This window comes from Caballeronia sp. LZ028, from assembly GCF_031451415.1.
Taxonomy (GTDB): Bacteria; Pseudomonadota; Gammaproteobacteria; order Burkholderiales; family Burkholderiaceae; genus Caballeronia; species Caballeronia zhejiangensis.
The window spans coordinates 1216549-1274219 of record NZ_JARUXN010000004.1; the positions used below are offsets into that span (position 1 = coordinate 1216549).

48 protein-coding genes, 1 tRNA gene and 1 pseudogene (1 of these 50 running past the window's edge) are annotated in these 57671 nt (G+C 62.8%); 21 read left to right on the forward strand and 29 right to left on the reverse strand.

The annotated features are described in order from the left end of the window. From QCE58_RS28355 to QCE58_RS28440, 18 genes and pseudogenes are all read right to left on the reverse strand, one after another. A pseudogene (locus QCE58_RS28355) lies at window positions 1–244 on the reverse strand (type VI secretion system lipoprotein TssJ); the annotation flags it as partial. A 118-nt stretch (window positions 245–362) separates the two neighbouring features. After that, window positions 363–896: a type VI secretion system lipoprotein TssJ gene (tssJ, locus tag QCE58_RS28360; protein ID WP_250440429.1), complete on the reverse strand. Its 534-nt coding sequence runs from the start codon at window positions 894–896 to the stop codon at window positions 363–365. A gap of 8 nt (window positions 897–904) precedes the next feature. After that, window positions 905–2035, reverse strand: coding sequence for a type VI secretion system baseplate subunit TssG (tssG, locus tag QCE58_RS28365; protein WP_250521534.1), 1131 nt, complete (start codon window positions 2033–2035; stop codon window positions 905–907). Continuing rightward, window positions 1999–3858 (reverse strand): type VI secretion system baseplate subunit TssF, encoded by a 1860-nt coding sequence (gene tssF / locus QCE58_RS28370; protein ID WP_250521533.1) that lies wholly within the window; start codon window positions 3856–3858, stop codon window positions 1999–2001. Before tssF ends, tssG begins: the two co-directional genes overlap by 37 nt. A gap of 7 nt (window positions 3859–3865) precedes the next feature. After that, complete coding sequence (gene tssA, locus QCE58_RS28375; protein WP_250521532.1) at window positions 3866–5449, reverse strand: type VI secretion system protein TssA; 1584 nt, start codon at window positions 5447–5449, stop codon at window positions 3866–3868. Next, window positions 5446–8943, reverse strand: coding sequence for an ImcF-related family protein (locus QCE58_RS28380; RefSeq protein WP_250521531.1), 3498 nt, complete (start codon window positions 8941–8943; stop codon window positions 5446–5448). The genes tssA and QCE58_RS28380 overlap by 4 nt, the downstream gene beginning before the upstream one ends. Further along, window positions 8940–9971: a hypothetical protein gene (locus QCE58_RS28385; RefSeq protein ID WP_250521530.1), complete on the reverse strand. Its 1032-nt coding sequence runs from the start codon at window positions 9969–9971 to the stop codon at window positions 8940–8942. Before QCE58_RS28385 ends, QCE58_RS28380 begins: the two co-directional genes overlap by 4 nt. A 153-nt stretch (window positions 9972–10124) precedes the next feature. Next, complete coding sequence (locus tag QCE58_RS28390) at window positions 10125–10388, reverse strand: PAAR domain-containing protein (protein ID WP_250521529.1); 264 nt, start codon at window positions 10386–10388, stop codon at window positions 10125–10127. A gap of 24 nt (window positions 10389–10412) precedes the next feature. Continuing rightward, entirely contained in the window at window positions 10413–11129 is a 717-nt protein-coding gene (locus tag QCE58_RS28395; protein ID WP_250521528.1) for a DUF3592 domain-containing protein, read from the reverse strand. Window positions 11130–11173: 44 nt separating this feature from the next. After that, entirely contained in the window at window positions 11174–12259 is a 1086-nt protein-coding gene (locus tag QCE58_RS28400) for an SUMF1/EgtB/PvdO family nonheme iron enzyme (protein ID WP_309780508.1), read from the reverse strand. A 3-nt stretch (window positions 12260–12262) separates the two neighbouring features. Further along, a complete protein-coding gene (locus QCE58_RS28405; RefSeq protein WP_250521526.1) occupies window positions 12263–14722 on the reverse strand; it encodes a hypothetical protein in 2460 nt (819 codons plus the stop codon). A gap of 2 nt (window positions 14723–14724) precedes the next feature. After that, complete coding sequence (locus QCE58_RS28410; RefSeq protein WP_250521525.1) at window positions 14725–17193, reverse strand: type VI secretion system Vgr family protein; 2469 nt, start codon at window positions 17191–17193, stop codon at window positions 14725–14727. Window positions 17194–17651: 458 nt separating this feature from the next. After that, window positions 17652–18146 (reverse strand): MaoC/PaaZ C-terminal domain-containing protein, encoded by a 495-nt coding sequence (locus QCE58_RS28415; RefSeq protein ID WP_250521524.1) that lies wholly within the window; start codon window positions 18144–18146, stop codon window positions 17652–17654. 44 nt (window positions 18147–18190) lie between these two features. Continuing rightward, window positions 18191–19348 (reverse strand): dihydrodipicolinate synthase family protein, encoded by a 1158-nt coding sequence (locus QCE58_RS28420; protein ID WP_250521523.1) that lies wholly within the window; start codon window positions 19346–19348, stop codon window positions 18191–18193. A gap of 5 nt (window positions 19349–19353) precedes the next feature. Next, on the reverse strand, window positions 19354–20205 hold the full coding sequence (locus QCE58_RS28425; protein ID WP_250435514.1) for a shikimate dehydrogenase: 852 nt from the start codon (window positions 20203–20205) through the stop codon (window positions 19354–19356). A gap of 8 nt (window positions 20206–20213) precedes the next feature. After that, window positions 20214–21818 carry an acyl CoA:acetate/3-ketoacid CoA transferase gene (locus QCE58_RS28430; RefSeq protein WP_250521522.1) on the reverse strand — a complete coding sequence of 535 codons (1605 nt, stop codon included), beginning with the start codon at window positions 21816–21818 and terminating at the stop codon, window positions 20214–20216. Window positions 21819–21867: 49 nt separating this feature from the next. Beyond that, entirely contained in the window at window positions 21868–23211 is a 1344-nt protein-coding gene (locus QCE58_RS28435; RefSeq protein WP_008353924.1) for an MFS transporter, read from the reverse strand. A gap of 61 nt (window positions 23212–23272) precedes the next feature. Next, window positions 23273–24031 (reverse strand): enoyl-CoA hydratase/isomerase family protein, encoded by a 759-nt coding sequence (locus tag QCE58_RS28440; protein ID WP_008353925.1) that lies wholly within the window; start codon window positions 24029–24031, stop codon window positions 23273–23275. A gap of 346 nt (window positions 24032–24377) precedes the next feature. Between QCE58_RS28440 and QCE58_RS28445 the strand changes: the two genes are divergently transcribed. From QCE58_RS28445 to QCE58_RS28515, 15 genes are all read left to right on the forward strand, one after another. Further along, on the forward strand, window positions 24378–24971 hold the full coding sequence (locus tag QCE58_RS28445; protein WP_250521521.1) for a TetR/AcrR family transcriptional regulator: 594 nt from the start codon (window positions 24378–24380) through the stop codon (window positions 24969–24971). A 77-nt stretch (window positions 24972–25048) separates the two neighbouring features. After that, window positions 25049–26095, forward strand: coding sequence for a Gfo/Idh/MocA family protein (locus tag QCE58_RS28450; protein WP_250521520.1), 1047 nt, complete (start codon window positions 25049–25051; stop codon window positions 26093–26095). After that, entirely contained in the window at window positions 26092–26907 is an 816-nt protein-coding gene (locus QCE58_RS28455) for a shikimate dehydrogenase (protein ID WP_250459119.1), read from the forward strand. The genes QCE58_RS28450 and QCE58_RS28455 overlap by 4 nt, the downstream gene beginning before the upstream one ends. Before the next feature lie 64 nt (window positions 26908–26971). Continuing rightward, window positions 26972–28000 (forward strand): LacI family DNA-binding transcriptional regulator, encoded by a 1029-nt coding sequence (locus QCE58_RS28460; protein WP_250435509.1) that lies wholly within the window; start codon window positions 26972–26974, stop codon window positions 27998–28000. 185 nt (window positions 28001–28185) lie between these two features. Then, window positions 28186–29172, forward strand: a complete 987-nt coding sequence (locus QCE58_RS28465) for a TRAP transporter substrate-binding protein (RefSeq protein ID WP_250521519.1) — start codon at window positions 28186–28188, stop codon at window positions 29170–29172. Between the two features lie 18 nt (window positions 29173–29190). Then, window positions 29191–29748 (forward strand): TRAP transporter small permease, encoded by a 558-nt coding sequence (locus QCE58_RS28470; protein ID WP_008353934.1) that lies wholly within the window; start codon window positions 29191–29193, stop codon window positions 29746–29748. Next, window positions 29745–31010 carry a TRAP transporter large permease gene (locus QCE58_RS28475; RefSeq protein WP_008353936.1) on the forward strand — a complete coding sequence of 422 codons (1266 nt, stop codon included), beginning with the start codon at window positions 29745–29747 and terminating at the stop codon, window positions 31008–31010. The genes QCE58_RS28470 and QCE58_RS28475 overlap by 4 nt, the downstream gene beginning before the upstream one ends. Continuing rightward, window positions 30986–31780 carry a 3-ketoacyl-ACP reductase gene (locus QCE58_RS28480; RefSeq protein ID WP_008353938.1) on the forward strand — a complete coding sequence of 265 codons (795 nt, stop codon included), beginning with the start codon at window positions 30986–30988 and terminating at the stop codon, window positions 31778–31780. The genes QCE58_RS28475 and QCE58_RS28480 overlap by 25 nt, the downstream gene beginning before the upstream one ends. A 23-nt stretch (window positions 31781–31803) precedes the next feature. Further along, the gene (locus tag QCE58_RS28485; protein ID WP_250502740.1) at window positions 31804–32562 is read left to right on the forward strand and encodes an enoyl-CoA hydratase/isomerase family protein; all 759 of its coding nucleotides are present in this window, start codon (window positions 31804–31806) and stop codon (window positions 32560–32562) included. Between the two features lie 12 nt (window positions 32563–32574). Further along, window positions 32575–33393: an aldo/keto reductase gene (locus QCE58_RS28490; RefSeq protein WP_008353940.1), complete on the forward strand. Its 819-nt coding sequence runs from the start codon at window positions 32575–32577 to the stop codon at window positions 33391–33393. An 11-nt stretch (window positions 33394–33404) separates the two neighbouring features. Beyond that, window positions 33405–33869: a MaoC/PaaZ C-terminal domain-containing protein gene (locus tag QCE58_RS28495; RefSeq protein ID WP_175982492.1), complete on the forward strand. Its 465-nt coding sequence runs from the start codon at window positions 33405–33407 to the stop codon at window positions 33867–33869. A gap of 1 nt (window position 33870) precedes the next feature. Next, window positions 33871–35394, forward strand: coding sequence for an acyl CoA:acetate/3-ketoacid CoA transferase (locus QCE58_RS28500; protein WP_250521518.1), 1524 nt, complete (start codon window positions 33871–33873; stop codon window positions 35392–35394). Window positions 35395–35414: 20 nt separating this feature from the next. Next, complete coding sequence (locus tag QCE58_RS28505) at window positions 35415–36575, forward strand: acyl-CoA dehydrogenase family protein (RefSeq protein ID WP_250521517.1); 1161 nt, start codon at window positions 35415–35417, stop codon at window positions 36573–36575. A gap of 4 nt (window positions 36576–36579) precedes the next feature. Beyond that, a complete protein-coding gene (locus QCE58_RS28510; protein WP_250521516.1) occupies window positions 36580–38175 on the forward strand; it encodes an acyl CoA:acetate/3-ketoacid CoA transferase in 1596 nt (531 codons plus the stop codon). After that, a complete protein-coding gene (locus tag QCE58_RS28515; protein ID WP_250521515.1) occupies window positions 38168–38947 on the forward strand; it encodes an enoyl-CoA hydratase/isomerase family protein in 780 nt (259 codons plus the stop codon). Before QCE58_RS28510 ends, QCE58_RS28515 begins: the two co-directional genes overlap by 8 nt. A gap of 3 nt (window positions 38948–38950) precedes the next feature. Here QCE58_RS28515 and QCE58_RS28520 read toward each other — a convergent pair whose 3' ends face one another. Beyond that, a complete protein-coding gene (locus QCE58_RS28520) occupies window positions 38951–39796 on the reverse strand; it encodes a sugar phosphate isomerase/epimerase (RefSeq protein ID WP_008353948.1) in 846 nt (281 codons plus the stop codon). Between the two features lie 391 nt (window positions 39797–40187). Continuing rightward, entirely contained in the window at window positions 40188–40982 is a 795-nt protein-coding gene (locus QCE58_RS28525; RefSeq protein ID WP_309780510.1) for an IclR family transcriptional regulator, read from the reverse strand. A 156-nt stretch (window positions 40983–41138) separates the two neighbouring features. Between QCE58_RS28525 and QCE58_RS28530 the strand changes: the two genes are divergently transcribed. The 4 genes from QCE58_RS28530 (at window position 41139) to QCE58_RS28545 (ending at window position 45914) form a co-directional block, all read left to right on the forward strand. After that, entirely contained in the window at window positions 41139–42122 is a 984-nt protein-coding gene (locus tag QCE58_RS28530; protein ID WP_250440411.1) for a hydroxymethylglutaryl-CoA lyase, read from the forward strand. Beyond that, window positions 42119–43393: a CaiB/BaiF CoA-transferase family protein gene (locus QCE58_RS28535; protein WP_175982495.1), complete on the forward strand. Its 1275-nt coding sequence runs from the start codon at window positions 42119–42121 to the stop codon at window positions 43391–43393. Before QCE58_RS28530 ends, QCE58_RS28535 begins: the two co-directional genes overlap by 4 nt. A gap of 80 nt (window positions 43394–43473) precedes the next feature. Continuing rightward, window positions 43474–44781 (forward strand): MFS transporter, encoded by a 1308-nt coding sequence (locus tag QCE58_RS28540; protein WP_250440407.1) that lies wholly within the window; start codon window positions 43474–43476, stop codon window positions 44779–44781. Window positions 44782–44783: 2 nt separating this feature from the next. Next, the gene (locus QCE58_RS28545; RefSeq protein WP_239295363.1) at window positions 44784–45914 is read left to right on the forward strand and encodes an amidohydrolase; all 1131 of its coding nucleotides are present in this window, start codon (window positions 44784–44786) and stop codon (window positions 45912–45914) included. A 4-nt stretch (window positions 45915–45918) separates the two neighbouring features. Here QCE58_RS28545 and QCE58_RS28550 read toward each other — a convergent pair whose 3' ends face one another. The 6 genes from QCE58_RS28550 to QCE58_RS28575 form a co-directional block, all read right to left on the reverse strand. Beyond that, window positions 45919–46545, reverse strand: a complete 627-nt coding sequence (locus tag QCE58_RS28550; protein ID WP_250521513.1) for a hypothetical protein — start codon at window positions 46543–46545, stop codon at window positions 45919–45921. 285 nt (window positions 46546–46830) lie between these two features. Then, window positions 46831–46907 (reverse strand) — tRNA-Ile (locus tag QCE58_RS28555). Window positions 46908–47032: 125 nt separating this feature from the next. After that, window positions 47033–49090, reverse strand: a complete 2058-nt coding sequence (gene rpoD / locus QCE58_RS28560) for an RNA polymerase sigma factor RpoD (protein ID WP_075583507.1) — start codon at window positions 49088–49090, stop codon at window positions 47033–47035. A 409-nt stretch (window positions 49091–49499) separates the two neighbouring features. Next, window positions 49500–51377, reverse strand: coding sequence for a DNA primase (gene dnaG / locus QCE58_RS28565; RefSeq protein ID WP_250521512.1), 1878 nt, complete (start codon window positions 51375–51377; stop codon window positions 49500–49502). 19 nt (window positions 51378–51396) lie between these two features. Continuing rightward, complete coding sequence (locus tag QCE58_RS28570) at window positions 51397–51843, reverse strand: GatB/YqeY domain-containing protein (RefSeq protein ID WP_250521511.1); 447 nt, start codon at window positions 51841–51843, stop codon at window positions 51397–51399. A gap of 213 nt (window positions 51844–52056) precedes the next feature. After that, on the reverse strand, window positions 52057–53283 hold the full coding sequence (locus QCE58_RS28575; protein WP_250521510.1) for an NAD(P)/FAD-dependent oxidoreductase: 1227 nt from the start codon (window positions 53281–53283) through the stop codon (window positions 52057–52059). Window positions 53284–53358: 75 nt separating this feature from the next. Here QCE58_RS28575 and tsaD point away from each other — a divergent pair, with 75 nt between their 5' ends. Further along, window positions 53359–54387 (forward strand): tRNA (adenosine(37)-N6)-threonylcarbamoyltransferase complex transferase subunit TsaD, encoded by a 1029-nt coding sequence (gene tsaD / locus QCE58_RS28580; RefSeq protein WP_175982500.1) that lies wholly within the window; start codon window positions 53359–53361, stop codon window positions 54385–54387. A 6-nt stretch (window positions 54388–54393) separates the two neighbouring features. Here tsaD and QCE58_RS28585 read toward each other — a convergent pair whose 3' ends face one another. Next, window positions 54394–55020 carry a glutathione S-transferase family protein gene (locus QCE58_RS28585; RefSeq protein WP_175982501.1) on the reverse strand — a complete coding sequence of 209 codons (627 nt, stop codon included), beginning with the start codon at window positions 55018–55020 and terminating at the stop codon, window positions 54394–54396. 39 nt (window positions 55021–55059) lie between these two features. Next, a complete protein-coding gene (locus QCE58_RS28590; protein ID WP_309780511.1) occupies window positions 55060–56283 on the reverse strand; it encodes an MFS transporter in 1224 nt (407 codons plus the stop codon). 105 nt (window positions 56284–56388) lie between these two features. Here QCE58_RS28590 and QCE58_RS28595 point away from each other — a divergent pair, with 105 nt between their 5' ends. Further along, window positions 56389–57306 carry a LysR substrate-binding domain-containing protein gene (locus QCE58_RS28595; protein ID WP_175982503.1) on the forward strand — a complete coding sequence of 306 codons (918 nt, stop codon included), beginning with the start codon at window positions 56389–56391 and terminating at the stop codon, window positions 57304–57306. Between the two features lie 4 nt (window positions 57307–57310). Here QCE58_RS28595 and folE2 read toward each other — a convergent pair whose 3' ends face one another. Further along, window positions 57311–57671 carry the final stretch of a GTP cyclohydrolase FolE2 gene (gene folE2 / locus QCE58_RS28600; RefSeq protein ID WP_175982504.1) on the reverse strand. 446 nt of this gene lie beyond the right edge of the window, so only the last 361 of its 807 coding nucleotides appear in the window; the start codon falls outside the window, past its right edge; it ends in the stop codon at window positions 57311–57313.

Genomic DNA, 57671 nt, shown 5'->3' on the forward strand with positions numbered 1-57671 from the left:
ACCGCACCACCGTCGAAAGCGGCTGGCCGGTCGCGTTCTCGTTCAACGCGGCGCGACCGTTCAGTTCGACGTTCATCGACTTGACTTGCGTGGTGAAGAGCCACTCGGCTGCGCTTACCGTGCTGTCCTTGGTGGCCTGCCATGCGCCGCAGCCGGCGAGCGTAAGCGCGCCGATGAAAAAGAGCGCCGAGTTCACGCTTCGGGTCGCGCGGGCGACGAGGCCATCGCCGCGTAATTCGTTCAATCTGTTGTGCCGCATTGCTGGTTATTGTCGATTTCGATTCGGTTTGATGTTTGAAGCCATCGGTCTTTTGTCGCGACCGCCCTTTAGCTACGATGCCGACGACAGACGCTGCCGCACGTCATTTCTTGCCCGCCTTCGCCTTGCTTTCCATATCGAGCTTGCTGTCCGCCAGCGTCAGCTTTACCGGCGCGTCGTCAGGGAGCTTCCTGGCCGCGATGACCTGCTTCCAGCCGCCCGCCTGATCGGCGTTCCGATAGAACGCGGCAATTGCGATGAACGCGGTCTCCTTTTGCATCGGCTGCGACACGCTCGCCGATGCGCCGGGATTGACCACGGCAGACACGCTCGCTTGCAGATCGCGCCCAAGCACGGTGCGGTCGTGGTGGAGAAGCTCGTTGAACGACGCGCTGTCGAAGCGCGCGCGATCCTTCAACTGATAGACGCGCACCGCCACCGGATGCGGATGGCCCGAAGCGTCCGGATTCAGGTCGGCACGGGCGCGCATGTCGACGTCGACCGCTTTCACGCGCCAGTCGGTCATCGCTTGATAAGCGCTCGTGGCTCCATCGGAGGTCGCCTGCCAGAGGCCGCAGCCTGACAGCCCGAGAATGAGCAACACCGCGCAGGCCATTTGATTCGGTTTCGACATCATTCGGCCTCTCATGCGGCACGCGGTTCGAGGTACGGGTTCGGCTGCGGTGCCGGAAACGCTTCGCAGACGCCCAACTCGACCGTGATCTCGCGTTCCTGCCGAACGGGCAGCACCACCGTCCAGCCCAGACGCGGCGATACGGGCGCACGCGCTTTGCCCACCATTGGCTCGGGCGTGAATCGCGAGGACATCTGCATGCGCAGATGCACGTCCGCCTTCATGCCGATATAGAGCCGCGCCAGCGCCATCAAATCGCGATGGAGCCACGCACCAGGCAACAAGTCGTGCGCCTGTTGCGCGTTCGTCGGACGCAGCGTCACGCGCACCGCGCGACTGCGGTAATGCACGCGCTTGCCGAGCACGTAGCCGCCGCCCAACCCGCGTGGCTTGCCTTCCATCATCGCTTTCGCGCTTAGCGGCTGGCCTTGTCCCGCGCGCCTCGCCACGGGCCAGAATTCGTCGACGCGCACATCCACGCCCGGCGCACCCAAAGCGATCACGCCCGCCAGCCCTTCCGGCGTGCGCGTGCGCTGAATGAGCAGACCAAGAAGCGCGAGCATGCGGGAGTCGGGCAAGCCCGCACGCGCGGGTTTATTGCCCCAGCCGAAGCCGGCGAGACACAGCAGGTTCCTTGAGTACGGATCGGCGCCGCCGTGCCGGAAGGTCTCCGGATAGCGGTACTTCTTCCACGCGCGATACAACAGCGTCACGAACCGGTGATTGAACTGGTCCAGAAACGCTTCGACGGCTTCGTGCCCTTCCTCGCGCATGGCGATGTCGTCGAGGTAGTGCGTCGGCATCACCGCGTCTACGCCGTACAGGCCCATGAAGGTCGTGCGGATCGTCGGCGGCAGCGGTTCGCCGTATCCGCCGTCATCGAGGTCATCGAACTCGACGGCAGCGATTTCGCCAGCGGGAAAACCCATGCGCGCGCGCGACCGGAAACGCACCGGCTCGTGCGCGGGCGTATCGCGTTCACCGAAACCGGGACGATCCGGCGCGCTCGCTTCGAACAGCCGGCACAACTGCATGAAGTTCATGCGCGGGGCGCGTGCGAGCAACGCCGCGACCAGCGGCTCGACATTCGGAAAATCGCGCGGCTTCATAGCGGGGCCCGATGCGTCTTGCTGCGCGGCCATTCGATGCGCGCCTTCGATGGCAGCGTCACCAGCGCGAGCTTCGTGAAGAGGTTCACCTCTGCATACAGCTCGAAGAAGCGATGCAGCAGCTCCCCGAACAACATCACATCGCCTTCGCCCGAGAACGCTTGCGAATCCAGCGTGACTTCGACCAGCACGCCGCGCTCGACCGCGCCGCCCGTGATCTCTTCGAGCAATTCCTCCGACACATGCAGGATGCCCGCCAGCCGCCTTCGATTCAACTCGTCGTTGGTCCAGTCGTAGAGCGCGAGGGCGCCACGCAGCACTTCTGCGTTCATCATCAACAGGAAGTTCGGCGCGAGATGCGAAAGCACGCGCCATTGAAAGCGGTCGCCCGTGGGCGGATACAGCGGTAACGTGGGCGCCACGAGATTGCGCACGCCACCGACGTTCGGCGTACTCTCGGCGAGTTCGTCCAGACGTGCTTCGCGCAGGCCCTTGCGCGGCAGCAGCCCGTTGGTGCCGGTCACGCGCAGCGACAGGCTTTCCTCGGGCAGATCCGCCATCGACTCCCATGCGTTGCCGCCCAAGATCAGCCACGTTTCATGCAGACCATCCAGCCCCGCGCGCACCCGCGTATGGAAATACCGCTCGGGCGACTCGTGCCGCAGCATCCCGCCGCGATGCCGAAAGGTCGCGAACGGCACGTACTCGTAGCGCTCCGAGGTAAGGTGATCGAACGACTCTACCGCGTCGACGGAATACGTTTCGACGTGCCCGCCCTGATAGCCTGCCGGCACCACGCGATACTCGGTCTCGTGATGATCGATCGTGACGGTTTCCGCGTCGAGTTGAAACAGATTGATGACCGGCGAACAGAACAGGCGCACGTTGTCCTTCGTGAAACGCTGGTCTGCCGGATACGCCTTCTTGAGCACGAACTCCAGTTCGAATTGCGTCGATGCTTCGGGAAGCTGATTGAGATCGAATCCGCAGATATCGACGAAGAGGAACTTCTCGCGGAACGTGAAGTATTCGAGCAGCAGTTGATAGCCGGAAAACGCGGCGTCCGCCTTCGGCCACAGGCGTTCTTCCGGCGAGAAACCCGCTGCTTCGAGCGTGACGCCCGAGAGAGCGCGCGCCTCGCCATCGCGTATTTCCGGCACGCGCCATTCGATCGATTCGACATGGCGGGTAAGCGCCAGATGCATCGCGAAAGCCGTCGGAAGTTCCGCGCTCAAGTGAAGGCGAATGCGGGACAGATCCGTTTCCGCCCGACGCGTCGAACGATCCAGCTCGAACGCGATGCGAATGACCGATTTGCCGTCGTTCCGCACGGCGGGGCCGGCGCGCGCGATCTGGATCGGCTGAAGCGTCACGGCCTGCGTCGTGCGATAGAGGCACTGCACCGTCTCGGGCGTGATGCCTTCACCGCCGTCCTTCGGGACCGGAATCGGCGCGGACCGTACAGCCACGCCCGCGGGGACGAGAATCGTGCTCTGCATCTTCTCGCCGAGCGGAATCAGCTCCACGACCGACAACGACGGAATCATCCGCAGATAGTGCGGCCACAAGAGGCTGACGAGGCCTTCGGTCAACTCGGGCAGTTCGTCGTCGAGCTTCTGCTGCAGACGGCCGGTCAGGAACGCGAAGCCTTCGTAGAGCCGCTCGACATACGGATCGCGGTCGCCGACGCGGTCCAGATTGAGCATGCGCGCACGGTCCGGATGCGCGCGGGCGAATTCGCGCCCGGACTCGCGCAGATAGCGCATCTCGGCTTCGTAGTAGCCGAGCACCGGATCGTCGTAACGGCTGTCGACATCGGCGTTCAGATCGCCGTCGATTACGTAGGGGTTCTTCATTGCCTTGTTATGAAAGCGTCAGCGCGCGGGCGGGATCGAGCACGGTCAGTTCGTTGCGCAATTCGTTGATGCGCGAGCCCAGAGCGATTTTGTCGGCGTCTTTGCGCGTGGTTTGCGTTTTGAGCGCGCGCATCAATTGCTGCTTTACTTCGAAGACCAGCGCCGGTTCCCAGCGCGTGAGCGGCAGCGAGTGCGACGCGGCGTCCAATTCGGCGAGCAGCGCGAGCGCGGTATCCGCACGGCCCGCCGAGTCGGCGACGCGCGCCATCACCAGGCGTTGCAGATATCGATGGCGTTCGGTCTTCATGCCCGGTAACGCATCGAGCCACGCAAACGCCGCTTCGATGCCTTCGCGTGACGACAGATCGCGCGCTTGCGCTTCGATTTCGGGCCAGTCGCCTGCCGCGTGCTCATCGGCATCCGCGGATACCGGCAGCGACGCCACGCTCTCGCCCGCTTCCAGATCGCGCACCACGGCGTGGCGGGCGATCCATTCGAGCGTGGCGTCGTCGGCGAACGGAGTGCCGTCGTTGAACGCGAGCCGCTCGATGCCCGGCAGCCGTTCGAGGAAGAGCGCGAAGTCGGCGCGCAGCAGATCGCGCCATGCGTTGTAGGGCGCGCCCACGTTATCTAGCGCGACGTGCTGGAAATACTGCAGGTCGAACCACAGATGGTTGACGCCCTCCATGAACGCGCCTTCGACGCGTTCGAGCAGTTCGTTCCACTGTTTCTGCAGCACGAGCCGCTTGAAATGCTGGCGGATTTCGCTGCGTGGCGGCTCGATCCGCGTGCGCCCGCTCGCATCCCCCGGCGGCACTTCGTGCAGCGTGTCCCAGCGGATGCTGCGCACCAGACGCGCCGCCGGCAGATAGCCGTTTTCCTGATCGCGCAGCCATGCGGCCATCGTGCGTGCCTGATCGAGCAGATCGCGTGCGGAGACTATCGGACCGCATGACGGCAGCGACGAGCTTGCGGGAATCGGCGCGCTCGCGCTCGGTTCGGCGCTTTGTATGGCGTCGTCGTGGCGCTCAAAGCGCGCGACGAGCGCCTGCAGGTTCGGACGCGCGCCTTGCGCCCATGCGTTGGTGCGCCCGACGATCACATCGAGCGCGGCGATCGCGCGTTCCAGATCGGCGGGGGCGAACGCGCCACGGGCGTCGAGCAGATCGAGGATGCGCGCGGTCGCCAGCATCTCGAGCGCGCCCTTCCTGGCTTCGGCACGGGATGGATGCACCGACTCGCCGAACCGGTCTACCAAGGCGGCCGTCAGTTCGAGCCCATCGGCAAAGCCTGCTGGCCCATCCTGGCGCAGACGCGCGAAGGCATAGAAACCCGCCACGCGCAGATCCTTGCCGACTTCCTTGGTCAACTGCTCGCACGCGCGAACGATCGACGCGTCGTCGATATTCGAGAGCTTGCCCGCTTCGTCCTTCACTTCGAAGAAGGCATCTTCATAGCCGGGATCGCGGCCGACGCCGTTCTCGCCAGACAACGGCGTGAGCCACGTGTTCCATGCATCGAGACGCGCTCTAGTGAGCTGCTCGGCGTCCTGAGACGGGAGAAGTTTCTTGAGCAATCCGGCCAGCATCATCGACCTCCCGGCAGCGGCACGCCAACTTTCTGCGCCGCTGAGAACGCGCCTGGCGGTAAAGGCGGCGGGTTCGGGCCCGAACCTCTCTCAGCAACGGACTTTGTCATGAAGATGTGCGTCGGCAGCGTGAAGTGGCGCAGCGCCAGCACATCGAGCGGCCCCGCGCCGCTTTCAGCGCGCAGTTGCACCGAAAGCGCCGGACCCACGCCCTGGTCGGGCGTCCACGACAACACGTAGCGCGCGTTGTCCTGCTGCGAGACCTTGGCGCGCTCCATCAGACGGATGAGCGCAAAGCGGCCTTGCGCGTACATCGTCGAGCGCAGGCCGCCTTCCTCCGTTTCCCATTGAAGCTGCGCGTCGTTATCCAGCGCCTGGCCTGGCCATTCGAACGGCACCCACTGTTCCATCTGATTGAAGTAATGAAGCTGCTGTCCCGATGACACCAGCTTCATGTCCGTGATGCCCGGTGTGGGCGCGCCGCGTAGTTCGAAGCGCACGCGGGCGTCGCCCGAGGGGAACAGCGCGGTCGATACACGCGTCAGCTTGTTCAGCGCAGCGAGGAACGCGGGATCGAGCGTCAGCGTGCCCTGGTCGGATCCCTGCGCCGCGACCCACTGATCACCTTGACGCTTGACCACGCCCGCCAGTTCCGTCGCCACAAACTGAGCGATGACACCGTTATCCATTCGCATGAAGCGCGCCACGTCGGGCAGCGACGCGTCGTTGTCGGAATCCGCGAACGGATAGCGTCCGCCAAACGCGCGGTTCCAGTCCGCCAGAATCGACGTGCGCCAGATCTCGTTCAGGCTCGATGACGCGGGCTGCACGACCACCTGCCAGGTCTGCTCGAGCGGCGCTTCGAAGAGCCGGCCGAAACCCGACCATTGCTCGCCGAGGCTGGCCGCCAGCCGGCTTGCGTAGTCGCGACTGTCGGCGATATCGGATGTCTTGCCTTGCAGCACGGCTTGCGCGGCCGCGCGCGACATCGCGTCCGGATCGGCGCTGGCCATCATCTGCTGCGTCTTCAGGCGCATGGCCGTCACGCGCTCCAGGTAGCGCGGCAGGCTCAGTTCGCCGAGCGCGGCGCTCTGTGTCGGCGACTTCGCGTTGGCCGGTGCGGGCGCGGTGAGATCGGCGCCCGCCAGACGCAGAATCGGGCCGAAGGCGACCGCCAGCGGAGCCAACTGCGGCTGCGCTTGTTTCGACGGATCCTTCTCGTCCTTGCCCGCCCACTGCTGCGCCTTTGCAATCAGATTGTCCGAGAGCGATTGCGTCGACGCGCCCGCACTCGCCTGATAGACGATCGCGTTCATCAGCGCGACGATCGGCGAGCGCTGTGGATCGCCAAGGAGCGTCAACTGATCGACCGTACCCGAGAGCGACGATGCGCTCTGCCAGCGGATGCTATTCAGAAACAGCGCCCACGCGCGCGTGTAGTCGTTGAAGTAGCGCTGGCGCAGTTCGGCTTTCAGCGTCGTAGGAGCAGTGTTGTCGAGCTTGGCGTCGGAGAGCACCCAATCGCCCGTGACCGTGCGCTGTTCGCTCGCTTCGTCGATCGCCTTCGGGATGCGTTCGTCCCACGCCGCGCGGGTGAAAACACCGGGCACGGTCGCCGTTGTGTTGAAGAGGCCGCGGCTTGGGTGATCGCCCAAAAGCGTGGCGAGCGTCACCGGTGGGTACTTCGGCTTCGTCTCCTCGATGATTTGCTGGTAGATGGCGTCGGTCGAGTTCTGGATGCCGCGCACGCCGATGATCGTCTGGCGGGCGGCGGCCACGAGCGCAACGTCCGGGGTGATTGCAGCCGCTGAGTCGCGCTTCAGGTGGCTGGCATAGAAAGCGATTGCGTGCTGGCGCGTGTCTTCCCACGTACCCGGCGTCACCGATGCGTTAGACGGGCGCGCCGGTGCGTTGGTGGCGAGCATATGGGCGCTCAGAAACGACGCGTCGGCGTGCTCCGGGTGAGCGAGCATCAGATACGTCTTGAGCGTGTCGTACGCGGCTTGCACCTGCGCGTTGCCGCCGCTGGCGATCTCGGCGTCGGAGAGCGAAGCGAGTTGTCGCAGCCGCTCCTCGAGCTTCGCCTGGATCGGTGCAATGAGTATGCGCGAGGCGGCGCTCTGGTAGCCCGGCTTAAGAGCATCCAGCAGCGCGGCGTCATGGTTCAGCCCGAAACGGGCGTGCCACGGCGCACCTTCTGTGCGATGGACCTCCAGTGTGTCGAGTTGCTTGTCCAGCCTGTCGAGGACGGTTAGCGTTTGCGTAGTGCCTTGTGCGGACCCAAGCTTATCCAGCGTCGCAGCGGCGTTTTGAATCGACGCACGGTTCGATGCTCCCGAAATGAGGGTGCCCACGACCCACAGCGCGACGGCAGCGACGCTCACCCACGCCGTCGACGTCGACCAGCAAAAACCCACACGGCGACCATGGATCTTACGGCTATGCGCCGCAATCGTTTGCCAAACCCCGTGACGCGAGGTCGCGAAGTTCTGCGAATCAGAACGGTCCTCTAGAACTCTCCGATCGTCTTCTGCCGACCGCTCTGAGGTAATCGGAGCGAACAGCAAACCGTGAATTGCAACACGCCAGACGCGGGAGCTTCCAACGCGCATCACCACGTCGGAAAGGGCAGTACGCCACGTTTCCATATGCTGAGCGAATTCAGCCGCCAATCGATCATAGGGGTCGAGACTCAGACGTGCAACGCCCATAGTTGAGAGTTCGCCCCCAAGACGAACGAGCGAGTTGTCGAGATAGCTCTTGTCTGCCCGCGCCTCTGACCAGAGGATGCCAATCGTCTCGCTATGCTTAGCAACAGCGCCACCGCACTCTTTCACGTTCAACAGGTAGGTCGGCGCGGACCAGTGTAAAACCCGTGCATGGTGTGCGAGGTATTGTCCGATGGAGTCCGCGTCGAAAGCATCGCCTGTTCTGCCCTCGGGCGCCGTTACTGCAACGATCGCATCAATTGGTCGGCGAGGACGCAGCTTTCTTATGCGAGACAGCCACTCCGTATCAAGATCATTGGCAGTCTGCCGCGAATAGAGTAGTACCACACCACCAACTAATGCGAAACCGGCCTCGACCAACTCCGGCGCCAAATGCTTGACATGATCCTCACCGCCCACCGCAAGCAACCATCGCTCGCGATAGCGCCAACGCCTCCCGTGTCGCTCGATCAGGCGATGACGCAATGCATTGATACGCGCCTCATAAACACTCGACGTCGCATCGGTGGCGTCCGTCTTCGCTTGCGGCGGTTCAAATTCCAGCGACTTGGACACTGACTGAAGGCTCCGCCGAACCTGCGTCCGCTTGGGCAGCACAAACCCTAGCACAAGCAAGAGCGAGGCCATCGTAGCCAGCAGATACCCGCGGTACTTAGAAAGCCATGCGCTCAACGCTGGGCCGTCGACAGTCAGATAGATAAAAAAGACTGCCGCCAGAGAGATTCCGGCAAGGATCAGCCATCTTCCCCAGGTGTACTTATTCTTCAATTCATTACTTCCTTCGTCGACTGCATTACTGCGAACATCAAAGTGTGCTTTCCGTCATCGTTGACCGCCAATAACTGAGGCGCCTCAGATTTCAAGCCTATCTCCAGCGCAATGGCCAACGCTATCCAAGCGCTGGCCGGTCCAACAGTTCCGAGCACCGCATCCAGGTCTCGCACCGAGGCTTCGCCCGTAGCCGGATGATTTCCCGCCTCCACTTGAACGGCGCCGCGTGCATCATCTCCAATCGCACTCAACCAAAAGTTTGCAGCCTTCTTCGAAACGAGTTGTATGTCCAGCAATTGAAACAGGTCTTCCTTGAAGTGTTCCGACAAGGAATGCATGGGCCTGAAGATATGCACGCCTTTCAAACCAACGCTTGCTGGTCGCAATGGATCCGGACGAGCCTTCGCCCGCAATAGAATCGCCGCCCCTCCCTCACTGAACGGCTTGCCCTTAGCGTCGTGCCAGAGCTGAAAAGCGACAAACAACGTCGCCGGCGCGATCTCCGAGTCAATCCTATCCTGTAGGTTCGACATACTGGCAGACGCAGGCATCACCTGCACGGTTACTCGACGCCGTTCGCTTGCCAACGCTAGTTGAGCGGCCAACTTCCACGTATCACTCTCATTGAGAGATTGTTCGTCGAGCAGCAGCACAATGTCCAGCTCCCGTACGGACGCCAAGTGAGCGGACAGGCGATCACTCACTAGCTCGAAAATCGAGCTAGGTCGCTGCTTGCCTTGTGACACAGGCAACCACTCGAGCCCGCAAGACCGCCCTAGGTTTACCGGCAGTATCGCGTCCCGCGAAGTCCATCCATCGATCGATTCGATGCCGCTGAGGAATGTCGTCGCAAACGCCACGTCAGTACAGTGGTTCGCCCATCGATGCCATAACCCTGTCAAACGCGCGCGCTCCTCCTGCTGCTCCTCATACGACAGTTGCTCCTCTTCCCACCGATTGAGCCTGATTCCGAACAGTATTGAGAATAGGCACAGCGGAAGACCGAACAGCACGGCCCAGAACATCGGCGACTGAGTTGATCGCCCGCCCGGCCATAAGTACAGAACTCCCGCGACAGCCAGCCCTGAAACTGCGAAAAAAACCAGAAGCCAGATACGCCAATCAATCGATCGGGGTGGTACCGGAGCCGGAAGTTCCGGAATGGGCCACGACATCGATCAACCCGCAAGCAAGGTCGTGTGTCGCGCCAGAACCCGGCAACCGCACGCAGCTCGCGAGAGGTGCGTCACCAGCGATTTTCCGTCCGACATCATCGAGGGATCACCCTCAACGATCGGGTTCACGCCGTGTCCATCGCGAGGACAGTCGACCAAATCGCCAACCAATGCTGCCCGCTTTCCGTTTTCGATGATCGTTGATGTTGCGGTTTTAACGAAACCGCCGTGATCGGTCGGGTCGGCTTCAGATACAAGCCCTTTCATTGATCGAACGTCCTCTCTTTTGAATTAGCCAAGTTTGGGCAGAAACGATGTATCCACAACGTATTGCTTAGGATTGTCGATGTTAATCACGACATCCACAACATTGCGTTGTATATAGGGCCTTGGATCGAACCAAATAGAATCGCTTTCGAATATATAGAGCTTGTTCGTCGCCGGATGCTGCCATTGCGCCTCAAGGCACCAGGGATTTCGACCATTGATGCTTGTGGACGGATCGAGTTCGACTCGTTCAAGACGCGCTTGCACGCGCGTGCCGTACTTTGCGAGCCAAGAGCGTTGCCTCCTTCTGCGTAGCGCGAAGGTCAGCAATGCTCCGCCGACCAGCGCGAAAATACCTCCCATCCCACCAAGCATCAACGGAGTCATCATTCGCTCTGCGGTGCTGTCGATCATGGCTGCTTCCGGCATCGCCGGATTGTACAGTACGGTTACAGCGTCTCCAGGCGAGTAAGCCGGAGAACCGTACCCTAACGAGCCCGTAAACTTGATGCGATGCCCTTCTGACGTCGTGAAATCGACCTCCGGATAATAGTAGCCTTTGCGTCCATTGCGGTTACGACTATCGGAGCTCTGCTGCCACGTGTTGCCGGTCACATGTCCTTGTACCGCGACAGCATTAGCCGAGAAGACCGAGCTTTCGTGCAACGATGCTCCGAACGCAAGCAGCAGAAACGCGCCAATAAAGGCGAACACTCCGCCGCCAATCCACACAACTCGCATATCTATCTTCTTCCAACATCCCTATGTGTTCGCTTCAACCCGGCTCAGTGAGTCGTGTTCACAGGCCGTTCGAGATTGACAGCGCAGCGGACGGTTTCTTCGATATTAATCCCCGGCCCGTAGGATTGCTCTCCTCGATAGTCGATTTGCTGTCCTAATAACATAGGATCGCGTGATTTTCTTCTGACATTAGTGGCCCGCTCATAACTTCCGCCATTGCGCTGTCCTCGAAGCACGCGTTCAGAGCCTGTAGCTGGCCCCCTGGGATCGCGCTCCGGGCTATGAGAGTAATACTCTGGATCGTACCAATCCTGGAGCCATTCGACACCGTTGGCATTCATGTCGTAGAGGCCAATCGGATTGGGCGGATAGATTCCAACGGGATACGTCCCTGCATGCGCCACGGTCTCCGGGTCATCGGGACTTACCCAAGTAATTGGCTCCAACGCGTCGGCTTGCTTGTATGAGGCAATGTTGCGCCCGCGATCCAAGTTGCCATTATCCGTGGCCCAGATGAAGAACTGACCACCACTACGGGCAGCGTATTCCCACTGAGCCTCCGTAGGCAGATCAACGGGCAGCTTCATCTGCTCACCCAGCCAAGTGCAATAATCTTTGGCTCGCTGCCAATACATGCCCGCCGGAATCAACGGATGTCGGTAGCGGCCGTTTTTCCAGTCCATGCCCGCCCGCGGTTGACCTGTCGCATCGGAAAATACATCTAGTTCCGCGTAGGTGGCCTTGTAACGCATTATGCTGAATCCAGTGAGCGTGACTTTGTGCGGCGGCTTGTTGTCAAAGCCGGTAGTGTAGTAGCCGCCGCCTCCGGGAATCCACAACGGACCAAAGTCGCCCATCATAAACGTACCGCCTTTGACATAAACAAGGTCCTTGAGAACCTTGGCCTTGAGCTTGACAATGCGCTCGGAAACCGTCCCTTCCGTCAAATTCATCAATTCGGTCTTAAGCGCCACAGATTGCTGAGGCAGCGGCTTATCGTCATAAGGCGTGTCATCCGTGACGTTATTGAAAGCGGGCATCTTCGGAGGCTTCACTGTCGTCTGACCAATGGCCAGCGAAGCGAAGAGCACATTGACAAACGCGCAGGTAAGGATGTATCGCGGCTTCATGGTTCAGGCCAGATTAGAGTAGTACGCGTTCATTCCTTCGCTGGCAAACAGCGGATTGGCATTTGCATATCGCAGGGCTTCGTATTCAGGTGAAGTGGCTTCGGCGATCGCATAACCGTGGGGATACTCGTCCATCAAATAGTTATCAAAAGCCGCATACCAACTCCCGAAATCACCACTCATCGCAAGCTGGTCCCAGTTACTGTCGAACTGCTTTCCATAGGGCGACTCATAGAACGGGATGTCGATATTCCCCGCTGCTTCGCTACGAAAGAACTCTTTCAACGCGTTCAATTTGATATTGAATTCACCCTTTGCGCCGGTGCTGCTGATGTGCTGGATGATGTTGGTCGCCTCCGCCTTGGTGGTAGCGGTCTTCAAGACAGCCAAGACCGCCCGGCGCTCTGCGCCGAGGTAGTTATCTCCCGCCAGGGCGTGACCGGTAGCTGCCTCGGCCGCAGTCCCGTGGCGCGTCAATTGATAGATCAGCATGCCTTTGGCTTCTGGCGGAGCGTAGCGGAGTGCCTCTGGTTTGTCGAGAAGCCGCTGCGCAAGGTCTCGGCGAGCTTGAGCTTTCGCAAAAGCTTCGTTCGCGTCTGCGACAGCATCGTCGATGAATTTAATCCCTCGCATATAGAACAGCTCCATTGCTTTCCCTGTTTGCACTGCTAAAAAGGCCAGCTTATACAACGCCTGAAAAGCTCTCTCCTCAATGATCTCGAGATTCTTGAACTGCCAATACACGAGCTTGTACTGCAAGCACATTACGAACTTGCCTAGTTGTAAGGCGCTGACACTGAACGAAATTCCACCTTCGGCCCCTACGCCAATGCACAAACCAGCGTGCGCGGTGAGCATGAACATGCCACGATCCGCATCGAATTCGCACCTGAACTTCGCATCCCCGGCGATACCAAGGTAGCCACCGACAGACGGCGTAATGCTCGCTACCTCAATGAATTCCTTCTCCTTGCTTTCCGGATTGCGCCATTCGAGGCTTCCGGTCAACGAACCTTCGGCCTTGATGCCAGCAAACCCGCTCACCGATGCGTCGAGCGTACCAATGTTCTCTTCATCGTTGCTGTTGATCGACCGCGTGCCCTTCTTACGCACGTCCTTTCCCTTGCGGCCCCGCTTGCCTCTGACGCGCACTGCAGAAACCTGGCTCGTTTTACCTGAAGCCCCATTATCAAGCGCCTTGGCGTCCACGGCCAGCGAAAGCTCAGCATTGACGCTAGCGCCCACCACACCGGAAACCGAAACATTGATCTTGCATCGCCCTGCAATCAGTTGATACTCAGCGCCGTTCAAGTCATAGATAGTCCACAGCCACCCGTCCTTGCGCGGCACGTACAATTCGAGATCGGCTGACGCCTTCGCAAAATCGATAGCGGCGTGGCCTTCTGCCTTCACGCTCACGTGCCGGTCGGCCGCGGATATCTCGCTATCCAGACTGGCGCCGCATGAATAGCGCATTAATTGCGCTCCTGCACTCAAGTCAATGTCGGCGATTCCCAGTCCAGCTGCGGAAAGTGGAGCATGTTTGTCATCAGACTTGTGCGTCTTGTTCCACTCGTCTGCCCACTTTCCCAGAGTGCCGCTCTTGCTCGCCTCAAGCTCGTCGCCAAACACCTGTTTATAGACTTGGTTTAGTGAAATCTTCGTCGAGCTCTTTAACTGCTCCTTGACATAATCGTTCAGCTTCTCCTTGTCGATCCTGTGTTTTCCATCATCCCCCTTTTTGTAGACTTCGCGCCATTTCGTTTTCTGTGCATCCTTGAACTTTGGCCAAGATGACTTGAGCTTGTTCTCAGGCAAATAAACAATTTTCTCAAAGGTCTTTTTCGGCCACTTCTTCGCATCTCTAAGCTCCTTTGCCGACTTGAACGACGCAATCTTGCCCTTGAAGACACCGTCGTCTATCTTGCGCTCCTTGTCTTCGGCCTTCTTCTTCTCCTGCTCTTCGTTACTCTCCTTCTTGAGTGCGATGAGTTCGATCAACTTTGCACCCGCACCCGAACTGTTCACCTTGTCTTCTTTTGATTCGGCGTTTCCAGCCGGTTTTGGATCCTCGACTGGCACGACGAGCCCCTCGTAGAGTTTATGCACTGCATCGTGCGCCTCCATTTGCCAATCGAGAGCCATGTCATAGACCTTTTCCGCTTGAGCGACAACTGCTCGGGTGGCATGCTTCGCGGCGAGTTCCATCAGATTCTCTTCACACAACTGTACGGCGCTGTTTGCAGAGTGAAGCTCCGCCATCATGTCGCTCAGCTTGTTGTATTGGCTTCGCACTGCATTTGCGTCTTCCGCAGGAACAACGATCACCTCGCCCATTTCAGGTCGCAAAAAGCACAGTGGCTCAGCAGGTACCTTCACATCGACGTTACTACTGCCGGGCTTGCTGCTGTTGGTGGCGCCGGTTCCAATAGGCTTTGTCGGGGTTGCAAGTATGTCGCTCATGATCAACCTTTGAAAATATTCAATCCCTGCCCTTTTCCGGTGTATACGCGCACGGTACGCCCCTCGACGTCCGTGATGCCTTCGTGAATTTCCCCATCTGCAGTTTCTATCCGGTAGGGGTGGTACGAAAGAATCTCGCCCGAGTGCTCATCGCGCAGCGTGAATTGCTCGTCGAAGAGTCCAGCCGGCTTGGGCAGTACGGCCGTTGCCTCGTGAAGTGTCGCCGCGCCCTGCTTTTGCATCGTGATGACCTTCAGAATGAGATCGCCCGGTCCGCCGATCGTGACGTTGCCATCAGCGATTCGAATAAACGCGCCTCCCGACTCAAGGACGATCTCGCGCTTCCCTTTAACCCGGACCGAGCCATCAGCACTCGAGACGGTCAAGTCTTTGGCTGAAAGAAGGGACATCGCATCGGTTTGCGCTTCGATATCGATCGAACCACGTCCTGCGAACAACTTGATGCCCATCTTCTGAGCAAACAGCGATACAGCTTCGCCAACAGCTACGCTGAAACGCTTCAGGGCACTGACGTCGAAGTTCTTACCCGCTACCGCAGTAATGTTGTCGCGTGCGGAGACTTGCACGCTTTTACCAGAAGCGAGGCCGATCGAGGCTGGGGCGCTCACAAACACGCCAGGCTGAGTCAGCTGATTCAACTCCGCGTTTACCTGCTGTTGAGAATCGGTATCTACAGGATTGGCACCAGCCGCCTCGGCCGTCGATGCCAGAGCCCTAGCAAGCTGCAAGGAGCTCTCGAGTTGCGAGACGCCTTCAACCATGTCGAGTTGCCTTCCACTCGTCGCTGGTTGGCTTTTCGCGGTGATATATATACCGTTTCCGCGAACTGCCACGCGCTCATCGGACCTGAGCTCCGCCCCCCGCCCACGCTCCTTGCGCTGCCCATCGACCATATGCCCCAGATTCAGTTCGCTGGTCTGATACGGCGTCGTCAGATGGATGTGCTCGAAATTCTCCTTATCCTCCATGCGAAGTTCGTTCTTCGCAGCCGTGCGGATGAGATTTCGGGTGTTGTTCAGGTTGTTGACCAGATCCGGATTCAGGCTGTCATGCAAGCTCCCCACGATCACGGGCCGATTCGGATCCTGTGCCGTAAAGATAAGCGCCACCTCCGTGCCGTGGATCAACGGCATGTGATGACCGTAGTCCGCCCCCGCATAAGGCTTGGCCATACGAATAGGACGGCTCGCGCCCCCCGGACTCCACTCGTCCAGATCGAACGGCATCTTGACGACATACCGTCCCTTTTCATCGAGATAGCCATAGTGATAGTTGCCGGGAGAATCCACCCTGGCCGGCCAGATGCCTTCGGCCTTCGGACGCTCGATCACGTCGATGCTCGTGCGCCACTTGCGATCCGCCGGGATCGCCCGGAAAGTGTTCCAGTACGACACGCCCCGGCCGCCGCCGCAACGCATCGACGTAACGAGCAGGCCGTTGGGCGCATCCTTGGGATTCACGTCCAGCCGGATCACCTCGCCCACTTCGAGCGAGAACGGATTGCCCCGAGCGCGATAGCTGATCTGGGTGGCGATGTGCGCTTCATGGCGCAGACGCGCGATCTGGCGACCTTCCTCCAGCGTTTCGTAATGCTCGCCCCACGTCCCATCGACACCATCGGTGGTCTTGTCCGCGCGCGCGGTGTTCTCCTCGACCAACAGATTGACGTCCGCCTGACGATGGTTGTAGTCGTTCAGTTGCACCGCCTCGGGCACGCGCTGCGTGATCGTCCTGAGCGAACGGATCGATTCGGCGCCCACGCTTTCCAGCCCCGAGTGGCTGCGATACGGAACCACCCGCTGCTTGCGGGCATACGCATCCAGATCATCCCCGAAGATGATGACCGTCCGATCGCTCTTCTGCTCGAAGCGAAACCAGATGCCCGCTTCGGCGCAGAGGCGCTGAATAAACGCGAACGTGGTCTCGTAGAACTGAGTCTCGTATTCGAGCCGCTTATACGTGCCGCGCAGACTCTTGAAATCGAAATCGACACCGAGGCGATAATCGTAGTGGCGCAGCGTATCGGTGATGATCTCGACGACCGATTGCTTCTGAAACAATCGGCATGTGCGGCCTCTCGCCAATTCCGCGATCTTCGGCACCAGGGTGACGCGATACCGGGTTTCATCGGCCGATGTGCCGAGCGTCTCAAACCTGTCAATGACGCCATGCGTGACGCTAGGCTCCGGCGCCTTGCTGAAGTCCTTCCATCGTTCACCGAACATCTGCCGCAGATAAGCTTCTTGAGGATCGATGGGGGCGATGGTCAACACCGCAGACCGCCCAACGACCTGATCCATCGGAATATCGGCGACAGGGCTCGTAAATTCGATATTGAACTTGTAGAGCGCGCTAATTTGCGCCTCGCCATTGAAGCTCAGTACTGAGATGGGCGCGGGGTGGGGCTTCAACTGGAGGCCGTAGGCCTGACTTGGCAATACCATTGACATGCGAAAGCACTCTCCCTGATAAGCGCCACCTTCGACGACAACTTAGGTAGACGTTTTAACGACCCGAGGATTGCATCGCGCAATCGCTTGGCATTCCGAATCGGGACAATTTAGCAGGGGATTGTGACCTAATATTCCGTCGCTCGGAGCGACGTCATTGTCATTTAGGAATGGTCCGAAGACGCTTGCGGCACTGATCGGAGGTGGGCCCGCTCGACATGGAAACTGCACCCAGCCTTTAGCATGTCCAGGTTAAAGCAGCGATCGCAGCGATCGCAGTGACGCGCACCCAAACTGCAATTCTGCACGTTGCTCGTGCTCGCAGAGGCGGTGCGGAGTGGGAGGTCATGACACAACTGGTTGCGCGCATCGGGCTCGACCGCCCGAGCTTCGGTCAAACGATGATCGTTAACGTCCGCTGATGGGCAATCGTCGCGCGTATCGAATGTTTGAGAAAACTAAGCCCGATTCCGCATCAACAGCAGCGTCTCCCCGTCCTGCACGACGTTCCCCAGTTGATTCAGCACGCACAGCTTCAGCGTCGCGATTCCTCGGTCGATGCGCTTCGTCACCCGCTTACCGACGACTTCGATTTCGACCTGAATGCGATCGCCGATATGAAGCGGCGCCCGAAACGACCAGTTCCATCCCAACGTCGCCAGCGCGCTCATGCGCACCGGTGAGCGCGTCTTCAGACCATCGGTGAGCGCGAGGCCGAGCAGTCCGTGCGCGATCCGGCCGGGAAATCCCGCCTGCTGCGCGGCCACATCGTCGAGATGAATGTCGTACATATCGCCCGATACACCCGCGTAATTGACGATATGCGCTTCCGTCAACGTCATGCCCGACGTGACGAAATGATCGCCTATCTCGAGGTCGTTCAGGTCATACATGCCCGGCGCGAGCAAACGCCCGCGCTGTACGGCGGCTTCTTCGTTCTGTAATTGGGTCATGTCTTCCATCTGTCCTTGTAATGTGCCTTCAAGAAAGTCGGCGTTCAAAGTCCGAGCGTCTGCATGACGAGCCGCATTCGCTGAACCGCGAGATCGGGATTGCGCAGCAGGCCGGCCTTATCGGCGAGACGGAACACGTCCGCGAGATAAACCGGCGGACGTGCGCCGTGGTGACCGCCGAGCATGAAGAAATGCGGCTGAAATCCGTTCAGGTAGGCGAGAAAGACGACGCCCGTTTTGTAGTACTGCGTCGGCATGCGAAAGATGTGGCGCGAGAGCGCCACCGTCGGCGCGAAAACCCGCTCGTATCGCGCGAGATCGCCTGCAGCGAGCGCCGCGAGCGCCTGCGATGCAGCCGGCGCGATCGCATCGAAGATGCCGAGCAACGCGTGCGAGTAACCTTCTTCATCGCCCTTGATGAGCGACGGATAGTTGAAATCGTCGCCCGTATACATCCTGACGCCTTCGGGCAGGCGTCGCCGGAAGGCAATCTCGCGGGCATCGTCGAGCAGGGAAATCTTGATGCCGTCGATCTTGCCAGCGTTCTCCGCGATGACCGTCAGGCACGCGTCGGCTGCTTCGTCGAGATTGTCGCTGCCCCAGTATCCCTTCAACTCCGGATCGAACATGTCGCCGAGCCAGTGAAGGATCACGGGCTTGTCGCACATCGCGAGCACTTCGCCATACACACGCAGATAGTCATCGCGACTTCGCGCCACGCGGGTGAGCGCGCGGCTTGCCATCAGGATCACCCGGCTGCCCGTGCGCTGAATCGCTTCGAGCTGCGTCGCATAGGCGCGGATGACGTCATCGCACGACGTGGCCGACTGCGCGGGAAGATGATCCGTGCCGCATCCCGACGCGATCCGCGCACCGGCCATGTCGCGCGTTTCCTGCATCGTCCGCTCGATGAGCTCGAGCGCCGTGTCCCATGTGAGGCCCATGCCGCGCTGCGCGGTGTCCATCGCCTCCGCGATGCCGAGCCCCTGGCCGATCAGATATCGCCGATATTCGATCGTGCGCGCCCAGTCGAGTGCGGCGGGCTGATTCAGTTCGCCGCTGCGAAGCGGATCGGCCACGACGTGCGCGGCGGAATAGGCGATGCGGTTGAATGTCGATCCCGCCGGCGCGCCGCCGATCGGATCGCCTTTGAGCGTGTAGTTTTCGAACTCGCCGGAAGCGGTCGGAAGAACGATATGCATGGTAGTCAGGTCCGGATAGGCGCGTCGAAAAGGATAGGGAACGCTGCGGGCATGTCGATGCCGAAAAACGTCGCGAACGCCGCGAGCTGCCCTTCGATCATCGGCCGTCCGTTGGTCGCGCGACAGCCGCACTGCCGCGCATGTTTCAGCAGCGGCGTTTCGGCGGGCGTCATGATGATGTCGACGACCTGCATCGCTTCGGAAAATGCGCCAAAGGAAGCCGGCATGCCATCGCCCGGCTTCATGCCGACCGGCGAACAGTTGATGAGCAGATCCACGCCCGCGACATTCGCCGGATCGACATCGACGCGAGCCTCGCAATCCGGATAGAAGCGGTTCAGTCGCGCCGACAACTGCTCGGACAGCTCGCGCTGCGGATCGCTCAGCGCGATGCTCGCCGCGCCCGCCTCGGCCAGCGCGTGCGCGACCGCGGCGCCCGCACCGCCCGCGCCGAGCTGCTTCACGCGCTGGCCGCGAACCTCGAAGCCGAGACGCGTCAGTCCCTGCACGAGGCCTGTGCCGTCGAACATATCGCCGTACCAGGTGCCATCCGGCTGTTGCCGCATCACGTTGATCGCGCCGACGCGCCGCGCCGTGTCCGACATGTCGTCGACCATCGCCATCGCGCGCACCTTGTGCGGCACGGTGACGACCAGGCCATCGAGATTGCCGAGCGCCTGAAGTCCGGCTACGGCCGGCTCGAACACGTTCACGGGCACATCGAACGGCAGGCATGTCGCATTGATGCCGCTTGCGTCGAAGAGCGCGTTCATCAGTTGCGGTGTCTTCACCTGCGTCACCGGACTGCCGACGATGCCGAAGAGGCGCGTCGATCCATCGATTCGAAGAGCTTGCAACTCGCGCTTCACCGCTCGCCCCCCGCTAACGCAGCAAGCCGCGGATGACACGGCCAGCCTTGCGACGCCATCACGGCATCGAGGCCCATCGGTTCGGGACGGAAGAGTCGCTCGTCCATCAGCTTGAGATCGGGCGAGATGACAGGGCGAAACGCCATGTGCGCGAGTACGTCGCGCTCGAGATCGATGCCCGGCGCGATCTCGATCAGTTCGAGCGCGCCATCGATGGCGCAAAACACCGCGCGCTCGGTGACGAAGAGTGTCGTCTGCTTGCGCTCCTGCGCGAAAGGTCCGCTGTACGACACCTGCTGCAGCTTCGACACGAACTTGCGATGCGCGCCTTCCTTCAGGATCTGCAGCTTGCCGCCTTCGCAGGACACCTGCAGGTTGCCCGCCGTGAACGTGCCGCCGAAGACCATCTTGCGCGCGTTCTGGCTGATGTTGATGAACCCGCCCACGCCGATCAGCTTGTTCGCGAAGCGGCTGATATTGACGCTGCCCTGCGCGTCGATCTCGACCGCCGAGAGAAACGCGATATCGATGCCGCCGCCATCGTAGAAATCGAATTGATACGGCATGTCGACGATCGCGCTGTAGTTGCGCGCGGCGCCGGCATCGAGTCCCGCAGCGGGCGCGCCGCCGATCAGCCCTTGCTCGTTCGTCAGCACGATGTGATGCAGCACGTCCTCTTCCGCCGCGACGAGCCCGATGCCCGTGCACACGCCCGAGCCGACGTTGCACACCGCGCCCATGCTCAGTTCCATCGCGAGACGCCGCGCGATGATCTTGCGTTCGTCGAGCGGAAGGCGCGGAAAACCGCCGAGCGGAATACGCATTTCGCCGGTAAACGACGGATCGTAAGCCGTCTGATACGTCACCGGCTGATCCTCCTGAACGACGACCGCGTCGACGAGCATGCCCGGAATCTTCACCGTCTTCGCGGGCAAGGTGCCGCGCTTCGCAAGCCGCTTCACCTGCACGATCACGACACCGCCGTTGCGCTTCGTCGCCTGCGCCATCGAGAGCATGTCCGCGAAAACGGCTTCATGCTCCATCGATATGTTGCCGTCTTCGTCCGCCGTCGTGCCGCGCAGAAAAGCGACATCGACTTCGAACGGCTTGTAGAACAGCCACTCGCGGCCGTCGAGCTCGATCAGGCTGACGAGTTCGTCATCGCTCGGCGCGCCCTGAAGCCCACCGCCATTGCGCGGATCGACGAAGGTATGCAGCCCGACATGACTGACGAGCCCCGGCCGCCCCGCCGCCATCTCGCGCGTGAGCTGCGAGAGCGCGCCCTGCGGCAGTGTCCACGCTTCGACTTCCTTGTTCAGCGCCATCTGCGCGAGCGCCGGCGAATCGACCAGCGTGCCGCATACGACACGCTTGAGCAGCCCCGTATGCGCGAGCCGCGATGCGCCGCGTTCGCCGCGATCGCCGAGGCCGACCGGATGAAACGACGTGATCCGGCGCGGCTCGCCCTGCGCGAGAAAGCGCCGCTCGAGCGCCTCGATCAGCGCTTCCGGCACGGCGTGCCCGCTTCCCGATCCGCCGATCATCAAGGTATCGCCATCCTTCAGCAGGGATGCAGCCTGGTCGGCGGTCAAAATTTGCATGTCATCTACTCCGGTATTGTCTGTGTTTGCGTCGATGCGCGCATCGGCGTCAGATTGCCGAATGCGATTCCTGGAACACGGGCTGATCGTCCCGATGACGCGAGAGGCGTTTGCCGAACAGCGCCGCGATCAGCGTGAGCAGGCAGAAGACGGCGAGGAACACCATCACGTAAGTCGGCTTGCCGCCCGCGTATGCGACGAGCGCGGTCGCGATGAACGGCGTCGGCCCGCCTATCAGCGCGCCGGAAAACTCGCGGCACATCGCGATGCCGGAGAAGCGGTACTGCGTCGGAAACAGATTCGACAGGAACGCGCCCTGTGCGCCGCAGGTGCAGCCCCAGCTGATTCCATAGACCGCGCTCATCGCGATCGTGGCGAGCACGATGTCCTTCGAATCGATGGCGCGGAAGAGCGGCCACACGAGCGCGAGCGCGATCATCGCGCCGGCGGCGAACACGTTGCCGCTGCCGTATTTGTCCGCGAGCATGCCGCCGACGGGCGCGCAGAAAAGCGAGAAGCCCAGCGCGATGATCAGTACGACGAGGCTGTCAGCCTTCGCCATGCCGACCGTGTTGGTCATGTAGCTCAGCGCAAAGGTATTGAGCACATAGCTGAGCGCCTGATGGCCGCCCATCGCGAAGAAGCCGCACAGCAACTCGCGACGGCTGTTGCGAAACAGGTCCGCGACGGGCACTTTCTCGGCCTTGGCCTTCGCGCTCGCCTTCTCCATCGCGGCGACGTATTCGGGCGTTTCATCGAGCTTCGAGCGGATGTAGATCGCGACGCCGAACAACCCGAGCGACAGGATGAACGGCACGCGCCACGCCCACGTGAACAGGATGTCTTCCGGCACGTACGAGATCATCAGGAACGTCGCGATCGCGATCATCACGCCGAAGTTGGTGGCCGCGTTCGGAATCGACGTAAAGAACGCGCGCCGGCTCGGCGGCGTGTATTCGGCGATCAGCGTGATTGCGCCGGCGAGTTCCGCGCCGGCGCCGAAGCCCTGCATCATGCGCAGCAGCACGAGCAGGATCGGCGCGATCACGCCTGCCTGCTGCCACGTCGGCAATATGCCGAGGCCGACGGTCGCCGCGCCCATGATCGTCACGCAGAACACGAGCGCGGGTTTGCGGCCGTATTTGTCGCCGATATGCGAAATGACGATGCCGCCAACCGGCCGGATGATGAAGCCGACCGCGAAGGTCGCGAACGCCGCGAGCGTGCCCGCAAGCGACGACAACTGCGGAAAGAACAGCTTGTTGATGATGAGGCCCGATGCCGCTGCATAGAGCCCATAGTCGTACCATTCGATGATGGTGCCGAGCGTCGACGCGAACACGGCGCGTCGGATGTTCCTGCGGTCTGCGTTCTGCGCATGTGCGACTTGCATGGCGCTGTCTCCTGCTTCTCTTTGGTCTGGTTATGTTCGACGTGACGTACTTGTCCGCGAATCAGTTCCGGCTTGCGCGATTGCCGAATGCGTTGGCGCCCTCCTCGTAGTTGCCCGAGGCGAAGCACAGCGACGTCAGCTCGTTCTCGTAGCGAATGCCCTGTTCGACGCTCATCGAAAGCGATGCGCGCACGGCCGCCTTGACCGACTGCGTCGCGATCGGGCTGAACTCGGCCATCTTGCGGCACAGCGCCATCGCGGTTTCGACGACGGCCGCATCCTCGACCACCATCTCGACAAGGCCGATGCGGAGCGCCTCGTTCGCATCGATGGTGTCGCCGGTCAGCAGAAGGCGCATGGCCTGCCCGTAGCCGATGAGGCGCGGCAGCATTTGCGACGCACCGCCGCCGCCGACCCAACCGCGCACCACTTCAGGCGCGCCGAACTTCGCGCTTTGTCCCGCGACGCGGACATCGGCGCCAAGCATCATTTCCAGGCCGCCGCCCAGCACCCAGCCTTTCAATGCCGCGACGACGGGCTTGGTGAATTCGCGCACGACCATCGCGTAATCGGTGCGGGCGCGAAACTCCCACGTCGTGCGATACGTCTTGAGCGAATGGAGATCGCTTCCCGCGCTGAATGCGCGCTCGCCTTCCCCGCGCAGCAGCACCGCGCGGATCGCTTCGTCACGCTCGATGTCCTGCCGGATGCCGGCGAGCGTCTGCGTCATCTCGGGCGTGATCGCGTTCATCTTCTCCGGTCGATTGATGACGATCTCCGCGACCGCGCCGTGTTTGCGCACCACCATGTGTTCCTGCATCGCGCCTCCTTTTTTTTCACTGCCGAAGCAGTGATGTCCCATTCGAGTATTCCCTTATACTTACTTACTAGTAAGTACGTTGAGCGGACATTAACATCATTTCCGGGCACTACGCAACGAGATTTTCGGGAGGCGAAAAATGGAACGCGCGCAGTCGTTTGCGGAGAAGGCGGCGAAGAGATCGACAAATGGGGGTCGTGTAAAATCAACCGCAAATTCCGCAGCATCCCCGTCCGTTGCTTCGCCTCGTTCGAGGCCGAGCCGGCAGTCCGATCCCCACCGAGATGAACCGTTGAGTCAGAACGACAAGACCGACAAAACAAGCGCCGCCCCCAAAAAATCTCCGATGTACGACAGCATCAAGGATCTGGCGAAGAAGCTCCTGATCGCGCACGGCTATCACAAGACAACGTTTGGCGTGATCGCGAAGGAGCTCGGCATCACGACCACCAACATCCACTATCACTTCGGCAACAAGAACAGTCTCGTCGAGGAAGTGGTGAAGGAATACGTGGCCGGCGCCACCGCGGGACAGAAGAAAATCTGGCTCGACGAAACGCTGTCGCTGGGAGAGAAGCTGCAGGCGGAAGTCGCCTACAACCGCAATCTGTTCCGCAAATACAATCCCGGCGGCAAGACGCGCAGGCCGTGGAGTCTGATTGGCCGGCTGCGCCTGGAAAGCGACGTCCTGACCGACGAGGCGCGCGCGGCGCTCGCGGGCTTCACGACCGAGATCCACGCGGCCGTCGAAGTCGCCGTCGAGCATGCGAGCCGCACCGGCGAGCTGAAGCGCGACACGCCGAAGGAAGACCTGATCTTCCTGCTCACGCACCTCGTCGACAGCCTGTCGGTATTCGCACAGGACGCGGGCGGCTTCGAGCGTGTCGAACAGTTCATGAACTCTTTCTCCGTCGTGGTGCTCGCGAAATACACCAAGTGAATCTTTCCCGTCGATGTCATCGGCGGCTGGACAATTAGATCGATCTACCTTATTGTCTTTCAACGGAGACAATAGACATGAACGAGACCGGTTTCAAGCTCGCAGTCGTCGGCGCGGGCATGGCATCCGCGCCGCATCTGGCGAGTCTGCTGGCCTTGCAGGACCGCGCGACCGTTCGGTATGTCGTTGCGAGGTCGCGGGAACGCGCAAGCGCTTTCGCCCGACAATTGCCGCATGCGCGCATCACGCTCGATCTCGACACCGCGCTCGCCGATGACAACGTCGACGGCGTGCTGCTGCTGACGCCGCCGAACACGCATCTCGAACTCGGCGCGAAGATCGCGGCAGCGGGCAAACATCTGCTGGTCGAGAAGCCCATCGACGTCACCACGTCCCGCGCGCGCGAGCTGGTCGCGCTATGCGAGCAACGCGGCATCGTCGCGGCTGCGGTGCTGCAACATCGCACGCGCGACGCAGCGCGCAAGCTCCGTCAATTGCTCGACGCGGGCGCGCTCGGCGACATCCACAGCGCGAGCATCGCCGTTCCGTGGTGGCGTCCGCAGTCCTATTACGACGAACCCGGACGCGGCACGCGCGAGCGCGACGGCGGCGGCGTGCTGATGACGCAGGCCATCCATACGCTCGATCTTTTCTTGTGGCTGGTCGGCCTTCCCGACGAAGTGTTCGCCTACGCGATCACGAGCCGCGCGCACCGCATGGAATGCGAGGACACCGTCGCGGGCGTCATGCGATACCGAAGCGGCTGCGTCGCGTCGCTGCACGCCAGCACGGCCATCTTTCCCGGCTTTCCCGAACGCATCGAATTGAGCGGCAGCAACGGCAGCGCGACGCTCGGCGGCGGCAGGCTCGTCGTGCAGTACATGGACGGCACCACGCTCGACGAAGGCGAAACCGCTTCGCTCGGTTCAGGCGCGAACCCGATGGCCTTCTCTCATCACGCCCATCAGGCCGTGATCGCCAATTTCATCGACGCCGCCACGCACGGAATCGAGCCGGTCGCGTCATTGCGCAGCGCCTTGAATGCGCATCTGCTGATCGACGCGCTGATCGCCTCGTCGGATGAGCATCGACTCATGATCGTCAACCCGGACTCGTCATCATGACTTTCGCACTGAACGCCGCTGTTTCCGGAGACACGCGCCTCTTCGCCATCGTCGGCGATCCGATTGCGCAAGCGCGCTCGCCGCTCGTCTTCAACGAGATATTCCAGCGCATGGGCGTGAACGCGGTGCTCGTGCCGATGCAGATTCCCGCCGCGTCGCTCGCGACCGCCATCGCCGGACTGAAGACGATCGGCAATCTCGATGGCATCGTCGTCACGGTGCCGCACAAGATATCGATGACCGGCCTCGTCGACCGGCTCCTGCCGATTGCGCGGAAAGTGGGCGCGATCAATTGCATGCGCCGCGTCGAATCGGGCGAATGGGTCGGCGAGATGTACGACGGCGAAGGCTTCACGCGCGGACTGCGAAAACAGGGCCACGAGCCGCGCGGCATGTCGGTGTTTCAGGCGGGCGCGGGCGGAGCCGGAAAAGCGCTCGCGCATGCGCTGTCCAGCGCGGGCGTGAAAGCGCTGCAATTGATCGATGTGGATCGCGCGAAGCAGGACGCGCTGATCGCGGAGCTTGCGCACGCTTATCCCGATGTGAACGTCTCGGCCGGAAGCGCCAGTCCCGCGGATGTCGATATGGTCGTCAACGCGACGCCGTGCGGCATGGCGGCCGGAGATCCGTTGCCGTTCGACATCGCGCGGCTCGACCGCCGCGTGCTGGTGGCGGACATCATCATGAAGCCTGAACGCACACAACTGCTCTGTCAGGCCGAAGAACGCGGCCACCGCATCCATCTCGGGCGTCATCTGCTGGAGAATCAGGCGGAGATCGTCGCCGAGTTCTTCGGCATCGCGCATGGCTGACCGGAAGACGGATCTCGCGGCCGATTCGGATACACTCCGGGCATACGACTCATCGACCGTTCCAATGACCCGAGGCAAACCAGGTTCTCCCGTCACGCTGCTGGATATTGCAAACGATCTCGGCCTGTCCCGCGCCACGGTCTCGCTCGTGCTGCGCAACAGCCCGCGCATCTCCGAAGCCACGCGCGAGCGCGTGCTGGAAGCGTTCAAGCGCAAAGGCTACGTCTACAACCGCCATGCGGCGGGCATGCGCAGCAATCAGACGAACACCGTCGGCGTCGTCGTCAACGACCTCGCCAATCCGTATTTCACGATGCTCGTCCGCTCCATCGAGGCGAGCCTGAGCACGCAAGGGTTCATCACGCTGCTGGGCAACACCGACGAATCGCTCGAACGCCAAGGCCGCTTTCTCGATACCGTGCGGCAGCACAATATCGACGGTCTCATCGTCTGTCCGACCGAATCGACGACGGCCGCGCAGATGCGTCAGGTGCTCGCGTGGGGCATTCCGTGCGTCTTCGCTTCGCGTTACGTGCCGGGCCTCAAGGCCGATTACGTCGGCGTGGACAATCGTCGCGGCATGGCGCTCGCGACCTCGCATCTGATTTCGCTCGGGCACACACGCATCGCGATGATCGGCGGCGTGATGCGCGCGTCGACCGGCAGCGACCGCGCCGAGGGCTATCGCGACGCGCTGCGCGACGCGAAGATCAAACTCGACGAACGCCTGCTCGTGCCGTCGCCGCTCACGCGTCACGACGGAAAGCGCATCATCACCGAACTGCTTGCGCTGAAGAATCCGCCGACGGCCGTCGTATGCGGCAACGACATCGTCGCGTTCGGCGTGATGCTCGGACTGCGCGCCCACGGCATCGAGCCTGGCGCAGACTTCGGCGTCGTAGGCTTCGACGACGTGCCGGAAGCCGAACTCTGGGAGCCGCCGCTGACCACGGTCCAGGTCTTGCAGGACGACATCGGCCGCGCCGCCGCCGATCTGCTGCTCAAGCGCATGACGGAGCCTTCGCGCACGCCCACGCGCATCGTCTCGGAGCCGGTTCTCGTCATCCGCGGAACCTGCGGCGCGCGCAAATAAGCGCTTCATACCCGGACGTGCTCCGTTCGGGTTTCCCTTATAAAAATCTCCTTGCACCGTATCCGCGCAGCTTTTACCCTGTAGTAGATCGATCTAACAGATTTTCGCAGTCGCATCGGCAGCGTCTCTTCGCGCCTTTTTCGTCGCAATGCAATATGGACATCAGACCCATAGGAGTCCGAGACATGCGTGACTATCTGCTTTCTCGCCGCAAGATTTTGATGCTCACGGCTGCGTCGGCGGCCGCGGGTTGCCTGCCGCGCCTGGCGAGCGCCGACACCCCGACGATCCGCATCGGCGATGTCGTCGACCGCCACAATCCCGAGGTCATCACCGAGAATCTGATGGCCAAGCGTCTGAAGGAAACGACCGGCTTCGACGCGCGCGTATTTCCGGACGGCGTGCTCGGCTCCCACACGCGCATGAACGAGCAACTGCGCAACGGCACGCTCGAGGTCACGGTGACCAACGTGGCGGACCTGGAAGGCTACGACAAGCGTCTCGGACTCTTCGCGATGCCCTTCGCGTTTCCCGACCGGAAGTCGCTCTTCGCGGCTCAGGACGGTGCGCTCGGCAAGGCCTATGCGGGCATCCTCGACAATCTCGGCTTCGTGCTGCTGGGCTGGTTCGACTCGGGCTTGCGCAGCGTCTACAACCGCACGCGTCCGATCAACGAACCCGGCGATCTGAAGGGCCTGAAGATCCGTACGCAAGGCAATCAGATCATGATCGCGACGTTCAACCAGCTCGGCGCACAGGCGACGCCGCTCGACACGACGCAAATCTATTCCGCGTTGCAGCAGGGCGTCGTCGATGGTGCGGAGAACTCGGTGACGTTCTTCGTTCAGCAGCATCACAGCGAGGTGGCGAAGCACTACTCGTACACGAATCACTTCTTCTCGATCGATCCGATGCTCGCCAGCAAGAAGTGGTTCGACTCGCTCGACCCCAAGAAACAGGACGCCGTGAAGGAAGCCGCCGCGCAGGCTCAGCAGCACGAACGCGATCTGTGGCTGGCTTCCGATGCGAAGTATCTGGCCGAAGCGAAGAAGGCCGGCGTGGCGTTCAACGACGCGAATCTTCCCGCGTTCCAGGCAGCGGTCAAGCCGATCTATACGAAGTACCGCGCCAACTTCGCCGAACTGGGCACCTACCTGCCCGCCCTCGGATAACCGCCGGAGGTTCCCGACATGAAACCCGATCCGCGTTCGCGCGAGCCACGGGACAGCATCAACAAGGTTGCGGCGTTGCGCGTGCTCGCGAGCGTCGAAGACCTGCTGATAGCGGTCCTGGTTTTCGCGATCTTCTGCGTCGTTCTTGCGGGCATCCTGTCCCGCTTCGTCTTCCACGTCTCGCTCTCGTGGAACATCGAGGTCAGCGTCACGTTGATGATCTGGATGACCTTCATCGGCATCGCGGTCGGGGTGCGCGACAAGGTGCACGTCGCTTTCGAACTCTTCGAAGACAAGCTGAGCGGCCGATGGCTCGCGCTGGCGTCATTCGCGCAGATGCTGTTGATGGGCTTCCTGCTCGTGGCGCTCACTTGGGGCGGCTGGCAGTTCATGCAGCTCGGGCTCAACCAGATGACGCCGAGCGGCATCCCGCAATGGATATCGTTCGCCGCGATTCCCGCCGGCAGCGCGCTGGGTCTGCTGCATCTCGCGGCGCACGCATGGGACCTGGCCGCCCACGCTAACCTCGAAAGCGCGCAACACGGCCACGGCCATACCGAGACGAGGACGCAATGATTCTGACCGTCGGACTGCTCGCGCTATTCGTCGTCGCCGGCGCGCCGATCATCGCTTCGCTGGGCGCGGTCGGCACCATCGACGGCCTGATGCAAGGCCTGCCGCTGACCAACATCGCGCAGGCGATGTATCACGGCGTCGATTCGTTCACGCTGCTCGCCGTGCCGCTGTTCATCCTCGCCGGAGAAATTCTCTTTCATTCGGGCTCGGCCGGGCGCCTCGTCAACTTCATGAATCTGCTGGTGGGCCGCGTGCCCGGCGGGCTCGGCGTTTCCGCCGTCGCCTCGACGATGGTCTTCTCCGGCTTGAGCGGCTCCGTCAACGCGGATGCCGCCGCGATCAGTTCGGCGATGCTGCCGTCGATGGAAAAAGCCGGCTATCGCAAGGAATGGTCGTCCGCGATTATCGCGGCGGCGGCCGGCACGGGCATTCTGATTCCGCCGTCGATCACGATCATCGTGCTGGCGACGGTCGCGAACATGTCGGTCACGAAGCTCTTTCTCGCGGCGACGCTGCCTGCCCTGCTGGTCGGCATCACGAAGATGCTCATCATCATGTATCGCGCGCGCTCCGAGCCGCCCGTCGCGCCGGTCCACTTCAGCGTGCGCGAGCTCGGCCGCGCGTTCATGCTCGCGATCCCCGCGCTCGGTGCGCCGATCATCATCCTGGGCGGGATCTTCATGGGCTTCTTCACGGCGACCGAATCCGCAGCGGCGGCGGTGGCCTACGTGACGATCATCACGCTCGTGCAGCGATCCATTCCGAACCGCGCATGGCTCGGCATTCTGATCAAGGCGGGCCGCACCAGCGCAATCGTGCTGTCGCTCGTCGGCGTCGCGCAGATTCTCGGATACATGCTGGCGTACAACTCGGTCGGCGAGCAGGTCGCCGAATTCGCTACGCAACTGACCGGCAACAAGTTCGTCTTCACGGTGTTCATCGTGGTCGTGTTTTGGCTGCTGGGCGCGTTGCTCGACGGCATTCCCGCGCTCATCCTGCTGATTCCGCTATTCCTGCCGATCGCGCAGGACGCCGGCTTCAGCGACATCCATTTCGCGATTCTCGCCATCGCCATCGTCGGCATCTCGCTCGTGACGCCGCCGATCGGCACGGCCTGCTTCATCGTCACCGGCGTCGCCAACATCCGAATGGTGAATCTTGTGCGGCCCATGCTGCCATTCATGGCCATCATGTTCGTGACCATCCTGCTGCTGGCTTTCGTGCCGGCGTTCTCCGAATGGCTACCTCATCTCCTGTACTGACGCCGCGCCGCGCCCCGCCGCTCGCGCTCGTCACCGGCGCGCGCCGCGGCATCGGCGCGAGCATCGCGATCGAGCTGGCGACGCGCGGGTTCGATCTCGCGCTGATCGACATCGATGACGACAACGCGAACGAAACGATGGCCGCCGTCGAAGCGCACGGCGCGCGCGCACGCTTTTACCGGCACGATCTCGCCGATAGCGCCGCCCATCGCGCGCTCGTCGAGCGCATCGTTTCGGACTGCGGGCCGATCACCTGTCTCGTCAACAACGCGGGCGTCTCGGCCGGGCAGCGCGGCGATCTGCTGGAGGTAGACGAGCAGTCCTATGACCGCGTCGTCGATATCAACATGCGCGGCACGTTCTTTCTCACGCAGGCCGTGGCGCGCCACATGGCCGCGATCGGCAGCGAAGATTCGCGCAGCATCGTCTCGGTGTCGTCGGTCAGCGCCGAACTCGCGTCGACGGAGCGCGGCGAATACTGCATGTCGAAGGCCGGGCTGGGCATGCTCACCAAGCTGTTCGCGCTGCGCCTCGCGCCGCTCGCAATCGGCGTATTCGAAGTGCGCCCCGGCATCATCCGCACGCCGATGACGGAAGGCGTCGCCGCGCGCTACGACGAACGCATCGCCGGCGGCATCGTCCCGATGAAGCGCTGGGGCGCGCCGCAGGACGTCGCGTCGGCCGTCGCGGCGCTCGTCTGCGGACAGATGGCGTTCGCGACGGGCAGCGTGCTCAACGTCGACGGCGCGCTCTCCGTTCCGCGCCTGTGACCACGACGACCGAGGAACCATCGATGGGACACATTCTCTCGCGTCGCGAAGATGCCGTGCTCGTGCTGGAACTCAGCAATCCGGGCAAGGCCAACGCGCTCGACTTCGCGATGCTGGCCGCGCTCGACGAGCAGATCGCGCAAATCAACCGGGACGACGGCATTCGCGCCGTCGTGCTGCGCGGCACGCCGGGCGGCGTGTTTTCGTCCGGCGCCGACATCCGCGAATGGTCGGCGCTGAGTCCGGAGACATTCGCGACGCAATGGGTCGGCGAAGGCAACGCGGTGTTCCGGCGCTTCGAACGGCTGCGCTGCCCGACCGTGGCCGTCATCGAAGGACTGTGCTTCGGCGGCGGCCTGGAACTCGCGCTGTGCTGCGATCTGCGGCTCGCTGGCACCGGCGCGCGCCTGCGCTTTCCGGAAGTTTCCATCGGCGCCATTCCCGGCTGGGAGGGCGGCGACCGCTTGCAGCGCATCGCGGGCCGTGGGCGCGCGCTCGAAGCGGTGCTGCTGTCGCAGGAGATCGATGCATCGACCGCGCTGCAGTGGGGCATCGTCAATGCGGTCTGCGCGCCGCAGGAAGTCGAAGCGCAGTTGCAGGAATGGACCGCGCGCCTGTGCCGCGTATCGCCGCGCGCCGCCGCGCTCGCCAAGGCGCTGATCGTCGATGACCACGACGATCCGCACGCAGCCTATACATCGGCCGCGCTCGCGGTCCGCTCCAGTCCCGACGCGGAGCTCGGCATCCGCGCCTTTTTCGCGAAGACGGCCGCCGTCTTCTGATGTCACGACGCCATGAACATACTTTTCCAACGCACGCATCAACGATCTTTCGGCACCTGGCCGCTCAACGGACAGCAACTGCGCGACGCGCTGACGGACGCGATCGAAACCGGCTATCGCGCGATCGATACCGCGCAGCTCTACGACAACGAACTCGGCGTCGGCTCGTCGCTGCGGGCGATCGGCATCCCGCGCGACGAGTTGTGCATCACGACCAAGATCGCGCCCGCCAACGATTCCGACGAACGTTTCATGCCGTCGCTGCGCGAAAGCCTCGAGAAGCTGAAGATCGAGCAGGCCGACGTCCTGCTGCTGCACTGGCCGCCCGCGGACGGCAACGTCGCGCCTTCCGTGCGGCGCCTCGAAGAAGCGGCGCGCGCGGGCTTGACGCGTCATATCGGCGTCAGCAACTTCAACGCCGCGATGATGCGCGCCGCGAAAGCCGCGACCGCGCTGCCGCTCGTCACCAATCAGGTCGAGTTCCATCCGCTCTTGAATCAGCGTGTGCTGATGGATACCGCCATCGAGACCGGCATTCCGCTTTCGTCGTACTGCTCGGTCGCGCGCGGCGAAATCTTCAACTATCCGCTTTTCGAGGAAATCGGTGCGCGCTACGGCAAGTCGGGTGCGCAGGTGGCGCTGCGCTGGATTCTCCAGAAAGGCGTCCCGATCAACACGATGTCGACGCAGCGCAGGAACATCGAGGCCAACTTCGACGTGATGGACTTCACGCTGTCGAGCATCGACATGCATCGCATCGACGCGCTGAACGACACCAATTACCGCATCGTCAATCGCGAACGGGTGCCGTATGCGCCCGAGTTCGACTGATAAGGAACCGCATGAGCCATCCCCTGCTCTTCGACGAGATCGAGCCCGGCCTCGGCTTCACGACGTCGGGCATCGTGGTCACCGAAAGCCATGTCGTGCAGTTCGCGGGCATCTCGGGCGATTTCTTCGATGTCCACATGGACGACGAATTCGCCCGCGATGTCGGCTTTCCCGGCCGCGTCGCGCACGGTCTGCTGTGCCTCGCCATGCTCGACGGCCTCAAGAACCGCGCGGCGACGCGCTTTGCCGCCGTCGCGACGCTCGAGTGGACGTATCGCTTTCACAAACCGGTGCTGATCGGCGACCGCGTCCAGGGGCGCATCCGCGTGCTGGACAAGCGTCCGACGCGCCGCTCCGATCGCGGCATCGTGCGTTTGCAGGTCGAAGTACACAACCAGGACGGCGTGCTGATCCAGGACGGAATCAACGTGCTGATGGTCCGCGCGGGCGCACGGACGGACAACGAGAACCGATGAAATGAAGCGTGCACACCTGACCGATGCGGATTTCATGGCGGCGGCGGTCTTCGACGGCGCGGTCGTCGTATTGAGCGGCTCGGGCGGCGGACTCGTCGAACCCGATCACATCACGGAAGCCATCGAGCGCCGCTTTCTCGCGACGGGCCATCCGCGCGATCTCACGCTGATCCACGGCCTCGGCATCGGCGACGGCGTCAAGAGCGGCATCAGCCGCTTCGCGCACGAAGGCATGGTGAAGCGCGTGATCGGCGGCCACTGGACCTGGTCCAAGCCGATGCAGAAGCTCGCGCGCGAGGAACGCATCGAGGCCTACACCCTGCCCGCCGGTGTGATCCAGACGCTGATCCGCGAAGCCGGCGCGGGCCGCCACGGACTCGTCACGCACATCGGCCTCGATACCTTCGCCGATCCGCGCCACGGCGGCGGGCGCGTCAACCTGCGCGCGCGGGACGATCTCGTCGAAGTCGTCACGCTGGGCGGCAAGGAACTGCTCTGGTACAAGCCCTTCGAAATCGACTTCGCGATCGTGCGCGGCACCACGGCGGACATGCAGGGCAATCTGACATCGCGCGAAGAGCCGGCCGATATCGACGCTTTCGCCGCCGCGCTCGCCGCGCACAACCGCGGCGGCCGCGTGTTCGCGCAGGTGCGCGACGTATGCGCCACGCCGATCACGCCGGCGCGCGCGGTCACCGTGCCGGGCGTTCTCGTCGACGATATCTGCGTGTACGCGGATCAGAAGCAGACGACCAGCGGGCACTACGATCCGGCCATCAGCGGCGAAGCGCCCGCGCCCGCCACGCGCATGCCGCCGCCGCTGCCCGAGGGCATCCGCTACATCATCGCGAAACGCGCCGCGAAGGAGCTGGAACCCGGCGCGTGCGTCAACTTCGGTTACGGTTTGCCCGATGGCATTCCCGCGGTGGCGCATGCGGAAGGCGTGGACATCAGCTGGACCGTGATCGAGCAGGGATCGCACAACGGCGAACTGCTGGGCGGCGATCTGTTCGGCGCCACGCGCCATGCGAGCGCGATCCTCAAGTCCACCGATCAGTTCGACCTGTTCAGCGGCGGCGGCATCGATATCGCGTTCCTCGGCATGGGCGAACTCGACGCGCAAGGCAACGTCAACGTCTCGTGGCTGGGGGAGAACATCGTCGGGCCGGGCGGCTTCGTCGACATCACGCAGCGCACGCGCAAGGTCGTCTTTTGCGGCACGTTCGAGGCGAAGGGGCTTGAAGTCGAGCTGGAAGACGGGCAAGTGCGCATCCGGCGTCACGGCGCGGTCCCGAAGCTGGTCGAGCAAGTGCGCCACATCACGTTCAGCGGCAAGCGCGCCCGCGCGGACGGCCAACAAGTGCTTTACGTCACCGAGCGTGCCGTCTTCGAACTCGCGCCCGAAGGCTTGCGGCTGATCGAAATCGCGCCGGGCGTCGACCTCGTTCGCGACGTGCTCGAACGTATGCCCTTCGAAGTCTCGTTGCATCCGTCGCTGCGTGTCGCCGCGACCAGTGCGGACTAAAACTCGAATCGGAGAGATCGATGGACTTCACGCTGAGCGACACGCAGAAAATGATGATCGAGACCGCGCGCCGCTTCGTCCGGTCCGAGTTGCAGCCGCTCGAAGAGCAAGTGGAAGAGGAAGGCGCGCTCGCGCCCGAGATCGCCCGCGACTTGCAGGCGCGGGCGCGGGCGCTGGGTCTTTATGCGGTGAACATGCCCGCCGAACTCGGCGGCGGCGGACTGAACACGGTCGATTCGATGCTATGCGAGGAGCAGTTCGGGCACAGCTCCGACATACTCGTGCGGCGCGCGTTCGGCAACGTCTACGACGCGCTGCTCGCCTGCGAAGGCGAACAGATCGACCGCTGGCTGAAACCGGCGATTGCCGGCGCGCGAACCTGCGGCCTCGCGATCACCGAAACGGGCGCGGGTTCGGACGCCCAGGGCATCGAAACCACGGCGCGCAAGACGTCGTTCGGCTGGGCGCTGAACGGCAGCAAGCACTTCATCAGCGATGCGCAATGGAGCGATTTCTTTCTCGTCTCGGCCCGCACCGGCGAGAAGGAAATCTCGCTCTTCGCCGTCGACAAGAATCTTCCGGGTTTCACTGTCGGCCGCGATCAACGGATGATGGGTCTTCGCGGCACGCCGCACCACGAACTCTTCTTCGACGACGTCCCGCTAGAGCCGATGGCCCTCATCGGACGACAGGGCGAAGGCTTCAAACTCGCGATGAACATGCTCGGCCGCGTGCGCCTCGCGTTGATCGGCGCGCGCGGCATCGGCAAGGCGACGCACGTGCTCGAAATGATGATCGAGTACGCCGGCGAACGGCGGCAGTTCGGCACGCGCATCGGCGATTTTCAAATGATCCAGCAACTCATCGCGGACAGCGTGATGGAGATCAACGCGGCGCGGCTGATGCTGCTCAACACCGCGAGCATGATGGACGCGGGACAGGACGCGCGCGACTGGATTTCAATGGTCAAGGTGCAGGCTTCCGAGACGCTTGGGCGCGTCGTCGATCGCGCGGTGCAGGTCTTCGGCGGCATGGGCTTCTGCAAGGAGCTGGCCATCGAACGCTATTACCGCGATGCGCGCGTCTATCGCATCTTCGACGGCACCTCGGAGATTCATCGCGGCATCATCGCCCGCAACGCGATGAAGCGCGGCGCAGCGCTGTTCGACCTTCATCGATAAAAACATGAGAAAGCTCATTACCGCGGACGCGGCGGCCAGGCTCGTGCGAACCGGCGATGTCGTCAGCATCAGCTCGTCCAGCGCGCTCGGCTGCCCCGACAAGATTCTCGCGGCCATCGGCGAGCGCTTCGAGCGCGAGGGACAGCCGCGCGACCTCACGACGCTGAACCCGATCGCCGCGGGCGACATGTACGGCGTCAAGGGCATCGATCATCTCGCCCGGCCCGGGCTGCTCGCGCGCACGCTCGCGGGCTCGTATCCGAGCGGCCCGTCGTCGCTGCCGATGCCGAACATCTGGCGCATGATCGCCGACAACGAAATCGAGGCCTACAACGTTCCGAGCGGCATCCTGTTCGACATGCACCGCGACGCCGCCGCGAAGCGTCCCGGCGTGCTGACCAAGGTCGGAATGGGCACGTTCGTCGATCCCGATTTACAGGGCTGCGCGATGAACGCCGCCGCCGCCGCGCGTCCGGTCGTGCGCAAGGTGTCCTTCGATGGCGATGACTGGCTCTACTTCCCGGCGATCGCGCCGCGCGTGGCGATCATCCGCGCGACCACGGCCGACGAAGCGGGCAATCTCGGCTACGAACACGAAGGCGCGCTGCTGGGCGGCATCGATCAGGCGCTGGCCGCGCGCAACAACGGCGGCATCGTGATCGCGCAGGTCAAGCGCGTGGTGAAATCCGGCACGCTGCGGCCGCACGACGTGCGGGTGCCCTGCAATCTGGTCGATTACGTCGTGGTCGATCCGGACCAGTGGCAGACCACGCAGACGCCCTACGATCCCGCGATCAGCGGCGAAATCACGCTTCCGAAGGATTCGTTCGAGCCGACGCCGTGGGGACCGGAGAAGGTCATCGCCCGCCGCGCCGCGATGGAGCTCGCGCATGGGTACGCGGCCAATCTGGGCTTCGGCATTTCGGCCAATGTGCCGCGCATCCTGCTCGAGGAAGGCTTGCACGGCGAAGTGACGTGGGCGATCGAACAGGGCGCGGTCGGCGGCATGCCTTTGCTCGGGTTCGCTTTCGGTTGCGCATCGAACGCGGACGCGATCGTCGCGTCGCCGAACCAGTTCACGTATTTTCAGGGCGGCGGCTTCGACATCGCACTGCTGTCCTTTCTGCAAGTCGACGCCGATGGCAGCGTGAATGTCTCCCGGCTCGCGTCGAAACCGTATCTGACGGCGGGCTGCGGCGGTTTCGTCGATATCACCGCTCATGCGCGCCGCATCGTGTTCTCGGGCTTTTTCACTGCGGGCGCGCAGCTGGAAGTCGGCGGCGGCAGGCTCGCGATCGTCAAGGAAGGCCGCACGCGCAAGTTCGTCCGGACGGCCGAGCAGATCACGTTCAGCGGCCGCGTGGGGCGCGAGCGCGGGCAGCGCGTGACTTACGTGACCGAACGCTGCGTCATCGATCTTCTCGATGACGGGCTGACCGTGCGCGAGATCGCTCCCGGCGTGGATTTGCAGCGCGACATTCTGGATCAGGCCGAGGTTGCGCTAAAGGTCGCCTCGGATCTGCGTCAGATGGATGCAGCGCTTTTCACCGATGCGCCCTTCGGACTCCGGCTCAAACCTCGCGAAGGACGCCATGACTGATCGCTTCGTTTCCATCGTTCGCGATGCGGCTGTCGCCATCGTCACGCTGAACCGGCCGGACAAGCTCAATGCGCTGACGCCCGCCATGCTGGATCAACTCGAAGATGCGGCCCGCGCGATCGAAGCCGACGATGAGACGCGCGTCGTCATCCTCGCGGGCGGCGGCGTGAAGGCGTTCTGCGTCGGCGCGGACATCAACGAATGGGCCGCGCTCAGGCCGCTGGACATGTGGCGCCACTGGGTGCGGCGAGGTCATCAGGTCTTCGACCAATGGGCGCGGCTGCGTCAGCCCGTGATCGCGGCGATCAACGGTCATGCCTTCGGCGGCGGGCTGGAACTGGCGATCACGGCCGACGTGCGTATCGCGGCCGAAGAGGCCCGTTTCGCGCTGCCGGAGGCATCGATTGCCACTTGCCCCGGCTGGTCGGGCACGCAGCGGCTCGTGCGTCTGACCGGCGCGAGCCACGCAAAATACCTCGCCTTGAGCGGCGCGCGCGTGACGGCCGCGGACGCGCGGGCGTGCGGCCTTGTGCACGAGGTCGTGCCGCAGGACCGCGTGCTGGAACGCGCGCATCGACTGGCGCTGGACATGACGGCGCGCGCACCGGTGGCGCTGCAACTGACCAAACAGTTGCTCAACGCCGCCAGCGGCGAGGAAACAGGCTCGACTCTCGAAGCGATGGCGGGCGCGCTCGCCGCGAGCACCGAGGATGCCGCGGAGGGCATCCGCAGTTTTAGCGAGAAGCGGCCGCCGATTTACGTCGGACGTTGATGCTCAGCAGCACTCGAACAGGCGCTCGCGGCAGATCCGCAACGTCTCGTCGGCCGGGCGCGCCCACCAGTCGAGCCGGGAAAAAATCTCCACTTCGACGGGACCGTCGTAACCGGCGGCTTCCACCGCCGCGCGCAGCCGCTTGAGATCGATGACGCCATCGCCCATCATTCCGCGGTCCTGCAACGGATCGCGGGTTTCGACCAGCCAGTCGCATACGTGCAGCGCGAGGATCCGGTCGCCCGCGCGCGCGATGGCGGGCATCAGCGCCGGATCCCACCAGACATGGTAAGCGTCGATGGCCACGCCGAAGCCTCCCTCGCGCGACGGGTCGAGCCGGTCGCACCAGTCCAGCGCCTGGTCGAGCGTATTGAGCAGGCTGCGATCGGCCGCGTACACCGGATGCAAGGGCTCGAGCGCGACGCGCACGCCCGTTTCGTTCATCGTCGGCTGCAAGGCGGCGAGACCGTCGAGAATCTGCTCGCGTGCATCGTCGATATCGCGCGAACCGGGCGGCAATCCGCCGACGACGGCGACGAGCATCGGCGCGCCCAGCACGGCTGCCGTTTCCAGCGCGCGGCGGTTGGAATCGATCGCGGCGCGACGGCCCGCGGCGTCGTTGGCCGCGAAATACGCCGTGCGGCAATACGCGCCGACCTTCAGGCCGGCCGCGCGGATCGCACTGGCGGCTGCTTGCGGATTGTTCTCGTCGATTTCCTGACGCCACGGCGTGATCCAGCCGAAGCCCTGTTCGGCGATGCGTCCGGCCGTCACTTCGATCGGCTCGCGATAGCCGAGCGTGCCCGTGTTGATGCAGCAGAGATCGCCGCGCCCGTTAAGTTCACGCATGGTTCACCTCAGAAACGTTGGATCATCGGGCCGCCGTCGACGCAGCCATCGTGCGGATCACGCGGGCCACGTTTGCCCGCGAGGCCGAGCGCGGCGGCCGCGTCGGGGTCGCGTTATCGGCGAGCAGATTGTTCGTGCATCGACCTGGGCGGGGCGGTCAGGGCACGCTCGGCCTGGTCAAAAGACTCTAAGGCAAGTAGATCGATCTAGCAAGTGCTATGCGGCCGCGTTACGTTCAGCGGCATCGGATCGTGCGCGGTGAAACGCTGATCTGCGAATTTCGCGCGACGCGCGCGCTGTGTGTCAAACAAGCCGATGGAAAGCTGAAAGCCGTCGAGATTCCCGACTTCATCCGTGCGGCGTGTGCGTGAAAGCATGTGACTGCCGTCCTTCAGGCAGAGCGCTCGCTTCCATCGGCGGCTGGCGGCGCTTTCACGAAGCTCGCGATGCTCGCGTCATATCTCGATCCGTTTCCGCCCAGTGCGACGGTCGCTCGCCGCGCGCTATCGAGCAACATCGCCAATGCTGCATCAATGACCGCCGGAGCATCGAAACGGCCCTTTGGTCCTGAAAGCGTCAACGCGCCCTGCAACTCGCCGGTCGAATCGAACACGGGCACCGAGGCCGATGCCGTTTCCGGATCCCTCTCGCCAAACGAGGTGGCCCATAGCCGTTCGCGGATCTCTTGCCAGCGCGGATCCTGTGTCTCGGAGAGCGCGAGCAGGACTTTGCCGGAGGCGCCCTTATCGATCGCGAACTCCTCTCCGACGCGAATCGATACCCGAACGCTGCGGCTAGGTTCGACGCGATACAACACGAGACGTTGATCGCCCTGGCGTACGTAGAAACTGGCCGTTTCGCCCAAGTCCCGGCTCAACTGCTGAAGCAACGGTTCGATCACAGGCCCCACCTGAAACGACCGCTGATAGAGCGTCGCAAGCCGCAACGGCTGATGACCGATTGCGTATTGCCCGTCGCTCAACTTCCGGATGAATCCGCCATGCTCCAAAGCGCCGAGCAGCCTCAAAACCGTACTCTTATAAAGCTCGGTCCGGCGTGAAAGCTCGGTCAGGGTCAGCCGGTCGTCGGTCGGCCCGAAGGCATTGAGTATGGCGAACGCCCGGTCAAGAACGGCGACGCCGCTCGACGCCTCGTTCGTATCGGACGGCTGGTCTTCCTTGGTCATGCACCGCTCCCGAATCAAATTCCACGACTATACAGTTCTATCCGGTAGAACTCTAGTTCTGAAATCCGGGGTTAACCCCGCTTTCATCGATAAACGTCTTCGCCTAGAGTTCTCTCTAACAAAACACAGATCTATCTGACAGAACCAAGGAGCGAAATGAGCGCCTCACATCGCCGAATACTGATCAGCGAAGTCGGCCCGCGCGACGGCTTGCAGAGCATCCGAAGCGTCATGCCGACGTCCGCGAAACTCGAATGGATATCCGCGCTGGCGGCAGCGGGACTCAAGGAGATCGAAGTGGGATCGTTCGTTCCGCCGAAACTTCTGCCCCAAATGGCCGATATCCGCGAAGTCGTCGCTCACGCGTTATCCATTCCGGACCTTCGTGTCGCTGTACTGGCGCCGAACCTGCGCGGCTCGCAAAGCGCGTTCGAAGCCGGCGTCCATAAGGTCACGTTGCCGGTGTCCGTCACCGATGAACACGCGTTGGCTAATGTCCGCAAAACGACCGCGCAGTTGATCGATGAGGTGCGCAGCATTGTCGCGCTGCGCGATGAGCAGTTCCCCGGAACAGAAATCGAAGCGGGTGTATCGGTCGCATTCGGCTGCACGATTGCGGGCACCGTGACCGACGACCAGACGATGCGCATGTGCCTCGCGATGGCCGAATGCGGTGTCGACGAAATCGGCCTGTCCGATACGAGCGGTTATGCCAACCCCGTTCAGGTTCGCCGCCTGTTTCGCCGGCTGCAATCGGAAGTCGGCGCGAAGGCGGGCGGCGCTCATTTCCACAACACGCGCGGTCAAGGCCTGGCGAATGTCGTGGCGGCACTCGATGCCGGCGTCACCACGATCGATTCGAGTCAGGCGGGCCTCGGCGGCTGTCCCTACGCGCCGGGCGCGACGGGGAACATCGTTACCGAAGACCTCGCGTTTCTGCTCGAGGCGATGGGCTACGACACGGGCATAGACATCGACAAGCTCATTGCCGCGCGCTCGATCCTCGCACAGGCGCTTCCGGGCGAAGCGCTCTACGGACACGTACAGGACGCGGGATTGCCGAAAGGTTTCTCGTACGCAGACGGGCGCGCGCCGAGTGCGCCCCAGCCGGAAGGCTGTTTGTTGGGAGCGGCGCAATGAGCGAAGTGCAATCGGATCAGTCCTTGCCGTACAGCGGCGTGCGCGTCGTAGAGATGACGCACATGGTGATGGGGCCGACGTGCGGCATGGTGCTGGCGGACCTCGGCGCGGAAGTGATCAAGGTCGAGCCGATCACCGGCGACAGCACCCGCAATCTGCGAGGCTCGGGAGCAGGCTTCTTCAGCACGTTCAACCGCAACAAGAAAAGCATCGCCGTCGATCTGAAAGACCCGCGCGGTGTGGAGATCGTGCACAAGCTGCTTGCGAACGCCGATGTCTTCAGCGAGAACTTCAAGAGCGGCACCGTGGACAAGCTCGGCCTCGGCTATTCGGCCTTGTCCAGACTCAATCCTCGTCTGATCTATGTGTCGCACAAGGGCTTCCTGCCCGGTCCCTACGACCATCGCACCGCGCTCGACGAAGTCGTGCAGATGATGGGCGGTCTCGCGTACATGACCGGTCCCGAAGGCAGACCCTTGCGGGCAGGCACGAGCGTCAACGACATCATGGGCGGCATGTTCGGCGCGATCGGCGCAATGGCGGCGCTGGCACAACGCGAGCGGACCGGCCGCGGACAAGAGGTGCAGAGCGCCCTGTTCGAGAACAACGTGTTTCTCGTGGCGCAGCACATGATGCAATACGCCGTGACGGGACAAACCGCCGCGCCGATGCCAAGCCGCATTTCGGCCTGGGCAGTCTATGACGTCTTTTCGGTGAAGAACGGCGATCAGATCTTCCTGGCGGTCGTCTCCGATACGCAATGGGCGCTCTTCTGCGATGCCTTCGGTCTCGACGATCTGAAGGCCGACGCGCGTATCGCCAGCAACAATCAGCGCGTGCAAGCCCGCGAATGGCTGATGCCGCGGCTTCGCGCCCACATGGAAGCGTTCACTGCTGCCGAGATCGGCGCCATCTTCGAGCGCTGCGGGCTGCCGTACGCGCCGATCACGAAGCCGCAGGATCTTTTCGACGATCCGCATCTGCTCGCAACGGACGGACTTGCCGATGTCACCCTGCCATCCGACGCAAGCGGCGCGGGCAAAGCAGTACAGACGAAGACCGCATTGCTGCCTTTGACCCTTGGCGGCGAGCGTCTGCGACTTCGCGCAGGTCCGCCTTCGCTGGGTCAGGACACGCAGGCGCTGCTTCTGGAGCTGGGTTACTCATCGGAAGACCTGAGGCAGTTGGCGGACGCCGGCATCGTGAAGTGCCAGGCGGCCTTTTCCCACGATCCTTCCAGTCCCTCCGCCAACGAACTGGCGAGCGCCTGAGCACAACAGCATAAAAGGAACGCCGCTTCGCGTAGGCCGGCATGAGCCCGCGCGTTGGGTGTTCCGTCCGGAGACGAAGCATGACATCCATTTCATCGAACATGACGGCCGAGAGCGCGGTCGATACGACGCTCGAACAGCAGGCCGTCAGAAAGGCCGCGTGGCGATTCATTCCCTTGCTTGCGCTCGCCTATTTCTTCAACTATCTCGATCGCACCAGCGTCGGGTTCGCCGCGCTGACGATGAACCGCGACCTCGGCTTGACCGCGACGCAGTTCGGCTGGGGCGCGGGCATCATGTTCGCGGGTTATTGCCTGTGCGAAGTGCCGAGCAACCTGGCGCTGTATCGCTTCGGCGCCCGGCGATGGCTCGCGCGCATCATGATCACGTGGGGCTTCTTCGCCGCCGCGACGGCGCTCGCGGTTGGACCGACGAGCTTCTACGTGATTCGTCTTCTGCTGGGAATCGGCGAGGCCGGATTCTTCCCTGGCGTGATCTTCTTCCTCGCAGTGTGGTTTCCGGCCAGTTATCGCACTCGGGTGCTCGCATGGTTCACGGTCTCGACGCCGCTTTCGTCGCTAGTGGGCGGACCGCTGTCGACCTGGCTGCTGAAGATGGACGGCTTGCTCGGCCTTGCCGGATGGAAATGGATGTTTATCGTCGAAGGCCTGCCGGCGTGCATTCTCGGCTTCTTCGTCCTGAAGATGCTCGCGGACAAACCCGCCGATGCGAAGTGGCTCTCGCCCGAAGAGCGTCAGGCGCTGCAAAGCGCGTTCGATCGCGAGGGCGCTGCGAGCCAGAAGAAAAAGGATTTCGGCGCAGCGCTCAAAGATGTGCGGATGTACATCCTCGCGATGATTTCCTTCGGCTTCACGATGGGCTCCTACGGCATCGGCATATGGCTGCCGCAGATGCTCAAGGCGCACGGCATGAGCGTGACCCAGACGGGCTGGGTATCGGCGGTGCCGTATTTCTTCGCGACCATCGCGCTCTTGTGGTGGGCGAAGCGCGTCGATCGCCGCGGTGGCCATATCGCCAACCTCGCGGCTGGTCTTTTCATCGGCGCGGTCGCGCTCGGCATCTCGACATATTTTCAGCAACTGGTGCCTGCGTTGACGGGCATCACGCTGGCGTTGATCGGCACCATCGCAGGCCGAACGATCTTCTACACGCTGCCTGCCCGGTTCCTGTCGGGTCAGGCGGCCGCCGGCGGACTGGCGCTGATCAACTCCATCGGCGCGCTGGGCGGCTTTGCCGGTCCGTATCTGGTCGGCTATCTGAAGGATAGTTTCGGCACGTTCACCGCGGGCATGATCGGTCTGGCCGTCGTACTCGCGTTCACGACGTTGCTGACGCTTTCCCTCTACGCGTTCAACAAGGGAAAGTGACCATGCAAACTCTTCAATCGATTCACCGGCGCCGGCTGCTTGGCGCGGTCGCCGCATCCATCGCGATGCCCGCGCTGAGCGTGCGCCACGCATTCGCCAAAGAGGAAACGCGCAGTATGAGTACGACCAGCAATTACCTGCCGGTTCGGGCAGAGTGGCTTGCATCCGGAACGGAAGCGGCGCTCGAACCGGAGATGCCGATCATCGACGCGCATCACCACTTTTATGAGCGCCCGGGTTGGACGTATTTGCTCGACGAGTATCTCGAGGATGCACGGTCCGGGCACAACATTACCGCGTCTGTCTTCATGCAGGCGCTTACGCGGTACCGCACCACGGGTCCGGAACCGATGCGGCCGATCGGCGAAGTGGAGTATGTGGCTCAAGTCACCGCGCCGATGCAGGAAGAGAAGCCGCAGGTAGCGAAGGGCATCGTCGGATACGCGGATCTCCGTCGCGGCGCTGCCGTGCGAGACGTACTCGAAGCGGAACTCGAGGCCGGCGACGGCCGCTTGCGCGGTGTACGGCACCTCGTAACCTGGGATGCGGACGCCACGCTAGTGAACCCGCTTTCGGCAGTTCCTCGCGGGCTTCTGCTCGACTCCGGTTATCGTGCGGGCGTCGCGCAGTTGAAAGCCTTGGGCCTCTCCTACGACGCATGGCTGTTTTTCCCTCAGCTTCCCGAATTGTTCGATTTGGCGAAGGCAAATCCCGACACGCCGTTCATCGTCAATCACTGTGGGGGAGTGGTCAGAATCGCCAGCTACGCGGATCAGCGCAAGGAGGTCTTCGATGCATGGTCGCGTTCGATGCGCGAACTTGCGCGGTTGCCGAACGTTTATGTGAAGGTGGGCGGACTCGGAATGCGTATCAACGGTTTCGACTTCGAGAAAGGTGAGCGGCCACCTTCATCGATTGAATTGTCCGAAGCCTGGAAGCCGTGGATGCTGACCTGCATCGAAGCGTTCGGCGCGGATCGCTGCATGTTCGAAAGCAATTTTCCGGTCGATAAGGGTTCTTACCCGTTCAGTAACGGCTGGAACGCGTTCAAGCGATTGACTTCACAGGCAAGTGCTGAGGAACGTCAGGCGTTGTTTCGGGGGACGGTTTCGAGGGTGTATCGCCTGGGCTGAGTTGTCAGGGGCGAGATCGCCCCTGACCCGCAAGCGTCACCGCGTTTGACCCACCAGGGCCATCAGAGAACCAATCCGGACTCTTCACAGCAGAATCGGGACTTTGCCCTTGGAAACCTTCTTCAAATTTAAGCCGGATTTTTCTGGCCTGCGCTATTTTCACCGCTCGGCACACCGGACAGCAGCTTCCGGTCCGAATGATGCTCTCGGGCCTTGCACTCCAGGTATGCCCGTCCATGCATTGCCATTCCAACGGCGTGATGGTGTTGACGTCGGTCTCCGACAAACACTTGCCACCGTGCATCGCAGCGGCGTCGTGCATCTTCTCAACGCCTAGACGTGTCCGTTCGACCGCACAGGTCCGGCACCAATGGCCGATCATGATCTTCACGGGCTTCGCCTGCCACGTATGCCCCTTTGCACATTCCCAGCGCAATAGGACACTATTGTTTGTGTAATCGTCGGACAGGCACTTTCCGCCGTAACCTGCGGCAAATTTCGTGCGTGTTTCCAATGCCCAGACGCTTGCGATCGAAGGCACACACCGGACACCGGCTTCTGTTGACCTTACCGAGCTTGGCACGCCAGCGATGTCCTTCTTCGCACTGCCAAAGCAGAGACGTTTGCGCATCGGTATAGTGCTTCGAAACACAGCGCCCGCTATGTTTTGCTGCCAGTACCTGCATATCGTTCTGCATTCGCTCGACAGGCATAGCCCGCCGCGCTCCTCGGCGATCTCGCAAATATGCTCAAGCGTATCGGCAAGCGTGAACGTCTCTTGAACCGGCGGCGGTGAGATGCGCGAGTGTCAAAAAGCCCGAGTGGGTCACGTGATCCACTTTGTCCCCGAGTGTCCCCGAAAGCGCCTTATCAGAAACGCAAATCCGCTAACCCCCTGATACTTTTGAGCAAGTGCTGGTGGGCCGGGTGGGGCTCGAACCCACTATCGGTCGATTATGAGTCGACAGCTTATACCAGTTAAGCTTCCGGCCCTGTGCAGGCAGAGCGTGCAAAAAGAAAGCGCCGCAAACGGCGCTTTCTGTCACTTCAGAACATTGCGCGAGGCGACTACGAAGGGTAGCGAGTTTGCCTCACAACGCCTCTCAAAACAAGTCCCGTCAGTTGCCTTCGAGGAACGACTTCAACTTGTCCGACCGGCTCGGATGCCGCAGCTTGCGCAGCGCCTTCGCCTCGATCTGGCGAATCCGCTCACGCGTCACGTCGAACTGCTTGCCGACCTCTTCCAGCGTGTGATCCGTGCTCATCTCGATCCCGAACCGCATGCGCAGCACCTTCGCCTCGCGCGGCGTCAGCGAATCGAGCACGTCCTTCACGACGTCGCGCATCGATGCATGCAGCGCGGCATCGGACGGCGCCACCGTGTTCGTATCCTCGATGAAATCGCCGAGATGCGAATCGTCGTCGTCGCCGATCGGCGTTTCCATGGAGATCGGCTCCTTCGCGATCTTCATGATCTTGCGGATCTTGTCCTCGGGCATTTCCATCTTCTCGGCGAGCGTCGCTGGATCCGGCTCGAGCCCGGTCTCCTGCAAGATCTGCCGCGAAATACGGTTCATCTTGTTGATCGTTTCGATCATGTGGACCGGAATGCGAATGGTGCGCGCCTGATCCGCGATCGAACGCGTGATCGCCTGACGAATCCACCACGTCGCGTACGTCGAAAACTTGTAGCCGCGACGATATTCGAACTTGTCCACCGCCTTCATCAAGCCAATGTTGCCTTCCTGGATCAGATCGAGGAACTGCAGGCCACGATTCGTGTACTTCTTCGCGATGGAAATCACGAGGCGCAGATTCGCCTCCGTCATTTCGCGCTTCGCCTGACGCGCCTTCAACTCGCCCGCCGCCATCTGACGGTTGGTTTCCTTCAGATCCTTCAACGGCAGAACGACGCGCGCCTGCAAATCCAGCAGACGCTGCTGCTGCTCGCGGATCGCCGGGATATTGCGCTCCAGCACCGCGCTGTACTCGTGACCCTCGGCGACGACCTTGTCGGACCATTCGAGATCCGTCTCGTTGCCGGGGAATCGCGTGATGAACTCGGCGCGCGGCATGCCGCACTTGTCGACAACCGTATGCAGGATCTGCCGCTCGACCTGACGCACTTCGTCCACTTGCGCGCGCAGCGTATCGCACAGGCGCTCGACGGTACGCGCGGTGAAGCGAATGTTCATGAGCTCAGTCTGAATGGCTTCCTGCGCCTTCAGATACGCCTTCGATTTATAGCCTTCCTTCTCGTAGGCGCGGCGCATCTTGTCGAACCATTCGCTGATGAGCGCGAACTTCTCGAGCGACTGGAGCTTGAGTGCTTCGAGTTGAGCGGCGTTCGCGCTTGCCTGCGCGCTGCCGTCGTCCTCTTCTTCCTCTTCCTCTTCGCCCTCTTCCGCGGTCTCTTCTTCTTCCGATTCGATCGCTTCCGCTTCCTGCTCGGAGAAGCCATCGGTGTCCTGCGCGTTCGGATCGATCAGGCCGTCGACGAGTTCATCGACGCGCACTTCCTCGTTCTGCACGCGCTCGGCCATCGCGAGAATGTCGGCGATGGTCGTCGGGCACGCGGAGATCGCCATGACCATGTGCTTGAGGCCGTCTTCGATGCGCTTCGCGATCTCGATTTCGCCTTCGCGCGTCAACAGTTCGACGGTGCCCATCTCGCGCATGTACATGCGGACCGGATCGGTCGTGCGGCCGAATTCGGAATCAACCGTGGAAAGCGCGACTTCGGCCTCTTCCTCGACTTCGTCGTCGGACGACGCGTTCGGCGCGTTGTCGTTCAGCAGCAGCGTTTCGGCATCGGGCGCTTGCTCGTACACCGCCACGCCCATGTCATTGAACGTGCTGATGATGCCTTCGATCGCCTCGGTTTCCGTGAAGTTGTCCGGAAGGTGGTCGTTGATCTCGCCGTAGGTGAGGAAGCCGCGCTCCTTGCCGAGCTTGATGAGCGCGCGCAGCTTGCCGCGCCGCTCTTCCAATTCCTCGACGGTGCCGGGCGCGCTCGACGAGAACGCGTCCTTCAGCAGCGCTTTTTCCTTCGCGCGGCGATCGCGGGCCTTCGCCTTTTCGACCTTCGCCGCAGGAGCGGCGCCAGACTCTGCGTTTTGCATTGCGTCGTCTTCGACGGATACATCGTTCAGCTTTTTCGTCATGGAGTTCGCCATACCGGCTTTAGTCTCGACTCGCGGCTGCTGGACAACAGCCGATGGAACCGTGAATACCCAATACGCGCACGCTGCTTCGTCCTGCGTGCCCTGCCCGGGGCGCCATCGCGGTTCGGACGAGTGTGAATCGTCTCCTCGCCCTACCCTCGATAGCAGCCGCTTCCCTTGCGCCCGTCTGTTCGCCGGCGTGCTTATCGGCCCGTTTCGTGTGACTTATGCGGCGTGTGCCACCTTCGTCGCCTACGGCCCATTCAGCCAGCGCCTTCCTGCTTCGCTTCCCTCTGCAAACAACTTCACATGCCCTTTGCCAACTGCTCGACCGCTGCCGCCCATCTACCGTGAAAAAACGACGAAAGCGCCTGAACAGTTGACAAAAAGCAATTCACTTGAACTTTTTATTATAGCATTCTCACCTTGCGCCATCCGCGCCGGCGCCCCGCCCAGCCTTGATCTGCGCCACTCTCGCCGACAACTCCGAGAACTCCGCGACCTCTTCCGCCGACAGACTCGATTGCCGCGCCAGTTGATCCAGCCGCGCCCGGTAGCTGTCGTGCCTCAGCTTCACCACTGTTGCTTGCAATTCTTCCGCCAGCAGACGCTTTTGTTCCTCGACTCGCTGCGCCGCGTCCTCATCGGACGGATCGCGCATCAGCAAATCGCGAACGTTTTCATCATAGGCGAGAATTTCCTGAAAGATATCGTCGTATGTGGGCGCGTTTGCTGCATTTCTCAAGATCTCCGACAGCAACTGGAACTGCGCGGCATCGCCGAGTTCGCGCGCGTGCGAGATCACTTCGCTGAACAATTCGCCGTGCTCGGTCATCGTTACGAGGGTGCGCTCGCTGTCCTGATCGAGCGAAACCGCGATGCCCGGATACATCACCAGATTGCGCAGCGCGCGCTGTTCCTGTCCGGTGACGCGGCGCCGCTCGCTCTTCGGCACGTTTGCCCGCGCGACGGCCGCAGCGCGCGAATCGATGTCGCATAGCGCGGCGATTTCGGTGAACGGCGTGTCGAGCCGGTCCGCGAGCATATGCAGGATCTGCACCCGCAACGCGTTCGCGGGCAGCGCCTGAAGCAGCGGTTTAGCGTCGAAGAGCGCTTTCGCTCGGCCTTCGGGCTGCTCCAGCTCCTTGTCGTTCAGTACCTCGTTCAGCAGGAACTGCGACAGCGGCATCGCGCGATCGACCTGCTCGCCGAACCCGTCCGTGCCGAACTCGCGCACGTAGCTGTCCGGATCGTGCTCCTTCGGCAGAAAGAGGAACTTGATGGTCCGGTTGTCCGCAGCGTGCGGCAGCGCCGCTTCCAGCGCGCGACGCGCGGCTCGCCGCCCGGCCGAATCGCCGTCGAAACTGAAGACGACGGTATCCGTCTGACGAAACAGCTTCTGCACGTGGATCGGCGTACACGCCGTGCCGAGCGTCGCCACGGCGTTCGCAAAACCCAGTTGAGCGAGCGCGACGACGTCCATATACCCTTCGACGACGAGCACGTAACCCAGTTCACGAATCGCCAAGCGCGCTTCGAACAGGCCGTACAGCTCGCTGCCCTTGCTGAACAGCGGCGTCTCCGGCGAGTTCAGATATTTAGGCTCGCCCCCGTCGAGCACGCGCCCGCCGAAGCCGATCACGTTGCCCTTCACATTGCGGATCGGGAACATCACGCGTTCGCGAAAACGATCGTAACGTCGCGCCTGTCCTTGAGAATCCGTTTTTTCGCTGACGATCACCAAACCCGACTCGACCAGGTTTTCATCCCGATAATCGGGAAAGGCCGCCTCGAGGTTCTGCCAGCCATCCGGCGCGTAGCCGAGCCCGAAGCGCGCGGCGACCTCACCGGTCAAGCCGCGCTTTTTCAGATATTCGATGGCGTTCGGCGCGCCGCGCAACTGCTTGCGATAGAAATCGCACGCCGTCTGCATGACGTCCGTCAACGCGACGCTGACCGCCTTGCTCGGTGCGCTGTCGCCGCCGCCACCGCGGAACGAGTTGGAAGGCTCCTGCGGAACCGTCAGGCCGGCGCCTTGCGCCAGGTCTTTCACGGCCTCGGGAAACGTGAGCCCGGTATGCTCCATCAGAAAGCCGATCGCGGTGCCGTGCGCGCTGCAGCCGAAGCAGTGATAGAACTGCTTGGTCGGGCTGACCGTGAACGACGGGCTTTTCTCGTTGTGAAATGGGCAAAGGCCCATGAAATTCGCGCCGCCCTTTTTTAACTGGACGTAGCGGCCCACCACGTCGACGATGTCGACGCGGTTGAGCAAATCCTGCAGGAAAGCGTGCGGAATCACCGATCGAAAGCTGCGGACGTTACTTGGCGAGTGCGGCTTTCACCTGCGCGGAGACGGCGGTCATGTCGGCCTTGCCGGCGAGCTTCGGCTTCAGCACGCCCATCACCTTGCCCATGTCCTGCGGCCCGGCGGCGCCGGTCGCGGCGACGGCTGCCTGGACTTCGGCAGCGATCGCTTCGGCGGAAAGCTGTTCGGGCATATACGCCGCCAGCACCGCCAGCTCCGCTTTCTCCTTGTCGGCGAGATCGGTGCGGCTCGCGGCTTCGAACTGGCTGATCGAATCCTTGCGCTGCTTCATCATCTTGTCGATGACGGCGGTGATGCCCGCGTCGTCGAGCGTGACGCGATCGTCGACTTCGCGCTGCTTGATTGCCGCGAGCAGCAGGCGAATCGTGCCGAGACGCTCGGTTTCCTTCGCGCGCATGGCAGTCTTCATGTCGTCGTTGATCTGGTCTTTGAGGCTCATCGTTCACCCGGTGCAATTGCGAAAGTTTGAATTCCGGCCGGCGCGCGGCGGTCCCGCGAAAGCAAAAACCCGCTTGGGAACGCCTCCTCAAGCGGGATTAGCAGACAGCCTTCCTGGCGCCAGCGGAAAGCGGAGAGAATCCTCCGATGACCGTCCGAGTATAGCAAACGGGTCCGCGTTTCGAGACTCGCCAAAACCCCCGGACGGACGCCCTCAGGCGGTCGTCGCCGCGTCTCGCGCGTACTCCGCGGCGGCCTTGCCCGCGGCGACGCCCGAAGCCCACGCCCACTGGAAGTTATAGCCGCCGAGCCAGCCGGTGACATCGACCGCCTCGCCGATGAAATAGAGCCCCGCGACGCGCTCGCTCATCATCGTCGCGGATGAAAGCTCGCGCGTGTCGACGCCGCCGCGCGTGACTTCCGCCTTGCGATAGCCTTCGGTGCCGCTCGGCGTGAGCGTCCAGTCCGACAGCGATGCGCCGATCGCCTTCAGCGTGCGATCCGGCAGATCGGCGAGGCGCGCGTCGACCGGCACGCGCTGCGCTTCGAGCCACGCGTGCGCGAGACGCGCGGGAACGTGCTCGGCCAGAAAATTGCCGATCTGCTTTTTCGAGCCGGCTTTGGCTTCGATCAGCATGGCGGTCGGATCGAGGTCGGGAAGCAGATCGAGGTGAATCGGCTCCGACGTGTTCCAGTAGCTCGAAATCTGCAGCACGCCCGGCCCCGACACGCCGCGATGCGTGAGCAGCAAGTCTTCGTCGAATTCGCCGCGCGTCTTGCCTTTGCCCGTGCTGATGCGAACCGGCAGCGAAAGCCCCGACAGCTGCGCGAACGGCGCCCAGTCGGCGGACGTGAACGTGAGCGGCACGAGCGCGGGACGCGTATCGACGAGCTTGTGGCCGAACTGCTTGGCGACGCGATAGCCGAAATCCGTCGCGCCGATCTTCGGAATCGACAGGCCACCGGTCGCGATCACGAGCGCCGCCGCGCCGATCGCGCCCGCGTTCGTATCGAGCGCGAAACGCGCGCCGTCGTGACGGACCTCATGCACGGCGACCGGACGCCGCCACGCGACGCGACCGGCATCGCACTCGCTTTTGAGCACGTCGATGATGGTCTCGCTGGAGTCGTCGCAGAAGAGCTGGCCCTTGTGCTTCTCGTGCCACTTCACGCGGTATTGCTTGAGCAGCGCGAGAAAATCGCGCGGCGTGTAGCGGGCGAGCGCGGAGCGGCAAAAATGCGGATTCGCCGACAGAAAATTGGCCGGCTGCGCGTTGATGTTCGTGAAGTTGCAGCGCCCGCCGCCGGAGATGCGGATTTTTTCGGCGAGACGCTCTGCGTGGTCGATGAGGACGACGCGGCGTCCGGATTGAGCGGCCACGGCCGCGCACATCATGCCGGCCGCGCCCGCGCCGATGACGGCGATATCGAAGGATTCCATGGCGCGCATTTTACCTTCGACACGCGCGATCACGCCCGCTGCTATACTTTTCTGTTCCTCTAACGCATTGAATCCATGCTAGTTCTAGGCATCGAAAGCTCCTGCGACGAAACCGGCCTCGCACTCTACGACACCGAGCGCGGCCTGCTTTCGCACGCCCTTCATTCGCAGATCGCGATGCATCGCGATTACGGCGGCGTCGTGCCCGAACTGGCTTCGCGCGATCACATCCGCCGCGCGCTGCCGCTGCTGGAGGAAGTGCTCGACAAGTCCGGCGCACAGCGCGGCGACATCGACGCCATCGCGTTCACGCAAGGGCCGGGGCTCGCGGGGGCGCTGCTCGTCGGCGCGAGCATCGCGAATGCGCTGGCGATGGCGTGGGACAAGCCGACCGTCGGCATCCATCATCTGGAAGGGCATTTGCTGTCGCCGCTGCTCGTCGACGCGCCGCCGCCCTTTCCGTTCGTCGCGCTGCTCGTGTCCGGCGGACACACGCAGTTGATGCGCGTGACCGATGTCGGCGTCTACGAGACGCTCGGCGAAACACTCGACGACGCCGCCGGCGAAGCCTTCGACAAGACCGCGAAGCTGCTCGGCCTCGGCTATCCGGGCGGGCCGGAAGTGTCGCGGCTCGCGGAATTCGGCACGTCCGGCGCGGTCGCGCTGCCGCGTCCGATGCTCCATTCCGGCGATCTCGATTTCAGCTTCAGCGGCCTGAAAACCGCCGTGCTCACGCACAGCCGCAAGCTCGGCAACAACGTCTGCGAGCAGGCCAAGGCCGATCTCGCGCGCGGTTTCGTCGATGCGGCCGTGGACGTGCTCGTCGCTAAATCGCTCGCCGCGCTGAAGAAAACGGGGTTGAAGCGGCTCGTCGTGGCGGGCGGCGTCGGCGCGAACCGGCAGTTGCGCGAGGCGCTGTCGGCGGCGGCGAAAAAGCGCCGCTTCGACGTGCATTACCCCGACCTTTCGCTGTGCACCGACAACGGCGCGATGATCGCGCTCGCGGGCGCGCTGCGCCTGTCGCGCTGGCCGGAGCAGGCCGTGCGCGACTACGCGTTCACCGTGAAGCCGCGCTGGGATCTCACGTCGCTCGCGCGCGCCTGAGCCACTTTATCGAGGCGGATTGAACGGCTGCACGATCGCCTTGAAGACGGGCAGCGTTTCGCAGCGATCGCTATGGCCGATGAGCGTCGGCCAGCGCGTCGAGCTGAAAATTTCCGGATGCGCCTCGCGCGCGAAGCGCAGCGCGCAGGCCACGGCGATATCGGCGTGGCCGATTGCATCGCCGAACCAGTAAGGCGTCGCGCGCGCAGCGCGGTCCGCTTCCAGCGCATTCAACACACGCTCGACCTGCCCCGTGCAGCGATCGAGCCACGCCTGCGATTTCTCCTTGTGCAGCACGCGTTCGTAGACGAGCGCGACGGCCTTGTCGGCGAGACCGGTCGCGAGCGCGCAGACCTTCAGCGCCTGACGTCGCTCCGGCCCGCCCGATGGAATCAAAGCGCGCGCATCGCCCGCCTCTGCGTCGAGATAGTCGAGGATCATCGTGCTTTCGATGAGCGTATCGCCGGAATCGAGCACGAGCGTCGGCACGCGGCACAGCGGGTTGTACGGCGCGATCTTGTCGGCGTCGCCGAACACCGACCACGGGCGATGCTCGAACGCCATGTCGTAGAGCTTCAGCGCGATGCCGACGCGCCGCACGAACGGGGAATCGTATTGGCCGATGAGAATCAAGATGCGCTCCGCGTGGTGGTGATGACGTGGACGGCCAGTTTAAGCGCGCGCGGGCCTCGGAAACAACGGCCACGCGAGCGACGCGCACACGCCCGCCCCGAGCCAGACCATCGGCCAGGAACCGATCGCGAGCACGTGCGGAATGGCGAGCGGCGTCACGAAAAAGCCGACGAAGACCGCCGTGTTCGCCATGCCGAGCGCGGTGCCCGCGCGTTCGGTGCCCGCGAGCGTCGCCAGTTCCGTGTACGCGACGCCGTGCCATGCCGACACGCAGACGCCCGCGAGAATCAGCATCGCCGCGAGCAAAACGGGCCAATGGACCGCGCCGAGCGCCGTCGCGATACCGAGCACGACGAACGACGCGCACGCGACGATCGTCGATACGCGCAGGTACGTGCGGCGGTTGCGGTGCCGGTCGGTGTGGCGGCCGCTCCAGACGCGCATCGCGATCGCACCGATCTGGAGCGTGGCCATCGTCGCGCTGATCGCGGTCAGGCCGAAGTGCGCGGCGTCGTGCATGAAGATCGTCGCGAAACTCAGCACCGCGAACTGCGGCACGCACAAGATGCCGATGCCCAGCACGACGCGCCAGACCAGCGCGTTTTTCAGCGGCGCGGCGCCTGCGCTCCGAATCGCCCGATGAACGGCTTCAGCCGGCTCGTGAAGCCAGCGCCAGGCGAAAATGCCGGACAGCGCGCACATCGCGGCCAGCGCGCCGAATACCGCCCCGAAACCATGCGACGACGCGAGCCACGGCAGCAACGCCGCGCCGATGCCGCCGCCGAGCGGCACAGCCGTCTGGCGAATGCTCATCGCGAGGCCGCGCTCGCCTTCGCCGAACCACGCCATCACCGCGCGTCCGCTCGACCCGTTGACGCGGCCGCCGAGCAGGCCCAGCGCGCACATCGCGAAGACGAGCCAGCCGAAGCTCGCCGTCGCGGGCGTCGCGAACAAAGTCATCGCGACGAGCACCGCGGCCGTCGAAAAAAGACCGGTCAGCAGGACGGGACGGTCGCCCCACTTGTCGGTGAGAACGCCCCACGGCAATTCGGACAGCGCGACGCCCAAGCCTAGGGCGCCCAGCACGACGCCCAGTTGCCCGTTGCTCAGATGGTAGGCGCCGCGCACCCAGACGGCGGTCGTCGGAAAGCCCGTCGCCGCCGCCGACACGCTCGCGTTCGCCGCGACGCCCACGCCGAGCACTTTCCAGCGGTGTCCATCGCCGAGTGCGGTTTTGGGGTTCAAAGCGAGAGAAATGGCCATGTCGCAGTCCATCGAAAAGTTGACTGGGGCCAGTTTGAACGCTTAACATCATCCTGAAAATCGCAAAGTTTGCGACGGACCGTTCATCAAATCGGGACTGTCATCATGAGCCAGACAACCTTCGACCTCGCGGTGTTGCGCAGCTTCGTCGCGGGCGTGGACCTCGGGAGTTTCGCGAAAGCAGCCGATCGCGTCGGGCGTTCGACGTCCGCCGTCAGCGCCCAGATTCACAAGCTGGAAGAACAGGCGGGCACACCGCTGTTTCGCAAATCGGGACGCGGGCTCGCACTCACCGATGCCGGCGAGGTCATGCTCAACTACGCGCGGCGGCTCGTCGAGCTGAACGACGAAGCCGCGGTCGCGGTTCGCGGCGTCGATCTGGAAGGCTGGATCCGGCTCGGTCTGCAGGAAGATTTCGGCGAAGTCGTGCTGCCCGATGTGCTCGGACGCTTCGCGCGAGCGCACCCGAAAGTGCGGATCGAAGCGCGCGTCGCGCGGAATACGGAACTGCTGGAGCGCATCGGCGGCGCGCAGCTCGATCTCGCGCTCGTGTGGGGCGCGGCGGGCGTGCCGGATGAAAGTCAGGCGTCGAATCTGCCCGAGCCGATCGCCGCGCCGCCGATGCGCTGGATCGCGTCATCGACCGTTCCCTGGCATTTCGACGCCGACGAGCCCTTGCCGCTCATCGTTTTCGATCGGCCGTGTCTCTTCCACAGCGCGGCGGCGGCGGCGCTCGACCGTGCGGGCATCAAATGGCGTGTGGCGTTCACGAGCCCGAGCCTGTCCGGACTGTGGGCGGCGGCAGCGGCGGGACTCGGCGTGACGGTGCGAACGAGCTACGGCCTGCCGTCGACCGTTCGTCCGCTCGATGGCGGCGAAGGCGGTTTGCCCGCGCTGCCGTCGATTCCGCTCGCGCTGCATCGCGCGTCGGGAAAGGGCTCGCCGCTCGTCGAGCGGCTGGCGTCGCTCGTGGTGGAATCGGTGCGGGAAGCGCACGTTTCCGCGGAAACGGCGCTTGCCTAGACGTTCAGGCGTCGCGGCGCTTGTCGCGCTCGATCACGGCATACGCACTGTGATTGTGGATCGACTCGAAGTTCTCGGCTTCGAGCGTATAGGCGACGATGCGCGCGTCGGCGTTCAGGCGCGTCGCGACATCGCGCACGAGGTCCTCGACGAACTTCGGATTTTCATACGCGCGCTCGGTGACGAACTTCTCGTCCGGACGCTTCAGCAAGCCCCACAGTTCGCACGACGCCTCTTCCTCGGCGATGCGGATCAGTTCCTCGACCGGCATCTCGTCGGCCAATTCCGCCGCGATCGTGACGTGCGAGCGCTGGTTGTGCGCGCCGTACTGCGAGATTTTCTTCGAGCACGGGCACAGGCTCGTC

Coding starts and splice junctions, on each gene's coding strand:
- tssJ (WP_250440429.1), bottom strand. CDS start 896: ATGATGTCGAAACCGAATCAAATGGCCTGCGCGGTGTTGCTCATTCTC.
- tssG (WP_250521534.1), bottom strand. CDS start 2,035: ATGGCCGCGCAGCAAGACGCATCGGGCCCCGCTATGAAGCCGCGCGAT.
- tssF (WP_250521533.1), bottom strand. CDS start 3,858: ATGAAGAACCCCTACGTAATCGACGGCGATCTGAACGCCGATGTCGAC.
- tssA (WP_250521532.1), bottom strand. CDS start 5,449: ATGATGCTGGCCGGATTGCTCAAGAAACTTCTCCCGTCTCAGGACGCC.
- QCE58_RS28385 (WP_250521530.1), bottom strand. CDS start 9,971: ATGTTCTGGGCCGTGCTGTTCGGTCTTCCGCTGTGCCTATTCTCAATA.
- QCE58_RS28390 (WP_250521529.1), bottom strand. CDS start 10,388: ATGAAAGGGCTTGTATCTGAAGCCGACCCGACCGATCACGGCGGTTTC.
- QCE58_RS28395 (WP_250521528.1), bottom strand. CDS start 11,129: ATGCGAGTTGTGTGGATTGGCGGCGGAGTGTTCGCCTTTATTGGCGCG.
- QCE58_RS28400 (WP_309780508.1), bottom strand. CDS start 12,259: ATGAAGCCGCGATACATCCTTACCTGCGCGTTTGTCAATGTGCTCTTC.
- QCE58_RS28405 (WP_250521526.1), bottom strand. CDS start 14,722: ATGAGCGACATACTTGCAACCCCGACAAAGCCTATTGGAACCGGCGCC.
- QCE58_RS28410 (WP_250521525.1), bottom strand. CDS start 17,193: ATGTCAATGGTATTGCCAAGTCAGGCCTACGGCCTCCAGTTGAAGCCC.
- QCE58_RS28415 (WP_250521524.1), bottom strand. CDS start 18,146: ATGACCCAATTACAGAACGAAGAAGCCGCCGTACAGCGCGGGCGTTTG.
- QCE58_RS28420 (WP_250521523.1), bottom strand. CDS start 19,348: ATGCATATCGTTCTTCCGACCGCTTCCGGCGAGTTCGAAAACTACACG.
- QCE58_RS28430 (WP_250521522.1), bottom strand. CDS start 21,818: ATGCAAATTTTGACCGCCGACCAGGCTGCATCCCTGCTGAAGGATGGC.
- QCE58_RS28435 (WP_008353924.1), bottom strand. CDS start 23,211: ATGCAAGTCGCACATGCGCAGAACGCAGACCGCAGGAACATCCGACGC.
- QCE58_RS28440 (WP_008353925.1), bottom strand. CDS start 24,031: ATGCAGGAACACATGGTGGTGCGCAAACACGGCGCGGTCGCGGAGATC.
- QCE58_RS28445 (WP_250521521.1), top strand. CDS start 24,378: ATGTACGACAGCATCAAGGATCTGGCGAAGAAGCTCCTGATCGCGCAC.
- QCE58_RS28450 (WP_250521520.1), top strand. CDS start 25,049: ATGAACGAGACCGGTTTCAAGCTCGCAGTCGTCGGCGCGGGCATGGCA.
- QCE58_RS28455 (WP_250459119.1), top strand. CDS start 26,092: ATGACTTTCGCACTGAACGCCGCTGTTTCCGGAGACACGCGCCTCTTC.
- QCE58_RS28460 (WP_250435509.1), top strand. CDS start 26,972: ATGACCCGAGGCAAACCAGGTTCTCCCGTCACGCTGCTGGATATTGCA.
- QCE58_RS28465 (WP_250521519.1), top strand. CDS start 28,186: ATGCGTGACTATCTGCTTTCTCGCCGCAAGATTTTGATGCTCACGGCT.
- QCE58_RS28470 (WP_008353934.1), top strand. CDS start 29,191: ATGAAACCCGATCCGCGTTCGCGCGAGCCACGGGACAGCATCAACAAG.
- QCE58_RS28475 (WP_008353936.1), top strand. CDS start 29,745: ATGATTCTGACCGTCGGACTGCTCGCGCTATTCGTCGTCGCCGGCGCG.
- QCE58_RS28480 (WP_008353938.1), top strand. CDS start 30,986: ATGGCTACCTCATCTCCTGTACTGACGCCGCGCCGCGCCCCGCCGCTC.
- QCE58_RS28485 (WP_250502740.1), top strand. CDS start 31,804: ATGGGACACATTCTCTCGCGTCGCGAAGATGCCGTGCTCGTGCTGGAA.
- QCE58_RS28490 (WP_008353940.1), top strand. CDS start 32,575: ATGAACATACTTTTCCAACGCACGCATCAACGATCTTTCGGCACCTGG.
- QCE58_RS28495 (WP_175982492.1), top strand. CDS start 33,405: ATGAGCCATCCCCTGCTCTTCGACGAGATCGAGCCCGGCCTCGGCTTC.
- QCE58_RS28500 (WP_250521518.1), top strand. CDS start 33,871: ATGAAGCGTGCACACCTGACCGATGCGGATTTCATGGCGGCGGCGGTC.
- QCE58_RS28505 (WP_250521517.1), top strand. CDS start 35,415: ATGGACTTCACGCTGAGCGACACGCAGAAAATGATGATCGAGACCGCG.
- QCE58_RS28510 (WP_250521516.1), top strand. CDS start 36,580: ATGAGAAAGCTCATTACCGCGGACGCGGCGGCCAGGCTCGTGCGAACC.
- QCE58_RS28515 (WP_250521515.1), top strand. CDS start 38,168: ATGACTGATCGCTTCGTTTCCATCGTTCGCGATGCGGCTGTCGCCATC.
- QCE58_RS28520 (WP_008353948.1), bottom strand. CDS start 39,796: ATGCGTGAACTTAACGGGCGCGGCGATCTCTGCTGCATCAACACGGGC.
- QCE58_RS28525 (WP_309780510.1), bottom strand. CDS start 40,982: ATGACCAAGGAAGACCAGCCGTCCGATACGAACGAGGCGTCGAGCGGC.
- QCE58_RS28530 (WP_250440411.1), top strand. CDS start 41,139: ATGAGCGCCTCACATCGCCGAATACTGATCAGCGAAGTCGGCCCGCGC.
- QCE58_RS28535 (WP_175982495.1), top strand. CDS start 42,119: ATGAGCGAAGTGCAATCGGATCAGTCCTTGCCGTACAGCGGCGTGCGC.
- QCE58_RS28540 (WP_250440407.1), top strand. CDS start 43,474: ATGACATCCATTTCATCGAACATGACGGCCGAGAGCGCGGTCGATACG.
- QCE58_RS28545 (WP_239295363.1), top strand. CDS start 44,784: ATGCAAACTCTTCAATCGATTCACCGGCGCCGGCTGCTTGGCGCGGTC.
- QCE58_RS28550 (WP_250521513.1), bottom strand. CDS start 46,545: ATGCGCAAACGTCTCTGCTTTGGCAGTGCGAAGAAGGACATCGCTGGC.
- rpoD (WP_075583507.1), bottom strand. CDS start 49,090: ATGGCGAACTCCATGACGAAAAAGCTGAACGATGTATCCGTCGAAGAC.
- QCE58_RS28570 (WP_250521511.1), bottom strand. CDS start 51,843: ATGAGCCTCAAAGACCAGATCAACGACGACATGAAGACTGCCATGCGC.
- QCE58_RS28575 (WP_250521510.1), bottom strand. CDS start 53,283: ATGGAATCCTTCGATATCGCCGTCATCGGCGCGGGCGCGGCCGGCATG.
- tsaD (WP_175982500.1), top strand. CDS start 53,359: ATGCTAGTTCTAGGCATCGAAAGCTCCTGCGACGAAACCGGCCTCGCA.
- QCE58_RS28590 (WP_309780511.1), bottom strand. CDS start 56,283: ATGGCCATTTCTCTCGCTTTGAACCCCAAAACCGCACTCGGCGATGGA.
- QCE58_RS28595 (WP_175982503.1), top strand. CDS start 56,389: ATGAGCCAGACAACCTTCGACCTCGCGGTGTTGCGCAGCTTCGTCGCG.